Here is a 48091-nt window from a genome sequence, read left to right on the forward strand (position 1 = left end):
TTGCCATCGTTGGCACCGGAGTCATCGGTGCCAGCTGGGCTGCACAGTACCTGGCCAGCGGCTTCGACGTGATCGCGACCGATCCGGCGCCGGACGCGGAAGCCAACTTGCGCAAGTTCGTGGACGATGCCTGGATGGTGCTCACGCGCATCGGGCTGACTCCCGGTGCTTCGCGTGACCGTCTGGAGTTTACGCCCGATATGAAGCAAGCGCTGGCGAAGGCCGACTTCGTGCAGGAGAACGGTCCGGAACGGCTGGACTTCAAAATCAAGCTCTACGCTGAGATGGACGCCGTGACGCCGCCCGATTCACTGATCGCGTCGAGTTCCTCGTCGCTGACCATGAGTGCTGTTCAGTCAAAGTGTGAGCATCCGGAACGGTGCGTCATCGGACATCCGTTCAATCCCCCGCATGTTGTGCCGCTCGTTGAAGTTGTGGGCGGTGCAAAGACATCGCCGGCGGCCATCGAAAAGGCGATGACGTTCTATAAGTCCATCGGTAAGCGGGCGATTCTCTTGCGCAAGGAGGTCCCCGGGCACGTCGCGAACCGACTCCAGTCGGCGCTGTATCGCGAAGTGTTGTATCTCGTCGAGCAGGGGGTGCTCAGCGCGGCTGACGCGGATGACGCGGTGAGCTGGGGGCCGGGGCTTCGCTGGGGCGTGATGGGGCCAAGCCTTCAGTTCCACCTCGCCGGTGGCGCCGGTGGCATCCAGCATTTCATTGACCATCTGATGCCCCCCGTGCTTGAAGCTCTGTGGAAGGAACTCGGGACTCCGCGGCTTACCCCCGAGTTCAAACAAAGATTGGCTGACGAAGTACAGCAAGAGGCCGCCGGGCGTTCGGTCGCACAGTTGGCGGAGGCGGAAAACGAGATGCTGGTCGGTCTGCTTCGCTTGCGATCCGGGCGCAGCTGAGCGTGGCGGACACCGTGGCGGCGCAAGTCGCGACCCGTCGCGTGGTCGTCCGTGCGCACCAACCGAAAACAAGCTCGATGGCACAAGCGCGTTGATCGAGAAGCGGCGGCCGAGGTCTAGCGATCGCAGGGCCTTTGGCTCCCTGCATGCGGCATGACCGCACGCTGCTCGCTCGCGTGTGCGTCCCCATTAGCCACGAGTGGTTCTAAACACGAAAGAGATTGGAGCATAGCAATGAGTTACACCGCACCCGTGAAAGACATGCTGTTCACCATGTCAGAGCTCGCCGGACTCGAGCGCGTGTCCGCCTTGCCCGGCTTCGAGGACGCCACGCTGGAAACTGCGCAGGCGGTCATCGAAGAATGCGCGAAACTATGCGGCGACGTGCTTGCGCCGCTTAACGCTGTAGGCGACACGCATCCGAGCACCTGGAAGGACGGTACAGTCACCTCGCCGCCCGGCTTTGCCAATGCGCTCCGTCAATTCGCATCCGGCGGATGGCAGGGTGTAAAGCACCCGGTCGAGTACGGCGGCCAGGGGTTGCCTCAACTGATTGCGACGCCATACTTTGAGATGACCAACGCGGCCAACCTGGCGTTCGCGCTTTGCCCGATGCTGACCGACGGCGCGATCGAAGCGCTGCTGACGGCTGGCAGCGAAGAACAGAAGCAGCGCTTTGTACCGAAGCTCGTCTCGGGCGAGTGGACCGGCACGATGAACCTCACCGAGCCGCAGGCAGGCTCCGACCTCGCCTTGGTACGCACTCGCGCCGAGCCGCAGGGAGACGGTACGTACCGCCTCTTCGGCACGAAGATCTTTATCACATGGGGCGAGCACGATATGGCGAAGAACATCGTCCATCTCGTGCTGGCGCGCACGCCGGATGCGCCGGAAGGCGTGAAGGGAATTTCGCTATTCATCGTGCCGAAGTTCCTCGTGAACGACGACGGCTCGCTCGGCGAGCGCAACGATGTGCAATGCGTGTCGATCGAGCACAAGCTCGGCATCAAGGGAAGCGCGACGGCGGTGCTCCAGTTCGGCGATCATGGCGGCGCGCTCGGCTATCTCGTTGGCGAGGAGAGCCACGGCCTCGAGTATATGTTCATCATGATGAATGCGGCGCGCTTTGGCGTCGGTACGCAAGGGATTGCCCTTTGCGAAGCGGCCTACCAGAAGGCCGCCGCCTATGCGAAAGAGCGCGTGCAGAGCCGGCCGGTGGACGGCTCGGCCATGCAGTCCGTGGCGATCATCCGACATCCCGACGTTCGGCGAATGCTCGCGACAATGCGCGCGCTGACCGAAGCCGCCCGCGCCCTTGCGTACGTAGCGGCTGCGCACGCCGATATCGCGCACCGTCACCAGGATGCGGCAACCTGTGCCGAACACCAGGCGATCTATGAATTTCTCGTGCCAGTCGTGAAGGGTTGGAGTACCGAATCGGCGCTTGAGGTGACGAGCCTGGGCGTGCAAGTCCACGGCGGCATGGGCTTCATTGAAGAAACAGGCGCGGCGCAGTATTACCGCGATGCGCGCATCCTCACGATCTACGAAGGCACGACCGCGATTCAGGCAAACGATCTCGTTGGCCGCAAGACGCTACACGACCACGGTGCGGTCGCGCACGCGTTGTTGGCCCAAATCGGGTTGACGATCGATGAGCTGCGTGCCGAGCAGGGCAAACCGTTCGAGTCGATGTACAAGCATCTCGCGCAGGGGCAGCGCTCGCTGAAGGCGGTAGTCGAGTTTGTTGTCGCGAATGCGCTGCACAATCCGAATGCGGTATTCATCGGCAGCGTCCTGTACCTGAAGCTTGCGGGTATTGTACTGGGCGGGTGGCAGATGGCCCGCTCCATGCTCGTCGCCTCGCGCAAGCTGTCTGATGACCCCTCATTCCACGAAGCGAAAATCGCGACCGCCCAGTTCTTCGCCGAATACTTGCTGCCGCAAGCGGTTGCGCTCGAGGCATCGATCACGGGCGCGGACGGTTCGGAAGCCGTGTTGGCCCTTGCGGATGATCAGTTTTGACGGGAGCGTTAGGATGGCGACCGTAATCGGGGCAGAAAGCCCCTCCGCACGATGGATCGAGCAGTACGGCCCACGCGACGCTTAAGGCGGATCGCCGCGGCAAGGCCGGCTGGGCCGCCGCCCACGATGACGGCGTCGTACCCTATGCCGGCCCGGAAAGCCGCTATTGTCCCGCGGCAGTCTACGAGTTCGTCAAGAGCGAGGATGGCAGCGATCGCCTGGTCATCAATGCGCAGAACTGCGTGCATTGCAAGACCTGCGACATCAAGGACCCGACGCAAAACATCGTGTGGGTTACGCCTGAGGGAGGAGGGGGGCCGAATTATCCGAACATGTGAAGGAAGGAGCCCGATACCCTGTGCTCCGGCGCTCAAATGAAATCGGCGTCCCGCGGGCGTCATTCGGCAGCGAACCGGCATTAAACGATCCAGGAGAGTATGTCGTGAAGATTCTCGTACCAGTCAAACGTGTCGCCGATGCGAACGTAAAAGTGAGTGCCAAATCGGATGGCACGGGCGTCGACATCGCAAACGTAAAGATGTCGATGAACCCGTTCGACGAGATCGCAGTTGAGGAAGCTGTGCGCTTGAAGGAAGCGGGCGTGGCAACCGAGGTGATCGCCGTCTCGGCGGGCGTGGTGCAGGCGCAGGAGACGCTGCGCACGGCGCTCGCAATCGGCGCGGATCGGGCCATTCTGATCGAGTCGAACGAAGAGTTGCAGCCGCTGGCGGTGGCAAAACTCCTCAAGGCGCTGCTCGACAAGGAAGCGCCGCTGCTTGTGATCCTTGGCAAGCAGGCGATCGACGACGACTCGAACCAGACCGGCCAGATGCTTGCCGCGCTGGCGGGCCTGCCGCAAGCTACCTTTGCTTCGAAGGTAGCGATCGCTGACCGTCGTGCAGTCGTGGAGCGCGAGGTGGACGGCGGCACGGAGACGCTGTCGGTGGTGCTTCCAGCCGTGATCACGACCGACCTGCGCCTAAATGAGCCGCGTTACGTGACGCTGCCGAACATCATGAAGGCGAAGAAGAAGCCGATCGAGACCATCAAGCCTGAAGACCTCGGCGTCGACATCACGCCGCGTCTGAAGACGTTGAGAGTGACCGAGGCGCCCAAGCGCAGCGCAGGCGTGAAAGTACCAGACGTGAAGACGCTGGTGGAGAAGCTGAAGACCGACGCGAAGGTTCTCTGATAGAGGGGTAAGGAAAATGACGATTCTTGTAATTGCCGAACACGACAACGCGTCGGTCAAGGGCGCGACGCTAAGCACTGTTGCCGCCGCGCAGAAGATCGGTGGAGAAATCCACTTGCTCGTGGCGGGCCATAACGCGCAGGGCGCCGCCGAAGCGGCCGCGAAGATTGCTGGCGTCGCGAAGGTGATGCTCGCTGACGCTCCGCAGCTCGAGGCGGGGCTCGCAGAAAACGTCGAAGCGACGGTACTCATCATCGCCAGGAACTACTCGCATATCCTCGCGCCGGCGACCGCGTACGGCAAGAACGTCGCGCCGCGCGTGGCGGCGAAGCTCGACGTCGCTCAGATCAGCGATATCACGGCGGTGGTCAGCGCGGACACCTTTCAAAGGCCGATTTACGCAGGAAATACGGTAGCGACTGTGCAGTGTCAGGATCCGATCAAGGTCATCACGGTGCGCACGACGGGTTTCGATGCGGTCGCGGCGGTTGGCGGCAGTGCCGCGATCGAAAAGATTGAAGCTCCCGCGGACAGCGGCATGTCGCGGTTCGTGCTCCGCAAAGTGACGAAGCTCGACCGCCCTGAACTGACGAGCGCGAACATCGTCGTTTCAGGCGGCCGCGGCCTCGCCATCGGCGAGAACTACACGAAGGTGCTTGAACCCCTCGCGGACAAGCTAAACGCGGCGCTGGGCGCGTCGCGTGCGGCCGTGGAAGCTGGCTTTGCGCCGAACGATTATCAGGTCGGGCAGACCGGCAAGATCGTCGCGCCGCAGCTCTATATCGCGGTGGGCATCTCCGGCGCGATTCAGCATTTGGCTGGCATGAAGGATTCTAAGGTGATCGTCGCGATCAACAAGGATCCTGAAGCGCCGATATTCAGCGTCGCCGATTTCGGATTGGTGGGTGACCTTTTCGATATCGTCCCGGAACTGGTCGCAGCACTGAGTTAACCGGAGTCGTCGGCACATGGCATCGCCATGCCATGTGCCTGGTCACGCAAGATCACCGAAGAGGTTATTGGCCGCGAGTGGCTCGCCGACGAGGGGGACGCGAGCAACGCCTGGACGATGCCGACTTCGAGAAGGCTTTGATTGGGAACAGGAAGCGGCAGGTGTGGGACCGGGGTCTTTTGCATCCTAATTCCTGGATGCCGGTGACGGTGCTGTCGAGCAGTTGAGATTGAGCGGAAAGAATCAGCTTACATAACGTCCGCTGATGGGATTGTTTCCATCACGGCGGCCAGAATCATTGCCTCGGCGTTCGGCGGGGCAGGAAGTTTCAGGCGAGGACGAAACACGGCATCACCTTTGGCAATAACCTGCCCGCTCACTGCGCAGATTCCACTGTTCCGCGCGATAGCGCGTTGCCACTGTTGCGCGCCATAATGGCCGGTGGTCGAGTCGCTCCACGCCACGGTGGCAGAAGCCTGACCGTGTCGTTCCAATATTTTGACTGCGCACCTCTGGAAGGAATCGTGGCGATACTCTGGGCGCGCAGGCTGATTTCTCGGTACGTGGATCCCTCCATCAGGGCTGAGAAGGGTCATGGTGTGGAACCAGGCGCGATTGGCTTTGGAAACTATCTGCATGGTGGTGCTCCTTCGAACATCGAGAAAGCTCAGCGGCAAGGTGTCGTGAGGTGAGTTCGACCGGGCCACTCCCGACTGGGAAATCGGCTGAGTGGCGGCGTCGCCGTGCATGGACGGAGCTACGTGCCGGAAACGGAGCGTGGACAGATCAGCGTATTAGCGCTCATCGAGCCGGGACTCCCTTCACCGTCCTTACCTGGCTTTGATAATACTGGAAGGGGGAAGGACGGCCATTACATAAATGTGGAATCAGCTACGTGTGTGGCGTCCTCCAATGGAGTATCTAATGCTCGCTGGCTTCGATGGTTGCGAGCGGCAACGCAACGGTCAAAGCGAAGCCTTGATTGGGTGCGGTCTTGATCCGGATGGAGCCGCCGAGGCGCGCGGCACGCTCACGCATTCCCAGCAGGCCGAAGGCGTTTGCGTTGGGGTGCGCGTCACTCGGGCTACCACGGCCGTTGTCTATGACGCGTACTATGCAATTCGTCTCGTCGCGCACGATTTCGAGCGTCACTGAGGTCGCACCCGAATGGCGCGCGACGTTTGTCAGCGTTTCCTGGACGATTCGAAACACCGCCGTGCCGCCCTCGTGATTGAAGGCAATGTCATCCGCGTCAATTCGGCGGACCACCTGTAAGTCGTGGCTCGCTGAAAACTCATCGATTAGCCAGTTGACTGCTGGAACCAGGCCAAGGTCGTCGAGCATCGTGGGACGCAGACCTGCCGCAATCCGCCTTACCGAACCAATGATTTGGTCGATCAGTAAGTAAACTTTGTGCAAGTTGGCAAGCGGCGCGGGCGTCTCAGCAGCCATAAGCTGGTCTTCGATCTTGGCGGCTTCCACTTTCAGCGTCGCCAACTGCTGCCCAAGATCGTCGTGCAGTTCGCGTGCGATATGATTCTTCTCCTCCTCCCGTACGTGCTGAATATTCGCCGACAGGCGCTGCAGTTCTTCGCGCGATTCGCGCAGTGCGTCATCAGCCCGTTTCCTATCTGTAATATCCATGATCCAGCCCACCATGCGATAAGGCTGATCGGAATCGTTCCACAGTGCTTGCCCACGAGACTGAACCCACCGGAAATCGCGCGACTTGGTTTGAACTCGATACTCCTCGTCGTAGACGCGTTTATGCTCCAGATGCGCTATAAGGCTGGCGGATACCCGATCGGTGTCTTCCGGGTGAATGGCATCCCGGAGCACTCGCGCTTCATTAGGCAGTTCGCTATCCTCGTAGCCCATGATTTTCTTGAAATAGGGCGAAATATACATTGCACCAGTCTGCAGATTCCAATCCCACAACCCCGCGGTAGCTCCGGCCACGGCGAGTTGAAATCGCTCCTCACTCGCTCTAAGAGCCGCCGCGATGTGATGACGTTCGATGGCGTAACGAATTGTGCGACCCAGCTCCGACGGATGGATATCTCGCTTTAGAAGGTAGTCTTGCGCACCTTCCTGTATGGCCAGTAAGCCGACCGATGCGTCGTCCAGACCCGTGAGAACCAGTACCGGAACATCCGGCGATAGCCGAATGAATGTTCTGACTGTGTCCAGCTTCTGGGCATCGGGCAGTCCAAGATCCAGAAGCACGACATCGAAAGGCATGGATTGTGCGCGAGCCAGGCCGTCCGACAGACGTTCGGCCCGAACCAGCCGATGCTCGAATTCCACCACATCCGCCAGCGCCATTTCAATCAAGAACGCATCGCTGATGCTATCTTCGAGCAGGAGAATCCCGATTTCCTTCGACGTACTCATGGTTCGCTGGGCGGCAGCGTCACTATGCCAAACCAGAACTCATTGATGCTTCGTACGACGTCGATGAATTTGTTGAAATCAACCGGCTTCGTAATGTAACAATTGGCATGGAGCCCGTATGATCTCGCCACATCCTCCTCTGATTTGGAGGTGGTCAGCACGACCACTGGGATGTTCATCAGTTCCGGATCCGTTTTCACATCCTCGAGCACTTCCCGCCCGCTCTTTCGCGGTAGATTGAGATCGAGAATGATGAGTCCCGGACGGGGTGCGGCGCAGTGTTTTCCCTCATGCCTCAGGTATTCCATTGCCTCCACGCCGTCGTCTACCACATGCAGCGGATTCAGTACCTTGAAATATTCAAGCGCTTCACGTGTCATCATCACGTCAGTGGGACTGTCTTCCACGAGGAGGATATGAAGGAGTTCGTCGGATGCGTTGGTAACCATGGTGGCCGTTGGGATGTTATCGCGACGGAGTTCCGTCATCCACCTTCGCGTACAGAGTAAAAAAGAACGTCGTGCCCTTATCCGGAGCGGACTCGACCCAGATGCGGCCGCCGTGCTGTTCAACGATTCGCTTGCATAGGGCAAGACCGATTCCCGTGCCGGGATGTTCGGCGCGGGTATGGAGGCGCTGGAATACCAGAAAGATGCGCTCAAAATACTGAGGGTCGATGCCGATTCCATTGTCCTTGACCCAGAACATCCATGAATCGCCCTGACGTTGGGCACCTACATCGATCTGCACGGGACGGTCCTTGTGCCGAAACTTGATAGCGTTTCCGACCAGATTCTGAAACAACAGCGTCAGTTGCGTGGGAGTCGCAAGCGCCGTTGGCAACGCAGAGCGGCTAATCTGCGCGCCGGCTTCCTCGATCACGACGCTCAAACTCCTTAGCGCCTGAGTAAGTGTTTGTCCGCAGTCAGTCGGCTGCCGTGTATCTACCGATCGACCCACACGGGAATAGGTGAGCAGGTCGTCGATGAGTGCCTGCATGCGGGTAGCGCCATCCACCGCATGCGCTATGAACTCATGGGCCCGTGGATCCAGTTGGCCCTGATATCGGCGTTGCAGCATTTGCAAGGAGCCGGCGACTGCACGCAGCGGCTCTTGTAAGTCATGAGAGGCCACGTAGGCAAACTGTTCAAGGTCGTGATTGGAGCGGGCCAGATCATCCGTCTTTCTAAGCAGTTCCTGCTCCGCACGCTTTCGCGCCGTGATATCGACAATCGCGCTGAGCACAAATACTTCCTCGGGCGTTCTAACCGGATTGAGTCCGATCTCGACCGGGAACTCGGAACCGTCCTTGCGCAGCGCGTAAAGCTCGCGACCAATTCCCATTGGACGGCTCTTAAGGTCCCCATAGAAAGCACTGCGGTAGCCTGGGTGAGCAGCACGGAAGCGCTCGGGCACGAGCGTTTCGATGCTCTTCGCGATCAGTTCGTCGCGCTCATAGCCAAACAGCTTCTCCGTCTGCGCGTTCACGAGAACGATCCGGCCAGCGCTGTCCACCATTACCATGGCGTTGGGCGCCGCCTCCACCACCTGGCGAAAGAGTTCGTTGGTGAGGCCAATTGATGCCTTGCGTGGGTCCATCCAGCCTCCCGGCAAGATTTCGTTGCATTTCAGCAGAAAGCGACGCTTACGCATCTTCACCTGGGGCGCTGCACAGACCGTTTTTCAACGCGTAACGAATGAGTGCAACGTCGTTGTTCATCTGCATCTTTTGATGAATCCGCATTTTGTAGGTGCTGACCGTTTTGGAGCTGATGCTCAGCCCGTTTGCGATCTCGGAGATCGTCTCGCCACTCACAAGCCGTCTGAAGACGTCGAATTCACGATCCGATAGCTGTTCGTGCGGCAACGCCTCGGCGTCCCGGTCCAGGTTGCAGGCCATGCGCTCGGCCATGGAGGGGCTCAGGTAGACGCCGCCGCTCGCGACTTTGGTGATCGCAGTGACCAGATCCGTCATTGCGCTCTCCTTGGTCAGATAGCCCCGCGCGCCGCACTTGAACGCACGTTCCGCGTACTGGTGCTCGCCGTGCATGGTCAACACGATCGCGCGCACGGGCACGTTTTCTTTTTTCAATTGGCGTACGACCTCAAGGCCATTGCGTCCTGGCATTGACAGGTCCACCAGCATGACCTGCGCAGGCGTGCTGCGCCCAAGGCGCAACGCCGCGTTGCCGTCGGCCGCTTCGCCTACCACGTGGAATCCGGTTGCCCTCTCGAGGATATGCCGCAGGCCCTCACGCATCAATGCGTGGTCATCGGCGATCAGTACGCAAATCATGCATTCTCTCTCCACGTTTGTCGCAGACGGCAGTGCAAGGGAACCCGATCTCACGTTCGCCGTTGTCGGCCTTGCATAGCTTGACGCAGCGGGCGGTGGCTTTTCCCCCTCAGAGGCACATCCCATCAGCCTTTCGCCTCAGGGCGAGGCGCGATCCTGGAAAGGCTACAAGGTTGTGCTCGGCTGCGATACTACATATTTATGCAATCCGGGACACGGTGCAGGCGCTTTCAAGCAATCTCTTCATCACTGGCAGAGTGATGTCACATTCTGTGATGGCGGGGACTTGCGAGTCGTTGGCGATTTACCCGCGAAGTTGCGGGCCGTCGATGCGGCGCTCGCCAGGGCGCGCGCGTGCTTTGTCAGGAGGCCGCCGAATGGTGCCATTTCGGCGTAGTACCTGAACAACATCATCGTGCAGGACCACCGCGCGATCAAGCGGCGCACTCGGCCCATGCTCGGTTTCGAGAATTTCCGGTGCGCGTGTATCCCGGGCAAGCCGTTTGCTGGATCGGTGGCGCTTTTTCGACCGCACGTGGCCTTTTCAGGCAAGCGACACAAATCAACTCCGAGCTTGCGAGATCGCGTGAAGAATCGCGTCGCCGCGCGAAGTTAAACTGGCATTTATATATCCGGTCCGTCCGCGTTCGACGGTTACCAGCTGCTGCTCATGCAAGACGCCCAGTTCGACGCGGTCAAGGACATGGGCAAGATTGCCGGCCTTAACGAGCATCAATGTAGCAAGCTCATGCGCGCTTAGCACGTCTGTCTCCATACTAATCTTGAAAGCTGCCGTCTCACCTGAAGCACAACAAGGTTATTTCCTGGCGCACGCTGGACTTCGTTGCTATTTCCGGGGGGAAGACTGTTGATCCAAAGTTTCATGCCAGTATCCATCACAAGTAGAGGTTGGGTCCGGGGGGCCGGCTTTCGAACCGCCGCGGTCAAGCCATGATGCTGACGCCGCCGTCAACAAAGATAGTGTTGCCCGAGATGTGCCGTGCGAACGGTGACGCCAGAGCGGCACAGGCGTAACCGACATCCATGATGTCGGCGAGTTCACCCATCGGCGCGCGCTCGAGCGCCTCGTTGAGCAGCAAATCGAAGTCCTTGAGTCCGGATGCAGCCCGTGTCTTCAGCGGCCCCGGTGAGATCGGATGAACGCGTATGCGTCGCGGACCGAGTTCGCTTGCAAGGTATCGGCAGGATGCTTCAAGCGCCGCCTTGACCGGCCCCATCAAGTCGTAGTTCGGCACGACACGCGTAGCGCCAAGGTAACTCATGGCGAACAGCGACCCGCCCTCGTCCATCAGGGGCGCAGCGAGTCGCGCCATGCGGATGAACGAATGACATGATATGTCCATGGCTTTCGCAAAGCCTTCAGGGGAGCTGTTAATGAGGCCGCCCTGCAGGTCTTGCTTTGGCGCGAATGCGATCGAATGCACGCCGATGTCCATCCGTCCCCATGTTGTTCGCACGACATCGAAAAGCGCTTCCAGTTCACCCGGCTTCGACACATCGAGGGGCATTAGCAGAGTAGCTCCAAGCTCCCGGCTCAGCGGCTCGACGTAGGCCTTCGCCTTCTCGCTCGCGTACGTGAGCGCCAGTTCGGCACCCATTTCGCGAAATGCGCGCGCGCAGCCGTAGGCGACGGAATGCTCGTTTGCGATTCCAAGAATCAATGCTTTCCGGCCGGCAAGCGGCTGATTGGCTACGTCTGGCATTCAGGCCTCCAGTTGTTCAAGATAGTGCGATATTTCTCGCGTTTGCATCTCACAGCGTGCTCCGCCATCAAGGCAGTACAGTCGATTTCAGGGGCTTTTCTCGCAGGGCGAGGCCGAGCCTGCCGGCAACGCGGTCGAGGCGGACCTGTTGCGCCGGCGCGATGTCGCCACGCGTAGCCGCGAGTGCTCGCGCGGCGTCGAGTGCCCGGCGGCGCTCGGACGTTGTCGGGAGCAGTTGCGTAAGGCCCGCCACCGCGCGTTCTTCGTCCCACAGCACGAGGAACGTCTGACGCTTGGCTGCCTGCTTCAGGTCAGCAAGACGGATTGTGCGGTCGAGCCCTGACTCGTGAAGCAACTTGCGCATCGCATTGAACGGACGCTCGTCGACGACATGGAGTTCGCGGCCGCAATAGACCAGTACCCGCATCGCGCCGTCAAGGAAAGTGCCATGCTCGAACGACGCTTCAAGCTCACGGAGCTTAAGGCGCTTGACTTCTTCGTTAAGCCAGCTATCGGCCTCGTGCAGGCGTTGTTGCGCGGACTCACGCTTGAGGCCGACCAGTGCCGCGAGCCACGGTGAATCGTAGACTGCCTTGAACACCATCTCGACTGCGCTGTCGCGGCATTCCCGATAAGTATCGAGCCCATGCGCGATCGAATCCGATATGCCATGCTCGCTTTCAAGCAGTGGGTTCGTGGGCGAAACCGCCTGGCGGTGCGCACGCACTGCATCAGCCGTGATCTTGACACCCCACATCGCCGGATTCAGGTCTGACAGCGTCCAGCGCTCGACGCGTGCAGGGTTCATCAGCCTGGTGCACGCGGCCGTCCACGGATTCGATGCAGCTTTCACAAATGGGGATACAAAATTCTCATAGAGGCTCTGATTGATTTCGGCGATTCGCTTGACAACTTCAAATGCGCGCTCGTCGTCGCGCCCGTCATCGAGTGCAAGTATGTCGTCGATCTCGCGCGCTTCGAAGCGGATCAGGTAGCGCCCCTTGACAAACTCCAATCCCGGCAGATCCGACCGCATATCCTCAATCACCGCCTCATATAAACCGGGCGGCAGAGTATCGATCAGATCGAGCGCGCTGATGAATTCCGCATGCTCCTTCTTCGCGACACCCGCGGAGACGAATATTCCCAAATGACCGATCTTTTCGTTCAGGCAATAGACGATCGTCTGTTCGTGGATTCGGATCTCCTCGACACTGTCGTACAGGTCAGGAATCCAGTTCAGTGCCTGTTGCGGCGGCGTAATGTTGTCGCCCCACGAGGCGAACACGATGATGGGAGAACGGATGTTGCGCAAATCGATACGAATGTTGCCGTCGGCCGACACCACCTCGCCTGCGGACAAACGATTGCCGACGAAGAGGTTTTGCGTGATCCATTCCATTTCTTCCTTGTTCATTAGGAAATGGCCACCCCACCAGCGCTCGAACTCGAGGAAGCGCTCCGCTTCGGTATCGATATTCGCGTAGACGTTGTAGAGCTTGTTCCAGTAGGTGTTCGCCGGATTCATCTGTTCGAAGTTGTTGACCAGATAGGCACCGTCGAACATGCCGTTCCCGAGATCGCCGGCGAGCGACGCGAGCCATGTTCCCCCGAGCATGCCACCTGTATAACGCATCGGGTTCTTGCCTTCGACGCCAGCCCAGTACGAGACGGGCGATCCCGCGAGCAGAATCGGCCCGACGCGCTCGGGCTCTGCTGCAGCCAGAATCAGGAGCGCCCATCCTCCTTGACAATTCCCAATCACGAACGGTTTGGCCTCGGCGTCCGGATGCAATTGGGCTACCCGTTCCAGAAACGCGGCTTCGGCTCGTGCGACGGATTCGATCGTCTGGCCCGGCTCCGGGTACGGGTGGAAGAACAGGAAGTAGCATGGGTGCCCCTGGCGCAGTGCGATGCCGATTTCGCTGTCCATCTTGAAGCCCCCGATACCTGGGCCATGTCCCGCGCGCGGATCGATGACGACGAATGGGCGTTTCATCGGGTCCGGCGCGGCGACGCCATCGGGCGGAATGATGCGGGCCAATGAAAAGTTGACCGCTTGTGGCAGTTCGCGACCATCCGCGACAACTTCGTACTTGAACGCAAGGACTGGCGGTTTGCCGGCACTCGCGTGATCGAGGTAGATGTTTCCTCGCTGGCGCAGCAGATCCAGAAATAATGCGCCCCTTTGCAATGTGTCAGTCGCATATTCGATGATGCAATGGGTCGGCTCGGCAACGCGAGAGACGGTATCGGTCACAGTGGGCATGCGTACGGCTCCGGTGGATAGGGTTGTTTCAAACGCAAACTCGATCTGGGCTGCAGGTAGTATTGGCGCGCCAGAATGTCGCTGCAATGAATCCTGTCTGGATATCCCGTCAGAATTGGCTTACACCAACGGCAGATGATCGAGTTGAGGCGCCACTGCAGGAGAAGGGAGCGCATCGCTTCGACTCGCTTGCCCGTGTCGGCGGACAATGCAGCGAGCTCTATCCAGAAGAGCCGATCGATGACATTCCGTTGATGCCGGTATGCACCGGCCGAGAACTGACCGAAAATCTAATGAGGCAGATTGAGCGGTTGCCCGCCACAGTCTGCGTCGCCACCAGCGGGATCCTCAAGACAACATCGTCTTTTCCTTTGGAAATGCCGTTCAATTCGAACCCACCAAGGGACGGCTAGCCGGCCTTCGCGGCAACGTTGCATGAAGGCCCCGTTTCGTCCGGCGCCTAGCCTTGGTTCGAGAAGAACATGATGTGCACGGTGAGCAAATGCTGATCCCAAGACATCTGGTGCAAGCGCCGTTGCATGCCTAATAGCAACAACTGATTGGCTCCGCCGATTTCAATCAGTACGCCGGGGCGTGACCCATCGCCGTCAATGCGGGTCATCGCGTCGAGTTCGATCCGCGTATATTTCCGCACAAACGCCCGGATGTCTTCGTCGCTCTTGTTCGGCGGCAGATTGCCTATCCACAGCTTCATGCCTTTACCCCTCTAGCCGTTCGAGCGTGTGCTGCGCGAGCGAGGCCGAAGGCGGGTGCGAGCAACGCGCTGAGCGTGAACACGAGGAAATTCATGGCGCCGGCGGCGCTGCCCTTCACGTTCTCCGGATTGACTTCCTTGATCATCGTGACGCCAAGCGTGGACAGCCCGAACGTCGCGCTCATCTCCGGGACCATCACGCCCGGCGCCGAACGCAGCGCATATTGGATGAAGTAGAAGACGTGCGAGGCTAGCCGCGCCATTAAGAAAGGCAAATGGATTGCCTGCGTCGCAGGATTCGGCAAGGTGCGGAGTGCGTCTCCGGTGTTGGTCACTGACATGGCTCTTTCCTCAATAAGAGGCTCGATTCGCCGCATGACGGCACGTGATCGAACGCGTGGCTATCTCGCGCGGCAGCCTTCGTCGCGGAACTGGGCAATGACCTGGGCGGCAAGCTCGGCAGTACAAGGGTGGGTTTCTTCGAGAGGGTAGTCCAGCCCCAGGGCCCGCCATTTGAAGGCGCCCATCTGGTGGAAAGGCAGTACTTCGACCCATTCCACATTGCGCATTGGTGCCACCAACCGGGCGAGGGCGCGGACATGGGCAGGCTCGTCGGTCAGGCCGGGCACCAGTACATAGCGAACCCAGACCGGTTTGCCGAGCGCCGCTAGCCGCTCGACGAAGCGCAACGTTGGCGCGAGATCCACGCCTGTGAGACGGCGGTAGAGAGCCGGATCGCCCGATTTGATATCGAGCAGCACGAGGTCGACATGGTTCAAATAGGCGTCGTCCGCCCGCACACCAAGAAATCCCGACGTGTCCAACGCGGTATGCAGGCCAAACTGTTTTGCGGCAGCAAAGATCCGCCTCGAAAAGCCAATCTGCACGAGCGGCTCGCCGCCGGATAGCGTCAGCCCGCCGTTCATCGCGTGCAGCGCCGGCGCGAAGTCGCCAAGCCGCGCGATGGCCGCGTCCGCAGTTACCCGCGTGCCGCGCTTCAGGTGCCACGTATCCGGGTTATGGCAATACTGACACCGCAGCATGCATCCGGCGAGGAACAGCGTCGCACGAACCCCCGGCCCGTCGACCACGGAGCCGGTTTCGAGGGAATGAACATAGCCGAACTTGCCGAACTCGTCCGTGAACCCTTCCGTCTCCGGCGCCTCAGGCGAGCGGATGGCGCCCAGTTCGTGGCGGCTGACCGACACGGCGAGGCTGCCTGTATCCGGCGGCAGATCATGACGTGGCATCACACGGCCCCATGGAAAGTGCGGTTGATGACGTCGAGCTGCTGCTCCCGCGTCAACCGAATGAACTTCACCGCATAGCCAGAGACGCGAATCGTCAGCTGAGGGTACTGGTCCGGATGGTCCATCGCGTCAAGCAGCGTTTCCTTGTTCACGACGTTCAGGTTCATGTGATAGCCGCCCTGGCCGAAATACGTATCGAACACCTGGATCGCGCGATCGAGCCCTTCCTCTTCGGCAAGACGCGTGACGGTCGGCACGACGGACACCGTGTAGCAGATGCCGTCTAGCGCATGCACGTAGGGAATCTTCGCGACCGACAGGCACGATGCGAGCCAGCCGATATGGTCGCGGCCGTGCATCGGGTTCGCGCCCGGCGCGAACGGCTCGCCGGCACGCCGTCCGTCCGGCGTGTTGCCGGTGGCCTTGCCGTACACCACATTCGACGTAATGGTCAGCACCGACTGCGTGTGCACTGCCCCGCGATAGCACGCGTGCTTGCGCAACTTCGTCATGAAGCGCTCGACCAGGTCGGCTGCAATCGAGTCGACCCGCTCATCGTTATTGCCAAACGTCGGGAAAGTCCCGTCGATCTGATAGTCCTCCACGATCCCGTTGGCGCTGCGGATCGGGATGACCTTTGCGTACCTGATTGCGGATAGACTGTCTGCTACCACCGAGAGCCCGGCGATTCCGAAGCCCATGGTGCGCAGAATGTCCCGGTCATGCAGTGCCATCTCCAGGCGCTCGTAGAAGTACTTGTCGTGCATGTAGTGGATGCAGTTCATCGCGTGCACATAGGTGCGCGCGAGCCATTCCATCATTGCATCGAACTTTGCCATCACGTCGTCGTAGGCCAGCACGTCGCCTGTGACGGCCCGCGCGAAGGGTCCAACCTGCTCGCCGCTGATTTCGTCGCGGCCGCCATTGATGGCGTAGAGCAGGCACTTGGCGAGGTTCGCCCGCGCGCCGAAGAGCTGCATTTGCTTACCGATGCGCATCGCCGAAACGCAGCAGGCAATCCCATAGTCGTCGCCGTGGAAGGGGCGCATCAGGTCGTCGATTTCGTATTGCAAGGCGGAGGTATCGCGCGAGATCGCCACGCAGAAGCGCTTGAACGGCTGAGGCAGGTGTTTCGACCACAGCACGGTCAGGTTGGGATCGGGGGCCGGCCCCAGGTTGCGCAGCGTTTGCAGCATGCGGAAGCTGGTTCGGGTGACCAGCGTGCGACCATTCAGGTCCATGCCGCCAATCGATTCGGTGGCCCAATAAGGGTCTCCCGAAAACAGGCTGTCGTACTCCGGCGTGCGGAGGAAGCGGACGATGCGCAGCTTCTGTACGAGCTGGTCGATCAACTCTTGCGCGCCCGCTTCGTTCAGCGTCCCGTCCGCGAGGTCGCGTCCAACGTAGATATCGAGGAAGGTCGAAAGTCGGCCAATAGACATTGCAGCGCCATTGGCCTCCTTGACTGCGCCGAGATAGGCGAAGTAGGTCCATTGCACCGCCTCTGCCGCGGTCTGCGCCGGCCGCGTGAGATCGAAGCCGTAGGCCTGTCCCATCTTCACGAAGTCGTGCAACGCGCGGGTCTGCTCCGCCAGTTCTTCCCGCAGGCGGATGACGTCGTCCGTCGGCCACATGCCGTCGATCTGCGCGCGCTCGGCGGCCTTATCTTCGAGCAGGCGCGCTACGCCATACAGCGGCACCCGTCGATAGTCGCCGATGATTCGGCCACGCCCGTAGGCATCGGGCAAGCCCGTGATGATGTGCGACTTGCGGCATGCAAGAATCTCCGGCGTATACACATCGAACACGCCGTCGTTATGGGTCTTGCGATATTGCGTGAAGATCTCGGCGACTTGCGGGTCAACCTTCATCCCGATCGCGTGCAGGCCGCTCTCGACCATTCGAAGACCACCCCACGGCATGATGGCTCGCTTGAATGGCTTGTCTGTCTGAAGGCCGACGATCACTTCGTTGGGCCTGTCGATATACCCGGGCGCGTGCGAGGTCATTGTCGACGGCGTTGCGGGATCGACATCGAGCACGCCCTTGCGGGCTTCTTCGCGAAAGTACGGCTGCAAGGCGGCCCACACGGCTGTAGTTCGCTCGGTTGGACCGGACAGGAAGGTGCCGTCGCCTTCATAAGGCGTGACGTTGGCAATGATGAAATTTCTGACGTCGATTCCCTTCATCCAGGGGCCGCGAGCGAATTCACGCCACGGGTCTACGGTGTGCTCCGCTTGGGTACAGGCCGCGAGTGTGCTCATTGTTGTCTTCCTGCGCTACGTTGACCGTTGACCATTGGCCATTCGCCGGTCGGTTGTTCCCGGCGAAGGTGGCTTCCATCTCTCGGTGCACGCTTTGTATGAACGTCGAGAGTTCGCCCTGAATTCAATACTTGCTGACCAGGTAGCGGAATCGACTCCGTGCCGACTTTCTGTCAGATTTTCCTGACAGCCTCGGGCATCAGTCGATCCGGAAAGGTATTTCGAGATGGAATTGAATAGCTATCCATTGAGACGGGGTTTAGATGCCTCGGTGAATCCCCGAGAACGGGCGTTGGGTAAGCCAAACCTTACAAGAATCCAAGAGAGCGTTGATTGCCGCAATTGACTGGTGCATCAATACTGGGATCAACGGTGCCGCCGCGCCTGCGACCATCGTTCAGTTTCCGGCCAGGTCCTGTGATCCTACCGGGGATTACGCTCTATCAAATCTCGCACTGCAGCCAATCGCAGGACTGCCTCGCTACAAAGCGCGGTGCACGAAAGGCAATGAATATCCAACCAGGCATTAATTAAGGAATGTGTCATGCTAGATTTCGACAAAGATCAACGCGCAACCCGCAAGGCGGTAGCCGGAAGTAACCTGCAGCGCTCCGCTGCAGAGGACACACTGCAACAGAAGACAGAGATGACCGACGGCTTTCATCTCGTCATCGGCGCACTGAAGCTGAACGGCATCGAGAACATCTACGGCTTGCCCGGGATTCCGGTTACCGATTTGGCGCGTCTCGCGCAGGCCGAAGGCATGCGCGTCATCAGTTTTCGTCATGAGCAGAACGCAGGCAACGCAGCCGCGATTTCCGGCTTCATCACCAAGAAGGCTGGCATTTGCTTGACCGTTTCTGCCCCTGGCTTCCTGAACGGCCTGACGGCGTTGGCCAACGCGACGACGAACTGCTTTCCGATGATCCTGATCAGCGGCTCGAGCGAGCGCGAGATCGTCGACTTGCAGCAGGGCGATTACGAAGAGATGGATCAGCTCGCCATCGCCAGGCCGCACGCAAAGGCCGCCTTCCGCGTGCTGCACGCTGAAGACATCGGCGTCGGCGTCGCGCGGGCCATTCGCGCTGCCGTATCGGGCCGTCCGGGCGGCGTCTACCTCGACCTGCCAGCGAAGCTGCTGGCCCAGGCGATCGACGCCGAAACGGGCCGCGAGTCGCTGATCAAGGTGGTCGATCCGGCGCCGCGTCAGCTGCCCGCGCCCGACTCCATCAAGCGGGCGGTCGACCTGTTGAAAAGCGCAAAGCGTCCGCTGATCCTGCTCGGCAAGGGTGCGGCTTACGCGCAAGCCGACGCCCAGATTCGTGAGCTCGTCGAAAAGACGGGCATTCCCTATCTGCCGATGTCGATGGCCAAGGGCCTCTTGCCCGATACCCATCCGCAATCAGCGTCGGCCGCGCGTTCGTTCGTGCTGGCGGAGGCCGACGTCGTGATGCTCGTAGGCGCACGCCTGAACTGGCTGCTCGCGCACGGCAAGGGCAAGACCTGGGGCAAGCCTAAGCAGTTCATCCAGATCGACATCGCACCGACGGAAATCGACAGCAATGTCGCTATTGCCGCGCCTGTCATCGGTGATATCGGTTCGTGCGTCTCGGCGATGCTCGGCGAGATCGGCTCGAGCTTCCCGAAGCTCAGCGCCGAATGGCTGGGCACCGTGGGCGAGCGCAAGGACAAGAACCTGGCGAAGATGGCAGAGACGCTCGCGAAGGATCCTACGCCAATGAGCTTCCACAGCGCGCTGCGCGTGCTGAAGGATGTCATCAAGGCGAACCCGGGCATCTCGCTGGTGAACGAAGGTGCAAACACGCTTGATTTTGCACGTGCGGTTATCGACATGTACGAGCCGCGCAAGCGCCTCGACGTCGGCACGTGGGGCGTCATGGGCGTCGGGATGGGTTACGCCGTCGGCGCGGCAATCGTAACCGGCAAGCCGGTGATCGCGATCTGCGGCGACAGCGCATTCGGATTTTCCGGCATGGAGATCGAGACGATCTGCCGTTATGACCTGCCGATTTGCATTGTCGTCTTCAACAATAACGGCGTGTATCACGGTACGGATGTGAATCCGTCTGGAACCAAGGATGTCGCCCCGACCGTGTTCGTCAAGAATGCGCGCTACGACAAGCTGATCGAAGCGTTCGGTGGCATCGGCTACCACGCCACAACGACGCCTGAGCTCGAAAACGCGGTAAACGAAGCGCTCAAGCTCGGTAAGCCCGCCCTCATCAACGCTGTCATCGACGAATCGGCCGGCACGGAAAGCGGTCGCTTGACGAACCTCAATCCGCACTCGGCGAAACAGAACTGACGCCTGACATCAATATTACTAGGAGAACGAAAATGAACCTTCCACTCAAAGGAATCAAGATCATCGACTTCACGCACGTTCAGGCCGGGCCGGCCTGCACGCAGCTGCTCGCCTGGTTCGGCGCCGACGTGATAAAGGTCGAGCGTCCCGGCTCGGGGGACGTGACGCGCAACCAACTGCGCGATATCCCCGACGCGGACGCGCTGTACTTCACGATGCTCAACAGCAACAAGCGTTCACTCACGCTCGACACGAAAAAGCCAGAAGGCAAGGAAGTCCTCGAGCGGCTGATCGGCGAATCGGACGTGCTCGTCGAGAACTTCGGCCCCGGCGCTCTCGACCGGATGGGTTTCTCGTGGGAGCGCATCAACGAGCTCAATCCGAAGATGATCGTGGCGTCGGTGAAGGGCTTCTCCGAAGGCCATCACTACTCGGACCTGAAGGTCTACGAGAACGTTGCCCAGTGCGCGGGTGGCGCGGCCTCGACGACGGGCTTCTGGGACGGTCCGCCGACCGTCAGCGCCGCGGCGCTTGGCGACAGCAACACCGGCATGCACCTGACCATCGGCATCCTGACGGCGCTGATCGGCCGCGACAAGACGGGCAAAGGCCAGAAGGTGGCCGTCTCGATGCAGGACGCAGTGCTGAACCTGTGCCGCGTCAAGCTGCGCGACCAGCAGCGTCTCGAGCGCGTCGGCTACCTCGAGGAGTATCCGCAGTATCCGCACGGCACATTCACCGATGTCGTGCCACGCGGCGGCAACGCGGGCGGCGGCGGGCAGCCGGGCTGGGTGCTCAAGTGCAAGGGATGGGAAACCGATCCGAACGCCTATATCTACTTCACGATTCAGGGCCAAGCGTGGGAGCCGATCTGTCGCGCGATCGGGCGTCCCGAATGGATCAACGACCCGGACTACAACACGCCCGAGGCACGTCAGCCCCATATCTTCGACATCTTTGAGAAGATCGAGGAGTGGCTCGCCGGCAAGACGAAGTACGAGGCCGTCGATATTCTGCGCAAGTTCGACATTCCCTGCGCTCCGGTGCTCAACATGAAGGAGCTCGCCTACGACGAGTCGATGCGCAAGACGGGTTCGATCGTCGAGGTGAACCACCCGGTGCGCGGCAAGTACCTGACGGTCGGCAGCCCGATCAAGTTCTCGGACATGAAGCCCGAGATTACGGCATCGCCGCTTCTTGGTGAGCATACGGACGAGGTGCTTGCGCAGCTAGGCTACACGGTGCAACAAATCGCCAAGATGCATGAGGCCAAAGCCGTTTGACTGCGATACGCATGCCGGTACGTCGCCGGCGCACAAAGAGGCGGTGTCTTCGAGCCCGGCCTTCGATGCGCGTCGCGGCGGATTCTTTCAACACCGCCCCTGCAGGGCAAGCAATGAAGTGAGACAGCGCCATGCAAACGACGATCGATCTCGAACAACTGGTTGCGGCCTTGGGCGATGCAATCATTGTCTCGGACACCGAAGGAAAGATCACGCTCTGGAATTCGGCAGCGGAGCGGATATTCGGTTTCACCGAGAGCGAAGCGATCGGCAGGTTGCTCGACCTCATTATTCCGCAGCGCTTGCAGGCGCGTCATTGGGAAGGCTATGAGAAGACGATGCAGACCTGTCACACGCGCTACGGCAACGATGTGCTGAAAGTGTCCGCCGTGCACAAGGACGGGCGTGCATTGTCGATCGCATTCACCGTTGCGCTGCTTTACTCGGCGCCGGGGCAATTGAGTGGAATCGTCGCCGTCATTCGGGACGAAACGAGCCGCTTTCAGGACGAGCTCAACTTGTGCAAGCGGCTCGCCGAACTGGAAGCTCGGGTCGGGGCTTGATGTCGCTATTTTGCCAACCAATCAAATTTTTCGAGAGGATGAAATGGATTACGCGCAGAAAGGTCAATCAGCCGGTTTGCTAGAAAATCGTTGGTTTTACCTAATATTAGCTGTTTTGCTGATGTGTATGATCTCTGGTGTCCAGTATTCCTGGACGCTGTATGCAGCCCCGCTGCAAGGAAAATTGGGGATTTCGCTTACTGCCGTTCAAATCGCGTTTACGCTGTCGCAAGTTATTCAAGCAATTTCTCAACCAAGTGGCGGCTTCGTCGTCGATAAATTCGGTCCTAAGGGCGCACTGATTGTCAGCGGTATCATGATTTCGGTTGGTTGGACATTCATGGGGCAAGCTGAAACTGCCCCAGCCCTGTACGCACTGTACGCATTGGCTGGTGCCGGCGTTGGTGTCGTCTATGGTACCGCGATAAACACAGCTAACCGATGGTTCCCGGAGAAGCGCGGTATGGCATCTGGATTTACAGCTGCTGGCTACGGTTTGGGTGTTGTGCCTTTCCTGCCACTGATTAGCGGCATGTTGAAGACACGCGGCGTTGGTTCTGCATTTGCATACACAGGCTTGATCGAAGGTCTGATGATTATCGCAATCGCACTGATCATTAAGTTCCCAGGCGAACAAAAGGGTGTCAAACACGCTCCTCCAGTTGTCACCGAAAGAGACTTCACTTCGGCTCAAATGCTGAAGACACCGCAATTCTGGGTCCTGTGGTTGGCATTCTTCTCGGTAAACTTCGGTGGCATGCTGCTGGTTGCTAATAGTGCCCCCTTCGGTAAGAGCCTCGGTATCGCTGCTGGCACTCTGGCGATTGCAGTTTCGATCCAGAATCTATTCAACGGCGCCAGCCGTCCATTCTGGGGCGCTGTTTCGGATAAAATTGGTCGCTACAAGACGATGTCTATCGTATTTGGCGTCAATTGCATCATCCTGTTCTCGTTCCCAACAGTCGCAGCAATTTCGACACCAGCCTTTATCGTCGTACTGGCATTGACATTCTTTACTTGGGGTGGTTCCTACGCTCTGTTCCCACCGATAAATAGCGAGGTTTTTGGTACGGCTTTCTCGACTGAAAACTATGGCTTCTTCTTCGGAGCTAAAGCGATTTCATCTATCTTCGGTGGCGGTCTTGGCGCAGCGATTGCTACCAAGTTCGGCTGGAATACGGCGTTTATGATTACAGGTGCTACATCTTTCATCGCATTCGCTATAGCAACATTTGTCATCCCTAGAATGGGAAAGCCAGTAAAGAAGGACGACAAAGTATCTCCAGTTGAACCAGTCGATGCAATCCGTTGATAAAGGTAGCCAATTCATGTCATCCATTCATCAAAAGAACGCCGCTGGCCCCTTTGCCGGCCTGTTGGTGATTGACCTCACGCATGTGTTGAACGGTCCGTTCGGCACGACGATCCTGTGCGACCTGGGTGCGCGCGTGATCAAGGTGGAGCCGCCGGGGCACGGCGACGACACGCGCACCTACGGCCCGTACGTCGGCGATCAGTCGCTCTATTTCAGCTTCGTGAACCGCGGCAAGGAAAGCATCGTGCTCAACCTGAAAGACGACGCAGACCGTGAGATCTTCCTGAACATGGTCCGCAAGGCCGATGTGCTCACCGAGAATTTCCGTCCTGGCACGATGGCGCGGCTCGGTTTTTCGTACGAGGCGCTGGCCGAAATCAATCCGCGACTCGTCTACGCGTCGTCGTCGGGCTTCGGACAGACCGGGCCGTTGTCGACGTTTCCGGCATATGACACCATTGTTCAGGCGATGAGCGGCATCATGGACGAAACGGGCTTTCCCGGTGGCCCGCCGACGCGGGTCGGCACATCGCTCTCAGATCTGTGCGGCGGCGTCTTCATGTTCTGCGGCATTGCGAGTGCACTTTACGCGCGCGAGCGAACTGGCAAGGGTGCGCACGTCGACGTTGCGATGTTCGACGCGACGCTGGCCTTCCTCGAGCATGGCTTCATGTCGTACGTTGCGACGGGCGAAGCGCCGGCGCGGATTGGCAATCGGCACCCGTACTTGGCTCCGTTCGACGTTTTCGCCGCGGCGGACAAGCCGTTCGTCATCTGCTGCGGAAACGACCACTTGTTCGAGCTGCTGTGCAGGGCGATCGGCCGGACGGAGCTTGCCGCCGACCCACGCTTCGTGACCGTCACCAGTCGCGTCGCGCACGAGGCCGAATTGAAGGCGGAAATCGAGTCGGTTTTCAAACGCGAAACCGCGGCACATTGGCTTCAGGTGATCCACGCGGCCGGCGTACCGGTGGCGCCGCTGCTGAACGTTGCCGAGGCGGCGCAGCTACCGCAGACCGAAGCGCGCAACATGTTCATCGAGGCGGGAGGAGTGCGGATGCCTGGCAATCCGGTGAAGATCAGCGGTTATCCCGACCCGAAGGTTCGCGCGGGGGCGCCGGCGCTCGACGAACACGGGCCCGCGCTACGCCGCGAGTTCGACGTGCAGTCCACGCTGCGGACGGAGACCGTGCGATGAGTGCGCCGGCCTCAAGGAGAGTACGCGCTGTATAGAAGGCGATGAGCGCCTTGCTGAGCTGGCGTTAGCGATGCCGGCAACGCGGTTGGTGTATGTCGCTGACCGGGAGGCCGATATCCTGGCACTGAGGGTGAGGGCGCGCGATCTGGAGCGCGCCGCAGACTGGCTGATTCGCTCGCAACACAATCGCGCGCTGCCCGATGGAGAGCGGTTGTGGCATCGGGTCACGGCGGGCGAGCCGCTAGGTGAGATCAGTTTCACGCAGGCTGCGCGGCAAGGCCAGAAGGCGCGAGAGCTTCGACAGCGGATATGGGCGCAGCGGTTCGAGCGGCCCGATGCCGCGCGGGGCGTGGTGAGTGCCACCTGCATCGTTGCGCGAGAGTCGGCACCTCCACCGGGCGTCGAGCCGATGGAATGGCGGCTGCTGAGCAAGCGCGAAGCTGCCGATTTCGAAGCCGCAGTGCAGTTGATCGACTGGTACCCGTGCGTTGGGAGGTGGGGATGCGCGCCAGGTAAATGGTCCGAGTGACTTGTGTGCAGTGCAACAGCTTCAGGGACTTCGGCGACATCTGTGTCGGAGCCAAACTCCATCATCTAATGCGATGAATGATTTTGAATCGGCGCAAGTGCATCCTAACGTGGCGATCTTGCTTACGTTGACAGGCGGTTTTCTCGATGCATTTACCTATATCGGCCACGGCAAGGTATTCGCTAATTCGATGACCGGCAACATCGTGCTGTTAGCCGTCAATCTGGGCGGCGGCGATATTTCACAGGCGTCGAGGCATACCTGGCCCCTTCTTGGCTTCGTGTGCGGCATACTCGCCGCACACCTTCTGCAATTGGTTGCCAGGCGCCACGCGCGGAACCCTGCGGTCATTTCCCTGGTGTTCGAAGTCGCGTTTCTGGTCCTCGCGGCCTTGATAGGGCTGCCGGAATTCTGGCTGGTATCAGGCATTGCATTCGTAGCGACGCAGCAATCGATGTTCTTTACGCATTCGGGAAAACAGACATACTCGTCAGTGATGACCACCGGCAATCTGCGGCGTTGCATCCAACTGTTTTTTGAATCGACGATACCGCAGTGCAAGGCAGCAGGTTTGCGCGATGCCGCGGGTCTTGGCGCCATCAGTCTCAGTTTTGCGGTCGGCGCGCTGGGAGGCGGACTGACTACTCACCGCTTGCATGACGCGGCGCTCTGGCTGCCAACAGCACTCCTGCTCACAGCGTTGGTCGATATTCTTCGGCATGCCCGAGCAATCCCGCGTGCGGAACCGTGTCCGGTTGAGGACGAGGCGGGTTGATATCGATGTCACTACTGGATGTCCTCCTTCATGAGTCGGTATCCGCAGCGCTGAACGGCGGGGTTGTTCCGACGCCTTGAGTTGAGGTCCGTTGATTCTGGCAGTCGGTGCACTAAGGGCGGCTAACAAGACCGCTCCACGAACCTGGAACAGGTGACGGCGCAGGCCAGGGTAAGCAAAGCCAGATGGATATCGATGCAACATTCGAAGCGAGTACGAAGCTTGCCGAAGGCAGCGAGCCAAGCATGAGTACGTTCGACAACCCAGAGATGCTTTCCGAGCCGGTCATGACTCTCTACGCCGCGATGGAAAATGCGTGGTTCGATTCCACGCTTGCGCAGATGTCAGCGACAGCGCGCAAAGTCGTATGGAGAGAAATCGCACCCGATCGACACACAAAGCTGACTACAGATTTATGTAATAGCCGTCGTTCCCTCCGTTAACTATCATCAAAAGGTAGGACTGAAGCCAATCGCGGCTCGATAAGCGTCCAAAGCTCTGGCCTATCGGCACGCCGTTTTCGGCGCGTAAGTGCCGTCCATAAACGGTGAACCGGTTCATGCCTTTTTTCACGGGCGCTCAGCCGATTCCCGAGTTAGTAGTGGACCCGTTGGGACCCATGTCACCACACTTTCCAGGAGGTACTATGGATCGACGCCATTTTGTTACCCGGATTGCCGGATCAGGACTGCTTGTCGCAACCGTGTTCGCTGCGGGCTGCTCGACGACAGGCACCGGTAGCAAGACTGATAAGGCCGCAAGAGAACAGGAAATCGATGCGGGTGTCGATGGCGCGCTTGATCGGTTGTTCGCATCGACAAACGGTTCGCGCGAGCTAGCACGGCGCGCGCAGGGCATTCTGGTGTTCCCCCGGGTGATCTCGGCCGGTCTCGGGATCGGTGGAGAGTATGGCGAGGGCGCGCTGCGCTACCGCGGCGCTAACGGCGGCTACTACAAGATGACGCAGGCTTCGGTGGGTGCTACCATCGGCGGCCAGTCCAAGGCCATCATCATCATGATCATGACGCCGGAAGCCTACAGCAAGTTTGTGTCCAACAGTGGCTGGACCGTCGGGGCAGACGCCAATGTGGCACTGGCCAATGTCGGCGCCGATGGCCGGCTCGATACCCTGACCAGCCAGCAGCCGGTGATCGCCTTCGTTCAGACCAATTCTGGCCTGATGTTCGACGTCTCGCTGAACGGCTCCAAGATCAGCAAGCTCGATATCTGACATGAGGGTCCGGCAGCACGGCGGCTTGTCCGCCGGGCCTGCCGGCGTCTTTGCCAGACTATCCTGGCTCCGGCCGGGATGTTTTCTGGCCGGGGTTCCTTGTGTGTTTGGGAAAACTGCCACTGGCCCGTCGTTGCCATATGGTGGAGAGACCTCGTCGCTCAACTGCGTTCGGATCATCCTGCCTCGCTCGCGCAAAAGGCAAGATGTAAGCACATTTCATTAACTGTGATTTGGCGATCGGCGGGCGGCCGGCATGCCGTGCGCTACCGTGATGACCACAGGGAGGTATTCCGATGGCCGCATCTGTGTCGATGGAACGTGCCACGGCCGGACAGCCGCACTGGCGTATCGAGAAGGGCACAGCCATTCTCGAAGGGTTATGGACGTTCCCCGCGCTGCACGGCCAGATCGCTGCCGCCGAAAAGGCACTCCACGCCCTGTCCGCATCGCGCTGGGACATCAGCGGCGTGCAGCGCTTCGACACGGTCGGCCTGCGCCTGCTTGTCCGTAGCTGGGACCGCGTCCTGCCGGAACACCTTGTCTGCAGCGACGCGCAGCGCGCGTTGCTGGAACAGATCATCACGGTCGGCGATGCGCCGCCTATGCCAAGGCGGCATATCCTCATCGATACGCTGACGGCAATCGGTGCAGCGCTGCTTAGTCCGCTCAGCCGTGTCGGAGATTTCCTTCGTCTGCTGGGCGGCTATGTGCTTGCCACGCTCGTCGTCATACTCAGGCCGCGCCTGATGCCATGGCGCGAACTGTCGGTAGAGAGCTATCGGGCGGGCGTCACCGCGCTGGGTATCACCGCACTGGTCGGCTACCTGATCGGCATGGTGCTGAGCTACCTGTCGGCACAGCAATTGCTGCAGTACGGTGCGAACATCTTCATCGTGGACTTCCTCGGTATCGCCGTCCTGCGCGAGCTTGGGCCCCTGTTGTGCGCCATCCTGATCGCAGGCAGGTCGGGTTCGGCGCTGACCGCGCGGATCGGCGCCATGAAGCTGAGCCAGGAGCTGGACGCCATGAGCGTGCACGGGATTTCGCATACGCTGCGCCTCTACTGGCCGATGATTTCCTCTCTGGCCCTTGCCGTGCCGCTGCTGACGCTGTGGACCACGCTGTTCGCCCTGGCTGGCGGTGCGGTGGCCGCCAGGGCGCAACTGGATATCCCGTTCTCGCTGTTTATCGACCGGTTCCGTGACGTCGTGCCGGTACGGCAGCTCTATATCGGACTGGCCAAAGGCGTCATGTTCGGCTTCGCCATCGGCATGGTCGGTTGCTACTTTGGGGAACGCGTGAAGCCGGACAGCACCAGTGTCGGCACCTCGACCACGGCCTCGGTGGTGGCGTCGATCACCCTGGTGATCGTGCTGGACGCGATCGTCGCCGTCGCGCTGTCACTGACGGGCAAGTAAGCATGCCTGAGCCCACACAACCAAACCTGCCTGTGCGCATGACGGGAATCTGGACGACGTTCGGCAGCAAGGTCATCCACAGAGACCTCAGCCTGGAGGTGAAGCCAGGCGAGGTGGTTGGACTCGTGGGCGGCTCCGGCAGCGGCAAGACCACGTTGCTGCGGCACATGATGGGACTGACCGAGCCGGCCAGGGGCACCGTGGAAGTCTTCGGCGAGCACATCCGGTCGGCCTATTTCCTGCGGCAGCGAAGGCTGCGCGAACGCTGGGGCGTGTTGTTCCAGTTCGGCGCCCTGTACAGCGCCCTGTCGGTGCTCGAGAACATCATGGTGCCGCTGCATGAACGCGGCAATTTGTCCCGCGCCGAGATGATGGACATCGCCTATCTCAAGCTCGCCCAGTCCGGGCTGAAGCCGTCCGACGCGGACAAGCTGCCTTCGGAGTTGTCCGGCGGCATGATCAAGCGCGCCGCCCTGGCGCGCGCGATCGTGCTGGACCCGGAGCTCCTTTTCCTGGACGAGCCCACTTCCGGCCTCGATCCGGTAGCGGCCGGCGAATTCGTCGAACTGATGCTGTCACTGCGCCACCTGCTTGGCCTGGCGGCCATCGTCGTGACCCACGAGATTTTCCGGCTTGAACCGATGATCGATCGCGTGGCGGTGCTGGCCGACCAGCACGTCGTGGCCAACGGCACCCTGGCAGCGGTCCGCAAGGTCGATCACCCCTTTATCCACCAATACTTCATGACCGGCGCGTCCTGACTGTCGCGAGGCCAATCCACGGGAGGCATCATGGAAAGCAAGACCTATGCGCTCTTCACAGGCATTTTCTTCGTCGTGCTGGTGGCGGCAGGCGCCGCGCTTGCCGTCTGGATGGGGCGCACCCGCGACATGTATTCCCAGGACCTGACGCTGATTTCCGAAGAATCCGTGAGCGGTCTCAACCGCGAGGCGCCCGTGCTTTACCGCGGTATTCCCGTCGGCAAGGTGGCCGAACTGCGGATCAATTCCAAGAACCAGAGGCAGGTGCTGATCACGGCGCGCCTGTCCCAGCAGCTGCGCCTGAGCACCGCTACCACCGCGAGGCTGGTCAGCCAAGGCATCACGGGCCTGTCGGACATCGAACTGCTGGACAGCGGGGGCGGCGCCCGGCTTGACCAGGACAATGCCGCCATCCCGGTGGAGCCCTCGTCGCTGCAGCGCGTTGGCGCGTCCTTGCCCGAAGCCGTGGACGACTTGCGGCGGCTCACGCAGGCGCTGATCGAGATCGTCAACCCGGCCATGCGCGAAGACCTGCAGAACACCATGCACAATGTCCGCATCGCGTCGACTGAACTGCCGGACTTGCTCAAGTCTGCGCGCACAAGCCTGGGCGGGGTCGACCGCCTGACGAGCGACCTGCGTGGCCTTACCGCAGACCTGAAGACTGACGTCGCCGGCTTGCAGCGCGAAGCCACCGGCACGCTGTCCGGCTTCAAGGGCATGGCAAGCAGTCTTGACCGTTCTGTTGCGCGCGTGGACCGCGATATCCTTCCCCAGTTGGAGCAGTCACTGCAAGGTGTCGATGAAATGACCAGCTCGCTCAATGAGGTCGCCGTCCAGCAGCGGGACGACCCGCAACGGATCATCTTCGGCAAGCATCCGTCCAGGCCCGGCCCGGGCGAAGTCGGATTTGGAGGCTGATCGTGCCGGCACATCTTCCCCAGAGAGCACTCGCGCGCCTGCTGCCGGGCGCATTGGTTGCATGCCTGCTCGCGGCATGCGCCTCGGCACCCACGCAACCGACCCGGTGGTCGATTGCGGGTGGGTTGCGTGCCGCGACCGCCGCCGGCAAGCTTCCGCCCGGCCTGCAGCTGCGCGTCACGGCAGCACCCTGGATCAACGAGACTGGCTTCCTGTACTCGCTCGACTACAAGGCCGCCCAGGCAGTCGAAGTCTACGCGAAAAACCAATGGATCGACCGGCCGCCGGTGCTGATCGAAGACCTGATGATGCGCGCCTACGCCCAGGCGCCGCCCTTGCCTCAACCGGCGCGGGCAGCCGGGGAACCACGTCCCCTCGCGCTCAGCCTGCGCGTAATGGAGTTCGTCCAGCATTACGCCAGCGCCACGGAGAGCGAGGCGCGGGTGGTGGCGATCGCGACGCTGAGCGCATCGAACCCGCCGCAGGTACGCAGCGCGATGTTCCGGGTACAGGTGCCGGCACGCACGGCGGACGCGGCCGGCGGTGCACAGGCTTTCTCGGATGCCAGCGACCAGCTGATCGAGCGGGTCTTTATCTGGGCGGCAGCGCCATAGTTGTGGAGAACGGATGGCCACCGCGAAGCTGCCCCTCCTGCTATGGTGTTCTCCAGATGCAGCAGCACCGCTATTACCGACTTGGCCTCCAACTTAGTCGGCTCGACGAGACGGCTCATACCGGGCTAGTGTAGTGTTGCACTCTTGAATGAACGTATAATATTCGCATGCCTCCAAGGTTCCACTATGAGGCAGAGTGGAGAGAGTGAATGCGAGTTGCCCCTGAGATTGTGCTGACCGACGAAGAGCGCGCCGAATTGACGAGACTGGTTCGTTCGAAGCTGACCAGTGTGAGGCTGGTACAGCGTGCGCACATCGTGCTGCTTGCGGCTGAGGGGATGCAGAGCAAGGACATTGCCGCGCAACTGAGCGTGGGCCGGGTGCAGGTCTCGCGCTGGCGCGAGCGCTATGCCCAATCGCGGCTGGCGGGCATTGAGCGCGACCGTCCACGTGGCGCGCCGCCGGTCAAGGTGGACGTCTCTCGCCTCGTGACGCTGACCACCCAGAGCCAGCCCGAAGCGGCCACGCACTGGAGCACGCGCAAGATGGCCGCCGAGTTGGGCGTGAGCGCCAGCACCGTCATGCGCCATTGGCACGCCCACGGGTTGAAGCCGCACATCGTGCGCGGCTTCAAGGTCTCGCGCGATCCGAAGTTCGTCGAGAAGCTTGAAGACATCGTGGGCCTCTACATGTCGCCACCCGAGCACGCGCTTGTGCTGTGCTGCGATGAGAAGAGCCAGGTGCAGGCGCTGGATCGCACACAGCCCGGGCTGCCGCTGAAGAATGGGCGCGCGGCCACCATGACTCACGACTACAAGCGCAACGGCACGACCACGCTGTTTGCCGCGCTCAACGTGCTCGATGGCCAGGTCATCGCCCAGTGCCAGCAGCGCCACCGCCATACCGAGTGGTTGAAGTTCCTGCGCAAGATCGACCGCGAGACGCCCAAGGACAAAACGCTGCATCTGATCGCCGACAACTACGCCACGCACAAGCATCCTGCGGTGCAGGACTGGCTGGCCAAGCATCCGCGATTCAACATGCACTTCACGCCCACCTCGGCATCATGGCTGAACATGGTCGAGCGGTTCTTTCGCGACATCACAACCGAGCGACTTCGCCGCGGCGTATTCACCAGCGTGCCGGAACTGGTCGCCGCCATTAACGAGTACATCGCTCACCACAACACCAACCCCAAGCCGTTCATCTGGACCAAGAGCGCTCGCGACATCCTGCAGAAGGTCATTCGCGCCAACCGCCGCTTAAGTTCCAAACAGAATGCAACACTACACTAGCTTCGTCGTGTGACCATACAAAGCTAGCCCCTCGAAGCAGACCGTGAAACCGCATGGTCTCAAGGCGGCGGCTGCAGGTGATCCCAAGGAGGTTGGTCACCGAATGCTTCAATCAGTTGGTCGATGAACCGGCGTACTTTGAGTGGCACGTGACGCGTGCTCGGATAGACGGCCTGGATCGTCAACTCCGTCGCGCGGTAGGAGGGTAGCAGCGCGACCAACTCACCGCGCGCAATGTACTCGCCGAAGACTCACGTTGGCCCATAGGCGACGCCGGCGCCTTCCAGTGCCGCAGCCAGCAGCATCTGCATGTTGTTGGCGCTCATGCGGCACGCACCGCCGATGACGTGCGGGCGGCCTTTCGTGTCGATCAATGTCCAGTCACCGGCTGACACGGCCTCGCTGAACACAAGCCGCTGCGCGGCCTGCAGGTCCTCCGCCGTGTGCGGCGTGCCGTGCTTCTGCAGATAGGCGGGAGACGCGCACACCGCCATACGACAGGGAGCAATCCGCCGTGCTCTTCGTGCGGACCTCGCAGCACGAGCAGAAGAGCCATTCAAGGTCGCTATTCTGGTTGGTCCTGGCTATATTCCGATGGACATGGTTGGCATCCAGACAGTCTTTGGACTGCTGCCGGGCGCGGAAATCCTGTTGGTCTGGAAGAACCTTGACCTTGTGGAAGGTTCTCCGTCGTGGTGGACAAAGTCGAACGAGACGTTTGCCAACTGTCCGGATGTCGACGTACTGGCTGTACCCATGCTGCCGCCCGAGATCCAGAACGATCCTGAAGTCATTCAGTTTGTATCCGAGAAAGCCAAGAACGCCAAATTCGTCATCGGCATCTGCAATGGCGTGGTGCTGCTCGGTGCTGCCGGCCTGCTCAAGGGCAAGCGAGTGACCTCGAGCTACAACTCGCTGCAGATCGTTGAAGAGCTGGGTGCATCCGAAGTCGTCCGTGACAGTGCTGGCGTTGTGGTGGACGGCAATCTCTATACGGCGGGCTCGGGCATTGGCAGCTTCGAGGCCGTACTGCTCGTCACGGAAGCAGCGTTCGGAAAGCCGGCCGCTCAGTTGACGGAACTGATCATCGAATATGATCCGCATCCGCCTTACAAGACAGGAACGGCACGGGGCGCTGGCCCGGAACTGGTCTCTGCGTTTGAAGGCTTGATGGCCGACAAGGTGCGCGGGTATCACGAAGGCGCGACCGCACACTACAAGGCATTGCCGTAGTGACAGTACGCGGGCCAGCGGCACCGGGGCCCGCGTGCAAGTGGGAGCCGGTCGGCGGGGCCGATCGAACACGTCGCCCACCTCATTCGCACAGGTATGGGCGCTTTGGGGACATCGCGGGCATATTTTGATTCCACTGTACAGACTCTTGAACACCTAGGAAGCACCGACTCGGGAATCGAGCGTCTTTGGCGCCTGCTACGCGCGAGCGGGTAGCCAATGTTGATGATGTCTGACAACTTGCCTTCGATGTCGATCTTTCCCTTCACGTACGCTTCGCCAAGATTGTCGAGGCTCGGTTCGAGCAGGAGCGGCAGCGCGGACGCGCTATTCACCTTCAGCGCGACCTGCGGCGCGGCGAACGTGCCGAAGTCGTGTTGCTGGCCATCCCACGGTACGAGTCGCGCCGGAAGATTGGCCTTCGCCTTTACTTCTTCCACCCACTGCGCAAGCTTCTTGTCCCAGAACATTCTTGTACCTCGCCAAAATACACCCTAGTGTTTGCAGCCGAACAGTGCCTGAACGGCTTCGCTGGGTGTCAGTCTGGCATCGAAGTAGCCCTGCAGCCGCCAGGCATCGAAATCATCCGGCTCGAAAGGTGGCTCGATGAAGCCCAGTTCGACTGCCTTGTCATACCAGGCCATGGTCCACGTATACAGATCCCGTGGTTGGCCTGGCGGCACATCGCCTTTCCACTGTCTCGTATCGTCGAACAATTGACGCTCCTTCTGGCGAAAAGTGTGCGGGACATTCCCGCGCCAAGGCGAAAGGGTCAGGATCACGCGGTCCATGGGCCAAACGAGTTTTCGACTGGAGGCGCTTGAGCGTCCCACTTGGCTTTGATGATAGTTAGCGGGGAGAAGGGTGGCTATTACATAAAGCTGGAGTCAGCTATTTAAGCCGAAATCCGATTCGCGAGCGTAGTCGTTCAGGGCGCGGCAGGGAAGGGCTTTCGAGCTATGGAGCCTCGGAATAACGGAGGCGCGGTCCGGGAGCCTATTCGTTGATATGACGTCGTTCAGTCACCCATGGACACAGGTCGATGCAAATGCTCTCTACAACAATCATGTCATTGGTATCTGAAGGCTCGTCTTGTAGTATCCGAGCGTGGAGATAGTAACAGGGGGCTTGAGGAATCGCGCCGGGCAAGCCCCAAGTTGACAGCCGGGAGCGAAGTTGGCGACCCTGGCCCAGGCTGCCCCCCGGCGGGGTCAGCCGATATTCCGACCGCCCGAGGGCGGCATTTCTCAGGAGAAATCATGAACAAATTCGTCGCGACCGCGATCGCGCTCACCCTCGGCGCTGCCTCCCTGGCCGCCCAGGCACAGGGCACCGGAAGGCAGTTCGATCCGTATTCCCAGGGTGCCAAGGCGGGTGAGAAGTTCGACCCCTACACCGAGGGCGCCAAGGCTGGCGACAAGTTCGACCCGTACACCCAGGGTGCGAACAAGAGCACGGGCAGCGAGCTGACTGACGCTTCGGCACCGGCCGCGGAGAAGTCGAGCAAGAGCAAGAAGGAGAGCAAGAAGGAGAGCAAGAAGGAGAAGGCGGCGTCGGCAGCCAACTGATCTGCAGTGCAATAAGAAGAGGCCCGTGCACGAGTGCACTCGACGACTGCTGGCGAGATCTCTCCAGCCAGCAGCTCGGCAAGTTTTATCACAAGGAGCGATGCCGTCTCGCCGTCTGGGTGGCCGGTCATCGCGAAAAACGCTCCAGCCTAGATCGTTATGCTTGCTACGCAAGATTGACGCGGTGGCGATGCACAACGTCGTGCGGGCGGATGACGCGGTTGCGTCGGCATGGTGATACGCTGCATTCCTCGCATTCGACGTAACGTCGATCTCCGCTTTGTTTCAGCTTGCCTCAGTGACCGGGTTTAAATAGACGTCGAGGTCACGAGATACCGTGGAAAAGCGCTCCAACAGGAAGTCGAGTAGCGCCCGGACGCGTGGCGCCATGTACCGGCTACGGTGATACAGCGCATGCACCGGAACATCCGGAGACCGCCACTGCGGCATCAGAATCATTAATGTTCCCGCGCGCAGATCAGCGCCGATGTCCCATACGGATTTCATCGTTATGCCGTAACCCGCAACCGCCCACTCGCGCGCGAGCGCACCGTCGTTCGTCTCTCGAGCCGTTGCAAGGGGCACGGTATAGGTCTCGACCTTGCCGCCGCGCGTGAACCGCCAGTCGTTCGCAAGCCCGGCAGCCGTTCCCAGCACGATGCAGTCGAATCGCTCCAGATCCCGTGGATGCTCGGGCGCCCCATGCGTCGCCACATACCCGGGCGACGCACAGAGCACGCGTCGATTGGGCGCAAGGCGCCACGCGATAAGCGAGCTATCCGGGGGCACGCCAAAGCGGATGGCAAGGTCAATGTCATCGAGCAACAGATTCGACAACGAATCGGACAACAACAGGGCGAAAGTCACCTCCGGATATTGCACGTTGAACTCGTCAAGCCAACCCTTGAGGATGTGGCGGCCGAAATCGGAGGTCGCCGAAATCCGCACCTTTCCGCGCACGACGCTCCGGCCGGCCTGTAGTGCCGCATGGGCATCTTCCAGGGCCTGAAGCGCCTGCTGGCAATGTAGCAGGTACATTCGCCCCTCCTCCGTGAGCCGCAACTGGCGCGTCGTGCGCTCAAAGAGCCGCGTCTTCAGGGTCGCCTCCAGCTTGACAAGACGTGCACTCGCCGCCGCGGGAGAAAGCCCCAGCTTCCGTCCCGCGGCCGATAGCCCGCCCAGGTTTGCCGCTTCAACAAAAAGCCGGATGTCGCCGAGGTTCTCCACGATATTTCCGTTCCTTTTGAAGATGATTCAAATGGTAGGCCAATTATCAAAGCCCGGCGGACTTTGCACAATGTGCCACATCAGCAATCGGCCATTGAATCGGCATGAAGTTCATCTCGACACAAGGAAGAGGAAATGTTTGTTTATCGTGGCTCGACCGCTCTGATTACAGGAGCATCAAAAGGACTAGGGAAGGTCTTCGCGGAGACACTTGCCGCACGAGGCATGAACCTGGTGCTGGTGGCCCGGTCTGGTGACGCCTTGCGTGCCCTGGCGGAGGAATTTACCGACAAATACGGTGTGCAGTGCCTCCCGCTCAGCGCCGACCTGGCCAATCCCGACGCCGCCATCCGGATCGGTGAGGAACTCGAGCGCAGCGGCATCCAGGTAGATCTGCTGGTCAACAATGCGGGGCTTGGTCTGACCGGCAGCTTCCTCTCGCAGGATTTCTCGAAGGTACAGTCGGAGATCCAGGTGAACGTTAATGCGCTCGTCGCGCTTACCCACCTGCTTGGCAGCGGAATGACGAAGCGAGGCGGAGGCGGCATCATCAACCTCGCGTCCAACGCAAGCTTTCAACCACTTCCCTATATGGCCACCTACGCTGCAACCAAGGCGTTCGTCCTTTTCTTCAGCGAGGCGCTGCAGTATGAGCTCGCTGGCACGGGCGTTCATGTGACGGCAGCTTGCCCGGGGCCAACGGCAACGAGTTTCTTTGACGGCGTGTCGACCGACGTGTCGCCCGAGGACATGGACAGCTCGGAATCGGTTGTCCAAAAAACACTCAAGGCCTTCGACCGAAGGAAAACGGTCGCCTACCCGGGGCGGACAAGCGTGCGAGTGGCCACCTGGCTGTCGCGATTTTTTCCACGAACGCTCGTTGTACGCCTCGCCGCAATGGCCACTGGAAAAATGGGGCTTCAAGGCTGAATGCACTCGGAGATTTGCGCACCGCTCGATCATCTTGCGCGAGTTATCGCTGGCCGGACGGCTGCATGAAGCAGGCTCAATGCAACGATTCGCCGGGTCCGGACGATGGTATTAGCTCTCAGATCAATTGGATACGGATATGAAATATCAGGAAAGCACGCCGACGCACCAAGGAGAAACGCAATGAAGATTCTCGTGACCGGAGCGACCGGCTATATCGGTGGCGCCGCCGCCAAGGCGCTCGCCAAACGTGGACACGAGGTCTTCGGCCTCGCACGATCGGAAGAATCCGCCGGGCGGCTTCGCCTCGCCGGGATCATCCCCGTTGCCGGCGACTTCGCCGACAACGCAAGTCTGATCAGGGCAGCCAGCGAAGCCGACACGATCGTCAGCACGGCAAGCATCGGCTCACTGGCGGGCAGCGCTGAAACGTTCGCGCAGGATCGGGATGCGATTCGCGCCATGCTCCGCGCTGCAAAGGGATCGGGCAAGACTCTTATCTTCACAAGCGGCTCGGCGGTCCTTGGTATCGTCAATGACGGCGAGGCGACGCGAGACGTTTTCGATGAAGACGTGAGCCTGCCTTTACCGCCCTCGGTCTTCGCCCCCGCATCGGCAAATGTGCCGCCTGGACTGATCGAGATGTTCGGCGCCGCCATGGGCGCGCGCGTCGAGACGGAGAAGGAAGTGGCGAACGCATCGGGTCTCCGCGGCATCGTGATGCGTCCGGGCCTCGTCTATGGAAACGGCGGCAGCTACGACTTGCCTGGCCTCATCCGGATGGCCCGCGCTCACGGCGTCGCTCCCCACCTCGGGTCCGGCGGCACGCTGCAGGGATACGTTCATGTCGATGATCTCGCCGAACTGTATTGTCTCGCGGTCGAACGCGCGCCTGCGGGCGCGGTGCTGCACGGGGTGGCCGGTGAAGTGAGCCAGCGGGAGCTCGCCGCGGCCGTCAGCCGCATGATCGGAGCCGGCGATCACACGGCAAGTTTCCAGCTCGAGGAGATGTATGCCGCTGGCGGCCCGGTCGGCGTCAGTCTTTCATTGAACAAGCGCATGTCATCGGAAAAAACACAAAGTCTGCTGGGCTGGTCGCCGATCCGCAGGGACATCCTGTGCGACATCGAGTTCGGCTCGTATGCCGCCTGAGTTCGTTGCGGCCGCGCCAGGCAATTCGAATCGTGACCACGCCGGATGGCTACGTATTCGTCGGCCCCGCCCATTTCCGCGAAGATTTCGGGGCCGACCTGCCCGCCGAGCAGGCAGAGTTCATGGTCCGATCGCAAATGCCGCCGGCGGCGCGCCATCAATCTTGAAGGATTTCCCCCTTTTGCTTGCTTTCCCGCAATAGCAACTGAGGGACACGGCGTGTGGTTGCAAAGCGCGCAGGAGATTCGGAGGCCTGGCATGAAATGGCGTACCAGAGAACGACAGAAGTTGACTGGTTCTCTACGAGGGACGTGCTTGGGTTAGCGGACGCCCTGGTTGGCGCACCCACCGAACTCCTCCATTGGCTCAGTCTTCCTGTCGTATTCGTCTTTCAATTCGGAGCCACGGCGCGCACAGTTACTTCGTTCTTGTCATCGTCTCCGGGATCCTTCTGCTCGGTCGCCATCGGGAGCGGCTCTACTGGATAGCCGTGATGTTCCCAGGCATCAAGACCGCCCTTCAAGGCCCGTATATGCCGGAATCCCTTTCGACGCATTTGCTGCGAAATCCTTTTCGCCGTTGCTTCGTTAGGGCAAACGCAATAGACCACGAGGTCGTGTTCAAGCAGCACCGCATCAACTTTCTCGGGTGATGCCAGGTCAATCGGTATCGCGCCAGGGATGCGGTGCGGTTCTGCCTGGCGGACGGCTTGCGGGCGAGCATCGAGAATGACAGGCGGACGCTCGGAGCGCATCATCTCATCCAGCTGCTGCGGTGTGATTCGAATATGCGCGAGCCAGCGACGAAAACGCAGGCGCTGAATCCACCGGTATGCTGCGAAAAATGCGCCGACCGCGACGAGCACTTCTGCAACAGTTATGCCATGCGCACTGATTAGAGACATCATCCTGGTCAGCTGTGGGCCAAAAAGCGTTCCTCCAGCGAGCCACGCTCCCGACCACATCGCACCGCCAGCGATGTCCCACGAGAAAAAAACTCTTCGGTCAATTTTGGTGGTACCCAAAAGCGGAGACGCGATAAGTCCAAGGCCGGGGACGAATTTCGCCACGAGCAGCAGTGGCGCTCCGTACCGCTCGAACCAGGCGTGGGTCTTCCGTATACTTGAGTCCAGCGATAGAGATACTCGGACTAGACGTGTGAGGAGACGACGACCATAGTGCCGCCCAAGCACAAACCACAGCCCATCCGAAATAAGAACGGCAGCGACCGCTGCCACGAATACTGAACCGAAGGAGACGAAACCAGCAGCTACCTGCGAGCCAGCCAAGAGAAGCATCGGCGCGGCCGGAACTGGCGCGCCAAGCTGTGTGACCAAGACACTGAGGAATACTACCCAGGCTCCCCATTCGGAGATTAAGGTGGGTGACACTGTCATCAAAAACTGACTCCGCTCATCATCGACAAACGACTAGGGCGCGATTGACACGCGATGTCGACGCATCGCATTGTCGCACAAGCAAAGGGGCCCTGCCTCGCAGGGTGAATAGTGGTACCGCCCCATTTCCTCACACTGCGCGTAGGGATGCGAACGCCGGAGCAAGGAGGTCACTGATGTACCATTGCACGTGTCGCTCACGCGTGGACGTTCATGCAAACAACTCCCAAGCTGACCGAGGTTAGCCATGAAGCGATTACCGACGGTTCATATGGTTGTTGGCCTTATCGCACTGGGGGCATTTCTGTGCACCGGCCTGTATATGCATATCTCGCTCGTCCACTGGCAAGGTATGCCTGATGTGGCGCGACTCATGTACCGGTCGGCACACATCTACTTGCTGTTGGTGTCCTTGCTGAATCTGATGCTCGGCTGTTACCTGACGCCGATTGAGCGCGGCGGCGCCCGCTATTTCCAGTTGCTTGGCAGCGTCAGCATTCTGTTGGCGCCAGCTTTCGTCGGCGTGTCATTTGCGACTGAATCGAAGTTCGAAGATATGTTGCGCCCCGTTATCGCTTCAGGCATTTACCTAGCCTTCGGCGGTGCTCTCGTACACGTAATCCTGGCGGTCACTGCACGTCGATTCCGAGGTTAACCATCAAGAATATTCAAGAGCTGACAGTGTGAGCTCACCGGTGTTGACATTGCCCCGAATTGCCGCCATGGGCGACCGGCTGGACTAGCGTCGGCAAGGCCAAGGCGACGAAGCAAGCTAAGTCCAAACTGCCGCCTGCGTACCAGGACCCGAAAACCGGTGCCATTTTTTTCCGGCCGAGCGATGCCCGACCGCCGTGTTCCGCACAGGCGGCTCGTTCTTTCATACGGCTTCGTTTCTGTCCTGTACCTTGGTTTGCCGAGCTAGGTAGCCAAAAGAAACTGCCATTTGATGTGCATCATAGATGGCGCGCGCGCCGACGGCGTCAGATCAGCGTGTGCACTATCGCAACTCGCATCGCATACCGAGTGCTGATGCTCAGGTCCCGCGCTAAATTGTGTTTAGGCGCCGCCTTTGCTGTGTGTTCAGTTTGGCAAGAGCCGGCAATGACCGCTCACAAGGCCAGACGGTCGGCGCTCATCTTCGGCCTATCTACTGCAGGCGGAAACACCCGCCAGCAGCCGTCATCGTGCCGAAAGAAGAACAATGCGCGCAAAACGGCCGGTTGCGTGGTCTCGACGCATACGTAGCGTCGCCGGCCCGAGTGGGTGCGACCGAATTCAACTACGTGGACCGACGTCGTGGGGCCAGGCGCGAGCCATTTTTCGACCTGAAAACGCAGGGATTGCTCATTTGTGTTTTTCATGTCCCCCTCCATCACCCCGGTTCTTGTTTGCCGCAGCGGTCCATAGGGCCCAACAATTGTCAGAATCGCCTAGTACGAAGGCAGCCGTGCGAACCGCCGCGCTGCAATGCGTTTCATGACGCACCTTGCATCGCAGTCGAATCTTTAGAAAGCACTTTAACTCTACGCCACAAACTGGCGCCCCTGCTTGTCGTTTGGCCAAATAGCAACAGCGGAAAAACCGCTGAGCGGGGTGCCTGAATGCGCCTTTAGGGTGTTAGTTTTGATGCACTGCAGTATGTGCGGCCGACCACAAAATCGCGCTACGTAGCAATACAGAAACGGTCGACATTTGCAGTAGGTTGACCCCGCGCGCTTAGCGGCAGCGGCTCTTCCAATACCGGTTCTTCGGAGCTTTTCGCGTCATCCTCCGTTTGGCGTTGGCGCACTTGGTAACAACTACATCGAGCGCGCGGACGGAACCCGGGAAGGGTCGGTGCACATCGGCAGGGCCGACATGGTGCCCGACGACGTCTTCGTGATCGAGACCCCCGGAGGGGGAGGGTACGGCCGCGAATAAGCCCATTCTGGGTGACTCATTATCCTCTTGAGGGCAGACTGCTCTCAGCCCCGCTTTGGCAAGCTCTCCAGCAGTGGCGGATCAACGGCGGGGGCCCGGCGCGGGCTGCGTTCCCGCCGCGATCATGTCGATGAAGTCCTGCATGTAGCCCCGCACGTATTGGTCGGCCCGCAGGCTGACCGCCGCCATCGACGGCGGAAAGAGGTCGCCGGTGTCGATCACCGCGAGGTCGGTGTCGCGCCGCGGCTCCACCGCCATCTGCTGCAACACGGCCACGCCCAGGCCGGCGGCCACGTAGGCCTTGATCACGTTGGCGTCGGTCGCCCTGACCACCACGCGCGGCGCCAGTCCCCGGCGCTCGAACTCGCGCGTCACCATCCATCCCGAATTGAAGTGCTCGTCGTAGGTCACGAGCGGATAGCGCGCGATGTCCTCGATCGTCACGCGTGCCAGCTTCAGCAGCGGATGCCGCCGCGGCACGATCAGGCAGCGCGGGATGGCATAAGCCTCGAGCGTAACGATGCCTTCCGGCGTCGCGTCCGGCAGCGTCGAGATGCCGAGGTCCACCGCGTTTTCGCTGACCCACTGCACGATCTGCGCGGGGTGTCCCTGCAGCAGTTCCAGGTTTACGGCGGGATACGCCGCGCTGAAACGGCGAATGGCGTCGAGCAGCCCGTAGCGCGCATGGATGTGCGTGGTACCCACGCGCAGCGTGCCGCTGCCACCGGCGAGGCCCGCGCTGGCCAGCCCCGACAACGCGCGCGTGTCGTTGAGCACGCGCCGCGACAGCGCCGCCGCTTCCTGGCCGGCGTCGGTCAGTCCCACCAGCCGGTTGCCCCGGCGCACGAACAGTTCCACGCCGATCTCGCCTTCGAGCGAGCGGACCAGCTTGCTGACGGCGGGCTGGGTGGTGTGCAGCGCGTCGGCCGCGCGGGACACGCTGAGTTGGCTGGCGATGACGGCTTGCAGGCAGCGGAGTTGCTGGAGGGTCATGATTGACGCGCCGGTTGGATCATGCCAGTTTGGCAATGATTGTCTACAAACATGTCATTTTACAGAAAGAAGACGGCGGCCGAGAATGGCTGCCATCTCCTCAGGAAAGAAAGGTTTCGCGATGACTTGCAGTGTGTTCGACCAGGCCCTCCAGCAGCACATGTGGAGCACCGACGAGATGCGCGACGTGTTCTCGGAGGAGAGCCGCGTGCAGAGGTGGTTCGATTTCGAGGCCGCGCTGGCTGCCGCGCAGGCCGAGCTGGGCATCATTCCCGCTGAGGCCGCTGCCGAGATCGGAGCGAAGGCGCGGGTGGCGGACATCGACCTGCCGGCGCTGGCGGCCGAAACGCGCCGCGTGAAGCACCCGCTGGTACCGGCGGTGCGCGCGCTCCAGCAGCGCTGCGCCGGGGGGCTGGGCGAGTTCGTGCACTTCGGCCCGACCTCGCAGGACGTCTACGACACCGGCATGATGCTCCAGGTGCGGCAGGCCCACGGCATCCTGATGCGCGACCTGGCCGCCGTGGGGCGCGAACTGTACCTTCTGGCCGACGAACACAAGCACACGCCGATGGCCGGGCGTACCCACGCCGTGCAGGCGCTGCCGATCACGTTCGGCCACAAGTGCGCGATCTGGCTGTCCGAGCTGGACCGCCACAATGAGCGCATGCAGGGACTGGAGCAGCGTACCTTTGTCGGCCAGATGGTGGGCGCCGTCGGCACGCAGGCGTCGTTCGGGGCACAGGCTGGCGAGCTGGAGCGGCGCGTGATGGCGCGCCTCGGGCTTGGCGTGGCGCCGATCAGCTGGCAGCCCGCGCGCGACCGCCTGGGCGAGTATGTCAGCGTGCTGGGCCTTGTCGGCGCCACGCTGGGCAAGATCGCCAACGCCATCATGAACCTCGAGGGCGACGAGGTGGGTGAGCTCGCCGAGCCGTTCAGCGACGGCAAGGTGGGCTCCTCCACCATGCCACACAAGCGCAACCCGGCTGTGGTGGAGACCGTGGTGACGCTCAGTCGCGCCATCCGCTACAGCGTGGCGATGATGCACGACGCGCAGATGGCCGAGCACGAGCGCGACGTGGCCGCTGTGCGCATGGAGTGGAAGGCCGTCCCCGAGGCCTGCATGATGGCCGCGGCCATGCTGCAGATGATGCAGTACGCGCTGTCCGGCCTGACGGTGAACGCCGCGCGCATGCGCGCCAACCTCGATTTGCTGGGCGGCTTCCTGATGTCCGAGCGTGTGATGTTCGCGCTCGGCGGGAAGGTCGGCAAGCAGACCGCGCACGATCTGGTCTATGCCGCCGCCATGCAGGGCATGGAAAGCGGCATCACGTTCGAGCAGGCGCTGTCCCGCGATCCCGCCATCCGCGCGGCCATCGAGCCAGCCGAGCTCAAGGCGCTGCTCGACCCGGCCACCTACGTGGGGCTGGCCCCGCAGATCGTGGAGCGCTTCCTGGGCCAGGTGCGGGAGAGCGGCTGGCCCGGTTGAAGGCGCCGCCGGCCTGCACATGCCCCGCACGGCGCGAAAACATCACAAGACATCACAAGACAACACAGGAGACACACCATGAACAGGATCGCCGAGACATTGCGACGGCTGGGCGCGCTGGCACTGCTGTGCGCGGGCGCCATGATCGCCACCCATGCGGCCCACGCGCAGGCCGACACCTACCCGAACCACCCGGTGCGCCTGGTCGTGCCCTATCCCGTGGGTGGAGGCGGGGACACCGTCGCCCGGCCACTAACGCTGTACATGTCGGAGCGCATGGGCCAGCGCATCATCGTCGACAACCACGGCGGCGCCAACGGCAATATCGGCATGGACATGGTCGCCAAGGCGCCGCCCGACGGCTATACGCTGGCGCTCGCGCTGACCTCGCAGCTGGCCGTCAACCAGAGCCTGTACCGCAAACTGCCGTACGACCCGGTCAAGGATTTCGAGCCCGTTTCGCTGCTGGCCTCGGCGCCGTACTTCCTCGTCGTGCATCCTTCTGTGCCGGCCAAAACCCTGGCCGAGTTCATCAAGTTGGTCAAGGCGAATCCCGGCAAGTACACCTATGGCTCTTCGGGCAACGGCAGCGGCCCGCACCTGTCGATGGAGTTGCTGAAGTCCATGGCCGGGCTCGATCTCGTGCACGTGCCGTTCAAGGGCACTGGGCCCGCCATGCCCGCGCTGCTGGCGGGGCAGGTCAATGCCATGTTCGCTAGCTATGGCGTGGCGTCGCAGCAGATCAAGGCCGGCAAGCTGCGCGTGCTGGCGGTGTCCACCGTGCAGCGCGCGCCCTCCATGCCCAATGTGGCCACCATCGCCGAGGCCGGCGTGCCCGGCTACGAGTCCAACGTCTGGTACGCGCTGCTGGCGCCGCGCGGCACACCGCGTCCGATCGTCGCCAAGCTCAGCGCCGAAATCGCGGAGCTGATCAAGAGCTCGGACCTGCGCAAGCGCTTCATGTTAGACGGCATCGTCCCGGTGGGGTCGACGCCCGAGGCGCTCGGCGCCTACATCCAGTCCGAGAGCGTCAAGTGGTCCGCCATCGTCAAGCGCTCGGGCGCCACCATCGACTGAGCGTGGCCAGCACTACCATCCCAGCCACAACCACAGGGAATCCACAATGAAGATCGAACGCGTAGAGGCCATCGCCGTGCGCATCCCGCTGAACAAGGTGTTCTCCGGCAGCTCGTACCAGGTCGACAGCCGCGCCACGGTGATCACCCGCCTGCACACCAGCTCGGGCCTGGTCAGCGAGGTCTACAACGGAGACCCGCGCGAGCACGGCCCCGAGATCGCCCGCATGATCGAGCAGGACATGGCGCCGCTGCTGATTGGCGAATCCATCCACGCGTGCGAGCGCATCTGGGAAAAGCTGTTCCGGCTGACGATTCGGGCCGCAGACCGGGCGCTGGTCATGAACGCCATCGCTTGTGTCGATGCGGCGGTGTGGGACCTGGCGGGCAAGGCGCTCGGGGTCAATGTGTGTCGCCTGATGGGCGGCTACCGGCAGGAGATCCCGATCATCGCCATTGCCGGCTATTACCTCCCGGGCAAGACTGCGTCCGACCTGGCCGGCGAGATGGCCTGGCTGCGGTCGGTGGGTATGGCCGGCTGCAAGGTGAAGGTGGGTGGCCTGTCGCCCGAGGAGGATGCCGAGCGCGTGAAGTATGCGCGCGAAGGCGGCGGCGCGGACTTCCTGCTGGCAGTGGATGCCAACCGCGGCTGGAGCGTGGCGGAGGCGACGCGCTTCGCGCGGCTGGTGGAGCCATACGACATTGCGTGGTTCGAGGAGCCCTGCCACTGGCACGATGATGTGCACGGCATGGCCGCAGTGCGCCAGGCCACGTTGATCCCCATCAACGCGGGGCAGAGCGAGGTCAGCGCGGCGGGCGTGCGCCGGCTGCTAGACGCGGGCGCGGTGGACATCGTCAACTTCGATGCGTCCGAAGGCGGCGGCCTCACCGAATGGCGCCGCGCTGCGGCGGCCTGTGCGCTAGCTGGCGTGCGCATGGCGCACCATGAAGAGCCGCAGATCGCTTCGCACTTGCTGGGCGCAGTGCCGCACGGGATCTGCGTGGAGTGCTTCCCGGACCCCGACCGCGACCCGATCTTCCCCGGCATGTGGGCCAACCCGCCGCGGATTAAGGACGGCATCCTGTCGATCCCGCAGGGCCCCGGGTTCGGCATCGAGCTGGACTGGGACATGGTGAAGCGGTACCGGCTGAGCTAGGGGGATCTCCGGGGGCGCCGGGCCCCGGCACGGCCCCACCTCGGTTGCTGCCCCGGCTTCCTCGCTTCCCCTTCATGGGGTAGTCGAATGGAAGGGACTTTGGGTCGGCCGGAAGAGCACCTTTACCTTCCACGTATGCCGCCATCGGTTCCGTGCTTTAGCGACAACACATGGGCGATTTTCAGGTGAAAACTTGGACCGCGAACCATTGGCCTCATCCTCTGCAAGAGCAAGAACGGGCTGATCGTGGAATATGCGCTGCGTGAGTCAGCGAAGCCAAGCGATACAATCTGCAGTAATTGGCCATGCCGTTCGGAGAGGGCGTTGGCTGCGCTAGAATGACCCGCGACAGGACGACAATAACGAGGGTCGAGCGGTGACGTCGCGGACACACTACACCACATTGGGCCTTGCCAAAACTGCCTCTGCGGCAGAGATCAAGGCCGCCTATCGGCGAATGGCGATGCAGTGGCATCCGGACCGCAACCCGAAAAGCCAGTCCGAAGCCACCGCCCGCTTCAAAGAAATCAAGCACGCCTACGAAACACTGAGCAACGAACGGAAGCGTGAAGCCTATGACGACTCGCTGGACGAGACTAGATTCGGGTTTGGCGCGGGATCGTTTGGTTTCGGCGCCGGCGCAAGCCAGTCTTCGGGAAGGGTGAAGCCGGCCGGATTCGGTTCCTACTGGCATCGCTCCCCGCCGCCTGTACGCGGCGAGGATATTGAGTGCAAGGCATCGATCTCCGTCGAGACGGCGGTCAACGGGGGAACGATCGAGGTAAAGGTTCCATACGTCGGTCCGTGCGATGCCTGCGGCGGTACGGGATGGGCGCGGGCCGCGTCGCGCTGTAAGGCGTGCGCTGGCGAAGGATGCTCTAAGTGCGACTATTCGGGTAGGACAAACGTCTGCGCTACATGCAAGGGGAGCGGTCACGCGAAAGCGGAACGGAAGATTGCGACGGAGGTTCGTGGTGGAATCGTCGATGGCATGATGATTCGCATCGTCGGTGGTGGCACACCCGGGGGAAATGGCGGGGCCGATGGCGACGCACTGTGCAGGATCAAGGTGCTGAAGGCCGGAAGCTACAAACTTCAGGGCCTTGACCTGATGGGGGAAGTAAAGGTGGATTTTGCAACCGCCGCGATCGGCGGGAAGGTGCACGTCAACGTGTTCGGGAAGTCTTACACCGTCGAGGTGCCGCCCATGACGCGCGCGGGGAAGATCCTCCGGCTGTTAGGGAAGGGCCTGCGACACGCTGTCAACCATGACACGGGCGATCTGCGGCTCAGGGTCGTGATCGACCTGCCGAAGGGACGGCTCAGCGAGGCGCAAAAGCAGGTGCTCAAAAGCATGTTTGCGGACGGCATGAGTTTACACGACTGACCGCGCGGATGCCGCACCGGTGGCAGCGGCATCCGCGGCCGGCTCGCGGGTCTGCGGGGGGCACGATCAGAATCATCCGTTTCTCTTTGCCTGGCGCATGAAAGCGATTCATCAGCGGGTGCTTGTCCGAATTTATCGTCAGCATCGTGAAACTGAAGGTCTCGGCTCCGACCTCGCGCGGCCAGGTCCGCCACAGCCCCGCGATCGCGAAATCGGCTTCGTCCTTTAGCCAGGTCCGCCAGCGAACCGACTTGGCCCCGCCCTCGTAATTGGGTTTGTAGAAGCTGGTAGCCGGCACGAGACAGAACAGACCGTTCGCCCACGCGCCAGCGAATGATC

At 61.0% G+C, this 48091-nt stretch carries 43 protein-coding genes and 7 pseudogenes (1 of these 50 cut by a window edge); 30 read left to right on the forward strand and 20 right to left on the reverse strand.

What is annotated here, in order from left to right; translation table 11 throughout:
* From ACZY0R_RS40935 to ACZY0R_RS40955, 5 genes and pseudogenes are all read left to right on the forward strand, one after another.
* Positions 1-914 carry the 3' portion of a 3-hydroxyacyl-CoA dehydrogenase NAD-binding domain-containing protein gene (locus ACZY0R_RS40935; RefSeq protein ID WP_488867221.1) on the forward strand. Its footprint begins 34 nt before the window's first position, so the window shows 914 of its 948 coding nt (coding positions 35-948); its start codon lies beyond the left edge, outside the window; it ends in the stop codon at positions 912-914.
* A 234-nt stretch (positions 915-1148) separates the two neighbouring features.
* Positions 1149-2939: an acyl-CoA dehydrogenase gene (locus ACZY0R_RS40940; RefSeq protein ID WP_488867223.1), complete on the forward strand. Its 1791-nt coding sequence runs from the start codon at positions 1149-1151 to the stop codon at positions 2937-2939.
* Positions 2940-3082: 143 nt separating this feature from the next.
* A pseudogene (locus ACZY0R_RS40945) lies at positions 3083-3277 on the forward strand (4Fe-4S dicluster domain-containing protein); the annotation flags it as partial.
* Positions 3278-3381: 104 nt separating this feature from the next.
* Positions 3382-4131, forward strand: a complete 750-nt coding sequence (locus ACZY0R_RS40950; protein ID WP_488867225.1) for an electron transfer flavoprotein subunit beta/FixA family protein — start codon at positions 3382-3384, stop codon at positions 4129-4131.
* 16 nt (positions 4132-4147) lie between these two features.
* A complete protein-coding gene (locus ACZY0R_RS40955) occupies positions 4148-5083 on the forward strand; it encodes an electron transfer flavoprotein subunit alpha/FixB family protein (protein ID WP_488867227.1) in 936 nt (311 codons plus the stop codon).
* A 248-nt stretch (positions 5084-5331) separates the two neighbouring features.
* Here ACZY0R_RS40955 and ACZY0R_RS40960 read toward each other — a convergent pair whose 3' ends face one another.
* From ACZY0R_RS40960 to ACZY0R_RS40980, 5 genes and pseudogenes are all read right to left on the reverse strand, one after another.
* Positions 5332-5721, reverse strand: a complete 390-nt coding sequence (locus ACZY0R_RS40960; RefSeq protein WP_488867229.1) for a DUF3331 domain-containing protein — start codon at positions 5719-5721, stop codon at positions 5332-5334.
* A 283-nt stretch (positions 5722-6004) separates the two neighbouring features.
* Positions 6005-7477 carry a sensor histidine kinase gene (locus ACZY0R_RS40965; protein ID WP_488867231.1) on the reverse strand — a complete coding sequence of 491 codons (1473 nt, stop codon included), beginning with the start codon at positions 7475-7477 and terminating at the stop codon, positions 6005-6007.
* Positions 7474-7926: a response regulator gene (locus ACZY0R_RS40970; protein WP_488867348.1), complete on the reverse strand. Its 453-nt coding sequence runs from the start codon at positions 7924-7926 to the stop codon at positions 7474-7476. The genes ACZY0R_RS40965 and ACZY0R_RS40970 overlap by 4 nt, the downstream gene beginning before the upstream one ends.
* Positions 7927-7942: 16 nt before the next feature.
* Positions 7943-9040 (reverse strand): annotated as a pseudogene (locus tag ACZY0R_RS40975) (sensor histidine kinase); the annotation flags it as partial.
* A gap of 82 nt (positions 9041-9122) precedes the next feature.
* Positions 9123-9773 (reverse strand): response regulator, encoded by a 651-nt coding sequence (locus tag ACZY0R_RS40980; protein ID WP_488867233.1) that lies wholly within the window; start codon positions 9771-9773, stop codon positions 9123-9125.
* A 397-nt stretch (positions 9774-10170) separates the two neighbouring features.
* Here ACZY0R_RS40980 and ACZY0R_RS40985 point away from each other — a divergent pair.
* Positions 10171-10263, forward strand: a pseudogene (locus ACZY0R_RS40985) (IS6 family transposase); the annotation flags it as partial.
* A 454-nt stretch (positions 10264-10717) separates the two neighbouring features.
* Here the strand turns inward: ACZY0R_RS40985 and fabI are convergent.
* Both fabI and ACZY0R_RS40995 read right to left on the reverse strand, forming a co-directional pair.
* A complete protein-coding gene (fabI, locus tag ACZY0R_RS40990) occupies positions 10718-11497 on the reverse strand; it encodes an enoyl-ACP reductase FabI (RefSeq protein ID WP_488867235.1) in 780 nt (259 codons plus the stop codon).
* Between the two features lie 67 nt (positions 11498-11564).
* A complete protein-coding gene (locus ACZY0R_RS40995; RefSeq protein WP_488867237.1) occupies positions 11565-13766 on the reverse strand; it encodes a DUF3141 domain-containing protein in 2202 nt (733 codons plus the stop codon).
* Between the two features lie 146 nt (positions 13767-13912).
* Here ACZY0R_RS40995 and ACZY0R_RS41000 point away from each other — a divergent pair.
* Positions 13913-14089, forward strand: a pseudogene (locus ACZY0R_RS41000) (ferredoxin--NADP(+) reductase); the annotation flags it as partial.
* 137 nt (positions 14090-14226) lie between these two features.
* On the opposite strand, the gene ACZY0R_RS41005 reads toward ACZY0R_RS41000, so the two are convergent.
* From ACZY0R_RS41005 to pflB, 4 genes are read right to left on the reverse strand one after another with little or no spacing between them, the layout of a single operon-like run.
* Positions 14227-14481 (reverse strand): RNA recognition motif domain-containing protein, encoded by a 255-nt coding sequence (locus ACZY0R_RS41005; protein ID WP_488867239.1) that lies wholly within the window; start codon positions 14479-14481, stop codon positions 14227-14229.
* Positions 14478-14822: a hypothetical protein gene (locus ACZY0R_RS41010; protein ID WP_488867241.1), complete on the reverse strand. Its 345-nt coding sequence runs from the start codon at positions 14820-14822 to the stop codon at positions 14478-14480. The genes ACZY0R_RS41005 and ACZY0R_RS41010 overlap by 4 nt, the downstream gene beginning before the upstream one ends.
* Before the next feature lie 60 nt (positions 14823-14882).
* Positions 14883-15731, reverse strand: coding sequence for a pyruvate formate-lyase-activating protein (gene pflA / locus ACZY0R_RS41015; RefSeq protein WP_488867243.1), 849 nt, complete (start codon positions 15729-15731; stop codon positions 14883-14885).
* Positions 15731-17995 (reverse strand): formate C-acetyltransferase, encoded by a 2265-nt coding sequence (gene pflB, locus ACZY0R_RS41020; protein WP_488867245.1) that lies wholly within the window; start codon positions 17993-17995, stop codon positions 15731-15733. The genes pflA and pflB overlap by 1 nt, the downstream gene beginning before the upstream one ends.
* 544 nt (positions 17996-18539) lie before the next feature.
* On the opposite strand from pflB, the gene oxc reads away from it, so the two are divergent.
* From oxc to ACZY0R_RS41055, 7 genes are all read left to right on the forward strand, one after another.
* Complete coding sequence (gene oxc / locus ACZY0R_RS41025; RefSeq protein ID WP_488867247.1) at positions 18540-20321, forward strand: oxalyl-CoA decarboxylase; 1782 nt, start codon at positions 18540-18542, stop codon at positions 20319-20321.
* Positions 20322-20353: 32 nt separating this feature from the next.
* Positions 20354-21604, forward strand: coding sequence for a formyl-CoA transferase (gene frc, locus ACZY0R_RS41030; protein WP_488867249.1), 1251 nt, complete (start codon positions 20354-20356; stop codon positions 21602-21604).
* A 131-nt stretch (positions 21605-21735) separates the two neighbouring features.
* Positions 21736-22167 carry a PAS domain-containing protein gene (locus ACZY0R_RS41035; RefSeq protein ID WP_488867251.1) on the forward strand — a complete coding sequence of 144 codons (432 nt, stop codon included), beginning with the start codon at positions 21736-21738 and terminating at the stop codon, positions 22165-22167.
* A gap of 43 nt (positions 22168-22210) precedes the next feature.
* A complete protein-coding gene (oxlT, locus tag ACZY0R_RS41040) occupies positions 22211-23479 on the forward strand; it encodes an oxalate/formate MFS antiporter (protein ID WP_488867253.1) in 1269 nt (422 codons plus the stop codon).
* 16 nt (positions 23480-23495) lie between these two features.
* Positions 23496-24680: a CoA:oxalate CoA-transferase gene (gene yfdE, locus ACZY0R_RS41045; protein ID WP_488867255.1), complete on the forward strand. Its 1185-nt coding sequence runs from the start codon at positions 23496-23498 to the stop codon at positions 24678-24680.
* A 70-nt stretch (positions 24681-24750) separates the two neighbouring features.
* Positions 24751-25209 carry a hypothetical protein gene (locus ACZY0R_RS41050; protein WP_488867257.1) on the forward strand — a complete coding sequence of 153 codons (459 nt, stop codon included), beginning with the start codon at positions 24751-24753 and terminating at the stop codon, positions 25207-25209.
* Positions 25210-25282: 73 nt separating this feature from the next.
* The gene (locus ACZY0R_RS41055) at positions 25283-25984 is read left to right on the forward strand and encodes a YoaK family protein (protein WP_488867259.1); all 702 of its coding nucleotides are present in this window, start codon (positions 25283-25285) and stop codon (positions 25982-25984) included.
* A gap of 122 nt (positions 25985-26106) precedes the next feature.
* Here the strand turns inward: ACZY0R_RS41055 and ACZY0R_RS41060 are convergent.
* Positions 26107-26352: pseudogene (locus ACZY0R_RS41060) on the reverse strand (IS5/IS1182 family transposase); the annotation flags it as partial.
* A gap of 278 nt (positions 26353-26630) precedes the next feature.
* Between ACZY0R_RS41060 and ACZY0R_RS41065 the strand changes: the two are divergent.
* The 6 genes from ACZY0R_RS41065 to ACZY0R_RS41090 all read left to right on the forward strand — a co-directional run bounded on the left by ACZY0R_RS41065 (position 26631) and on the right by ACZY0R_RS41090 (position 32227).
* Complete coding sequence (locus ACZY0R_RS41065) at positions 26631-27215, forward strand: BPSL1445 family SYLF domain-containing lipoprotein (RefSeq protein ID WP_488867261.1); 585 nt, start codon at positions 26631-26633, stop codon at positions 27213-27215.
* A gap of 296 nt (positions 27216-27511) precedes the next feature.
* The gene (locus ACZY0R_RS41070) at positions 27512-28636 is read left to right on the forward strand and encodes an ABC transporter permease (protein WP_488867263.1); all 1125 of its coding nucleotides are present in this window, start codon (positions 27512-27514) and stop codon (positions 28634-28636) included.
* A 2-nt stretch (positions 28637-28638) separates the two neighbouring features.
* The gene (locus tag ACZY0R_RS41075) at positions 28639-29397 is read left to right on the forward strand and encodes an ABC transporter ATP-binding protein (protein ID WP_488867265.1); all 759 of its coding nucleotides are present in this window, start codon (positions 28639-28641) and stop codon (positions 29395-29397) included.
* 30 nt (positions 29398-29427) lie between these two features.
* The gene (locus ACZY0R_RS41080) at positions 29428-30318 is read left to right on the forward strand and encodes an MlaD family protein (protein WP_488867266.1); all 891 of its coding nucleotides are present in this window, start codon (positions 29428-29430) and stop codon (positions 30316-30318) included.
* A 2-nt stretch (positions 30319-30320) separates the two neighbouring features.
* Entirely contained in the window at positions 30321-30932 is a 612-nt protein-coding gene (locus ACZY0R_RS41085) for an ABC-type transport auxiliary lipoprotein family protein (RefSeq protein ID WP_488867268.1), read from the forward strand.
* Between the two features lie 209 nt (positions 30933-31141).
* On the forward strand, positions 31142-32227 hold the full coding sequence (locus tag ACZY0R_RS41090) for an IS630 family transposase (protein WP_488856952.1): 1086 nt from the start codon (positions 31142-31144) through the stop codon (positions 32225-32227).
* A gap of 59 nt (positions 32228-32286) precedes the next feature.
* Here ACZY0R_RS41090 and ACZY0R_RS41095 read toward each other — a convergent pair.
* Positions 32287-32742 (reverse strand): annotated as a pseudogene (locus tag ACZY0R_RS41095) (substrate binding domain-containing protein); the annotation flags it as partial.
* Here ACZY0R_RS41095 and ACZY0R_RS41100 point away from each other — a divergent pair.
* A complete protein-coding gene (locus tag ACZY0R_RS41100) occupies positions 32735-33460 on the forward strand; it encodes a DJ-1/PfpI family protein (RefSeq protein ID WP_488867350.1) in 726 nt (241 codons plus the stop codon). The pseudogene ACZY0R_RS41095 and the gene ACZY0R_RS41100 overlap by 8 nt on opposite strands.
* Positions 33461-33657: 197 nt before the next feature.
* Here ACZY0R_RS41100 and ACZY0R_RS41105 read toward each other — a convergent pair.
* A pseudogene (locus ACZY0R_RS41105) lies at positions 33658-33930 on the reverse strand (DUF7884 domain-containing protein); the annotation flags it as partial.
* A 24-nt stretch (positions 33931-33954) separates the two neighbouring features.
* On the reverse strand, positions 33955-34251 hold the full coding sequence (locus tag ACZY0R_RS41110) for a hypothetical protein (RefSeq protein ID WP_488867270.1): 297 nt from the start codon (positions 34249-34251) through the stop codon (positions 33955-33957).
* Positions 34252-34719: 468 nt separating this feature from the next.
* Here ACZY0R_RS41110 and ACZY0R_RS41115 point away from each other — a divergent pair, with 468 nt between their 5' ends.
* A complete protein-coding gene (locus ACZY0R_RS41115) occupies positions 34720-35028 on the forward strand; it encodes an amino acid ABC transporter permease (protein WP_488867272.1) in 309 nt (102 codons plus the stop codon).
* Positions 35029-35313: 285 nt separating this feature from the next.
* Here ACZY0R_RS41115 and ACZY0R_RS41120 read toward each other — a convergent pair whose 3' ends face one another.
* Entirely contained in the window at positions 35314-36255 is a 942-nt protein-coding gene (locus ACZY0R_RS41120) for a LysR family transcriptional regulator (RefSeq protein WP_488867274.1), read from the reverse strand.
* A gap of 135 nt (positions 36256-36390) precedes the next feature.
* Between ACZY0R_RS41120 and ACZY0R_RS41125 the strand changes: the two genes are divergently transcribed.
* From ACZY0R_RS41125 to ACZY0R_RS41135, 3 genes are all read left to right on the forward strand, one after another.
* The gene (locus ACZY0R_RS41125; protein WP_488867276.1) at positions 36391-37185 is read left to right on the forward strand and encodes an SDR family NAD(P)-dependent oxidoreductase; all 795 of its coding nucleotides are present in this window, start codon (positions 36391-36393) and stop codon (positions 37183-37185) included.
* Between the two features lie 183 nt (positions 37186-37368).
* Positions 37369-38337: an NAD-dependent epimerase/dehydratase family protein gene (locus ACZY0R_RS41130; RefSeq protein ID WP_488867278.1), complete on the forward strand. Its 969-nt coding sequence runs from the start codon at positions 37369-37371 to the stop codon at positions 38335-38337.
* 32 nt (positions 38338-38369) lie between these two features.
* Positions 38370-38504: a hypothetical protein gene (locus tag ACZY0R_RS41135; protein ID WP_488867280.1), complete on the forward strand. Its 135-nt coding sequence runs from the start codon at positions 38370-38372 to the stop codon at positions 38502-38504.
* Between the two features lie 224 nt (positions 38505-38728).
* Here the strand turns inward: ACZY0R_RS41135 and ACZY0R_RS41140 are convergent, their stop codons facing one another.
* Positions 38729-39733 (reverse strand): VTT domain-containing protein, encoded by a 1005-nt coding sequence (locus ACZY0R_RS41140; RefSeq protein ID WP_488867282.1) that lies wholly within the window; start codon positions 39731-39733, stop codon positions 38729-38731.
* 247 nt (positions 39734-39980) lie between these two features.
* On the opposite strand from ACZY0R_RS41140, the gene ACZY0R_RS41145 reads away from it, so the two are divergent.
* A complete protein-coding gene (locus ACZY0R_RS41145; RefSeq protein ID WP_488867284.1) occupies positions 39981-40388 on the forward strand; it encodes a hypothetical protein in 408 nt (135 codons plus the stop codon).
* A gap of 454 nt (positions 40389-40842) precedes the next feature.
* On the opposite strand, the gene ACZY0R_RS41150 is transcribed toward ACZY0R_RS41145, so the two are convergent.
* Both ACZY0R_RS41150 and ACZY0R_RS41155 read right to left on the reverse strand, forming a co-directional pair.
* Complete coding sequence (locus ACZY0R_RS41150; RefSeq protein WP_488867286.1) at positions 40843-41094, reverse strand: hypothetical protein; 252 nt, start codon at positions 41092-41094, stop codon at positions 40843-40845.
* A 640-nt stretch (positions 41095-41734) separates the two neighbouring features.
* Positions 41735-42646, reverse strand: coding sequence for a LysR substrate-binding domain-containing protein (locus ACZY0R_RS41155; protein ID WP_488867288.1), 912 nt, complete (start codon positions 42644-42646; stop codon positions 41735-41737).
* Positions 42647-42767: 121 nt separating this feature from the next.
* Here ACZY0R_RS41155 and purB point away from each other — a divergent pair, with 121 nt between their 5' ends.
* The 4 genes from purB (at position 42768) to ACZY0R_RS41175 (ending at position 47752) form a co-directional block, all read left to right on the forward strand.
* Positions 42768-44132, forward strand: a complete 1365-nt coding sequence (purB, locus tag ACZY0R_RS41160) for an adenylosuccinate lyase (protein ID WP_045241821.1) — start codon at positions 42768-42770, stop codon at positions 44130-44132.
* A 78-nt stretch (positions 44133-44210) separates the two neighbouring features.
* Complete coding sequence (locus tag ACZY0R_RS41165; protein WP_488867290.1) at positions 44211-45209, forward strand: Bug family tripartite tricarboxylate transporter substrate binding protein; 999 nt, start codon at positions 44211-44213, stop codon at positions 45207-45209.
* Positions 45210-45255: 46 nt separating this feature from the next.
* Positions 45256-46365, forward strand: a complete 1110-nt coding sequence (locus ACZY0R_RS41170) for a mandelate racemase/muconate lactonizing enzyme family protein (protein ID WP_488867292.1) — start codon at positions 45256-45258, stop codon at positions 46363-46365.
* A 376-nt stretch (positions 46366-46741) separates the two neighbouring features.
* Positions 46742-47752: a DnaJ C-terminal domain-containing protein gene (locus ACZY0R_RS41175; RefSeq protein ID WP_488867294.1), complete on the forward strand. Its 1011-nt coding sequence runs from the start codon at positions 46742-46744 to the stop codon at positions 47750-47752.
* Here the strand turns inward: ACZY0R_RS41175 and ACZY0R_RS41180 are convergent.
* Positions 47712-48091: SOS response-associated peptidase family protein (locus ACZY0R_RS41180; protein WP_488867296.1), on the reverse strand; the 380-nt coding region annotated here is incomplete at its 5' end. The two genes, ACZY0R_RS41175 and ACZY0R_RS41180, sit on opposite strands and share 41 nt — an antisense overlap.

The sequence above is a fragment of the Cupriavidus sp. F041 genome (assembly GCF_057814235.1).

Excerpts from the sequence above, each read along its gene's own strand:
- ACZY0R_RS40940 (WP_488867223.1), top strand. The coding sequence starts at position 1,149 with ATGAGTTACACCGCACCCGTGAAAGACATGCTGTTCACCATGTCAGAG.
- ACZY0R_RS40955 (WP_488867227.1), top strand. The coding sequence starts at position 4,148 with ATGACGATTCTTGTAATTGCCGAACACGACAACGCGTCGGTCAAGGGC.
- ACZY0R_RS40960 (WP_488867229.1), bottom strand. The coding sequence starts at position 5,721 with ATGCAGATAGTTTCCAAAGCCAATCGCGCCTGGTTCCACACCATGACC.
- ACZY0R_RS40965 (WP_488867231.1), bottom strand. The coding sequence starts at position 7,477 with ATGAGTACGTCGAAGGAAATCGGGATTCTCCTGCTCGAAGATAGCATC.
- ACZY0R_RS40970 (WP_488867348.1), bottom strand. The coding sequence starts at position 7,926 with ATGGTTACCAACGCATCCGACGAACTCCTTCATATCCTCCTCGTGGAA.
- ACZY0R_RS40980 (WP_488867233.1), bottom strand. The coding sequence starts at position 9,773 with ATGATTTGCGTACTGATCGCCGATGACCACGCATTGATGCGTGAGGGC.
- fabI (WP_488867235.1), bottom strand. The coding sequence starts at position 11,497 with ATGCCAGACGTAGCCAATCAGCCGCTTGCCGGCCGGAAAGCATTGATT.
- ACZY0R_RS40995 (WP_488867237.1), bottom strand. The coding sequence starts at position 13,766 with ATGCCCACTGTGACCGATACCGTCTCTCGCGTTGCCGAGCCGACCCAT.
- ACZY0R_RS41005 (WP_488867239.1), bottom strand. The coding sequence starts at position 14,481 with ATGAAGCTGTGGATAGGCAATCTGCCGCCGAACAAGAGCGACGAAGAC.
- ACZY0R_RS41010 (WP_488867241.1), bottom strand. The coding sequence starts at position 14,822 with ATGTCAGTGACCAACACCGGAGACGCACTCCGCACCTTGCCGAATCCT.
- pflA (WP_488867243.1), bottom strand. The coding sequence starts at position 15,731 with ATGCCACGTCATGATCTGCCGCCGGATACAGGCAGCCTCGCCGTGTCG.
- pflB (WP_488867245.1), bottom strand. The coding sequence starts at position 17,995 with ATGAGCACACTCGCGGCCTGTACCCAAGCGGAGCACACCGTAGACCCG.
- oxc (WP_488867247.1), top strand. The coding sequence starts at position 18,540 with ATGCTAGATTTCGACAAAGATCAACGCGCAACCCGCAAGGCGGTAGCC.
- frc (WP_488867249.1), top strand. The coding sequence starts at position 20,354 with ATGAACCTTCCACTCAAAGGAATCAAGATCATCGACTTCACGCACGTT.
- ACZY0R_RS41035 (WP_488867251.1), top strand. The coding sequence starts at position 21,736 with ATGCAAACGACGATCGATCTCGAACAACTGGTTGCGGCCTTGGGCGAT.
- oxlT (WP_488867253.1), top strand. The coding sequence starts at position 22,211 with ATGGATTACGCGCAGAAAGGTCAATCAGCCGGTTTGCTAGAAAATCGT.
- yfdE (WP_488867255.1), top strand. The coding sequence starts at position 23,496 with ATGTCATCCATTCATCAAAAGAACGCCGCTGGCCCCTTTGCCGGCCTG.
- ACZY0R_RS41050 (WP_488867257.1), top strand. The coding sequence starts at position 24,751 with ATGCCGGCAACGCGGTTGGTGTATGTCGCTGACCGGGAGGCCGATATC.
- ACZY0R_RS41055 (WP_488867259.1), top strand. The coding sequence starts at position 25,283 with ATGAATGATTTTGAATCGGCGCAAGTGCATCCTAACGTGGCGATCTTG.
- ACZY0R_RS41065 (WP_488867261.1), top strand. The coding sequence starts at position 26,631 with ATGGATCGACGCCATTTTGTTACCCGGATTGCCGGATCAGGACTGCTT.
- ACZY0R_RS41070 (WP_488867263.1), top strand. The coding sequence starts at position 27,512 with ATGGCCGCATCTGTGTCGATGGAACGTGCCACGGCCGGACAGCCGCAC.
- ACZY0R_RS41075 (WP_488867265.1), top strand. The coding sequence starts at position 28,639 with ATGCCTGAGCCCACACAACCAAACCTGCCTGTGCGCATGACGGGAATC.
- ACZY0R_RS41080 (WP_488867266.1), top strand. The coding sequence starts at position 29,428 with ATGGAAAGCAAGACCTATGCGCTCTTCACAGGCATTTTCTTCGTCGTG.
- ACZY0R_RS41090 (WP_488856952.1), top strand. The coding sequence starts at position 31,142 with ATGCGAGTTGCCCCTGAGATTGTGCTGACCGACGAAGAGCGCGCCGAA.
- ACZY0R_RS41110 (WP_488867270.1), bottom strand. The coding sequence starts at position 34,251 with ATGGACCGCGTGATCCTGACCCTTTCGCCTTGGCGCGGGAATGTCCCG.
- ACZY0R_RS41115 (WP_488867272.1), top strand. The coding sequence starts at position 34,720 with ATGAACAAATTCGTCGCGACCGCGATCGCGCTCACCCTCGGCGCTGCC.
- ACZY0R_RS41125 (WP_488867276.1), top strand. The coding sequence starts at position 36,391 with ATGTTTGTTTATCGTGGCTCGACCGCTCTGATTACAGGAGCATCAAAA.
- ACZY0R_RS41130 (WP_488867278.1), top strand. The coding sequence starts at position 37,369 with ATGAAGATTCTCGTGACCGGAGCGACCGGCTATATCGGTGGCGCCGCC.
- ACZY0R_RS41140 (WP_488867282.1), bottom strand. The coding sequence starts at position 39,733 with ATGACAGTGTCACCCACCTTAATCTCCGAATGGGGAGCCTGGGTAGTA.
- ACZY0R_RS41145 (WP_488867284.1), top strand. The coding sequence starts at position 39,981 with ATGAAGCGATTACCGACGGTTCATATGGTTGTTGGCCTTATCGCACTG.
- ACZY0R_RS41150 (WP_488867286.1), bottom strand. The coding sequence starts at position 41,094 with ATGAAAAACACAAATGAGCAATCCCTGCGTTTTCAGGTCGAAAAATGG.
- ACZY0R_RS41155 (WP_488867288.1), bottom strand. The coding sequence starts at position 42,646 with ATGACCCTCCAGCAACTCCGCTGCCTGCAAGCCGTCATCGCCAGCCAA.
- purB (WP_045241821.1), top strand. The coding sequence starts at position 42,768 with ATGACTTGCAGTGTGTTCGACCAGGCCCTCCAGCAGCACATGTGGAGC.
- ACZY0R_RS41165 (WP_488867290.1), top strand. The coding sequence starts at position 44,211 with ATGAACAGGATCGCCGAGACATTGCGACGGCTGGGCGCGCTGGCACTG.
- ACZY0R_RS41170 (WP_488867292.1), top strand. The coding sequence starts at position 45,256 with ATGAAGATCGAACGCGTAGAGGCCATCGCCGTGCGCATCCCGCTGAAC.